This window comes from Cupriavidus sp. 01T418 (assembly GCF_056398885.1).
Map to the genome: position 1 here is coordinate 54592 of NZ_JBFTQG010000009.1, position 57671 is coordinate 112262.

The 57671-nt window shown below is 66.5% G+C and carries 48 protein-coding genes and 2 pseudogenes (2 of these 50 only partly in view); 26 read left to right on the forward strand and 24 right to left on the reverse strand.

The window, feature by feature from the left end; all coding sequences use genetic code 11:
• From AC1DQ3_RS12600 to AC1DQ3_RS12610, 3 genes are all read left to right on the forward strand, one after another.
• Positions 1–547: the 3' portion of a 4-hydroxyphenylpyruvate dioxygenase family protein gene (locus AC1DQ3_RS12600; protein ID WP_477120526.1), read on the forward strand. 608 nt of this gene lie to the left of the window's left edge; 547 of the gene's 1155 nt are visible here — the last part of the coding sequence; its start codon lies beyond the left edge, outside the window; the stop codon is at positions 545–547.
• Between the two features lie 128 nt (positions 548–675).
• Entirely contained in the window at positions 676–1641 is a 966-nt protein-coding gene (locus tag AC1DQ3_RS12605) for a hypothetical protein (protein ID WP_477120527.1), read from the forward strand.
• Between the two features lie 187 nt (positions 1642–1828).
• Complete coding sequence (locus AC1DQ3_RS12610) at positions 1829–2599, forward strand: class I SAM-dependent methyltransferase (protein WP_477120528.1); 771 nt, start codon at positions 1829–1831, stop codon at positions 2597–2599.
• Between the two features lie 21 nt (positions 2600–2620).
• Here AC1DQ3_RS12610 and AC1DQ3_RS12615 read toward each other — a convergent pair whose 3' ends face one another.
• From AC1DQ3_RS12615 to AC1DQ3_RS12625, 3 genes are read right to left on the reverse strand one after another with little or no spacing between them, the layout of a single operon-like run.
• The gene (locus tag AC1DQ3_RS12615; RefSeq protein WP_477120529.1) at positions 2621–4129 is read right to left on the reverse strand and encodes an efflux transporter outer membrane subunit; all 1509 of its coding nucleotides are present in this window, start codon (positions 4127–4129) and stop codon (positions 2621–2623) included.
• A gap of 1 nt (position 4130) precedes the next feature.
• Positions 4131–7334: an efflux RND transporter permease subunit gene (locus tag AC1DQ3_RS12620; RefSeq protein WP_477120530.1), complete on the reverse strand. Its 3204-nt coding sequence runs from the start codon at positions 7332–7334 to the stop codon at positions 4131–4133.
• Positions 7335–7349: 15 nt separating this feature from the next.
• Positions 7350–8594, reverse strand: a complete 1245-nt coding sequence (locus tag AC1DQ3_RS12625; RefSeq protein ID WP_477120531.1) for an efflux RND transporter periplasmic adaptor subunit — start codon at positions 8592–8594, stop codon at positions 7350–7352.
• Between the two features lie 664 nt (positions 8595–9258).
• Here AC1DQ3_RS12625 and AC1DQ3_RS12630 point away from each other — a divergent pair.
• The 6 genes from AC1DQ3_RS12630 (at position 9259) to AC1DQ3_RS12655 (ending at position 13930) form a co-directional block, all read left to right on the forward strand.
• On the forward strand, positions 9259–9417 hold the full coding sequence (locus AC1DQ3_RS12630) for a hypothetical protein (protein WP_477120532.1): 159 nt from the start codon (positions 9259–9261) through the stop codon (positions 9415–9417).
• A gap of 46 nt (positions 9418–9463) precedes the next feature.
• A complete protein-coding gene (locus AC1DQ3_RS12635; RefSeq protein ID WP_477120610.1) occupies positions 9464–10003 on the forward strand; it encodes a sigma-70 family RNA polymerase sigma factor in 540 nt (179 codons plus the stop codon).
• Entirely contained in the window at positions 10000–10800 is an 801-nt protein-coding gene (locus tag AC1DQ3_RS12640) for an anti-sigma factor family protein (protein WP_477120533.1), read from the forward strand. The genes AC1DQ3_RS12635 and AC1DQ3_RS12640 overlap by 4 nt, the downstream gene beginning before the upstream one ends.
• A 213-nt stretch (positions 10801–11013) precedes the next feature.
• On the forward strand, positions 11014–11514 hold the full coding sequence (locus AC1DQ3_RS12645; RefSeq protein WP_477120534.1) for a hypothetical protein: 501 nt from the start codon (positions 11014–11016) through the stop codon (positions 11512–11514).
• Positions 11515–11695: 181 nt separating this feature from the next.
• Positions 11696–12424 (forward strand): IclR family transcriptional regulator, encoded by a 729-nt coding sequence (locus AC1DQ3_RS12650; RefSeq protein ID WP_477120535.1) that lies wholly within the window; start codon positions 11696–11698, stop codon positions 12422–12424.
• Positions 12425–12700: 276 nt separating this feature from the next.
• Entirely contained in the window at positions 12701–13930 is a 1230-nt protein-coding gene (locus tag AC1DQ3_RS12655) for a GGDEF domain-containing protein (protein ID WP_477120536.1), read from the forward strand.
• 7 nt (positions 13931–13937) lie between these two features.
• On the opposite strand, the gene AC1DQ3_RS12660 is transcribed toward AC1DQ3_RS12655, so the two are convergent.
• The 3 genes from AC1DQ3_RS12660 to AC1DQ3_RS12670 form a co-directional block, all read right to left on the reverse strand.
• Positions 13938–14789 carry a citryl-CoA lyase gene (locus AC1DQ3_RS12660; RefSeq protein ID WP_477120537.1) on the reverse strand — a complete coding sequence of 284 codons (852 nt, stop codon included), beginning with the start codon at positions 14787–14789 and terminating at the stop codon, positions 13938–13940.
• The gene (locus tag AC1DQ3_RS12665) at positions 14786–15985 is read right to left on the reverse strand and encodes a CaiB/BaiF CoA transferase family protein (protein ID WP_477120538.1); all 1200 of its coding nucleotides are present in this window, start codon (positions 15983–15985) and stop codon (positions 14786–14788) included. The genes AC1DQ3_RS12660 and AC1DQ3_RS12665 overlap by 4 nt, the downstream gene beginning before the upstream one ends.
• 95 nt (positions 15986–16080) lie before the next feature.
• Complete coding sequence (locus AC1DQ3_RS12670) at positions 16081–17067, reverse strand: Bug family tripartite tricarboxylate transporter substrate binding protein (protein WP_477120539.1); 987 nt, start codon at positions 17065–17067, stop codon at positions 16081–16083.
• 264 nt (positions 17068–17331) lie between these two features.
• On the opposite strand from AC1DQ3_RS12670, the pseudogene AC1DQ3_RS12675 reads away from it, so the two are divergent.
• Positions 17332–17475 (forward strand): annotated as a pseudogene (locus tag AC1DQ3_RS12675) (type II toxin-antitoxin system PemK/MazF family toxin); the annotation flags it as partial.
• A 136-nt stretch (positions 17476–17611) separates the two neighbouring features.
• On the opposite strand, the gene AC1DQ3_RS12680 reads toward AC1DQ3_RS12675, so the two are convergent.
• Positions 17612–18334: an MgtC/SapB family protein gene (locus tag AC1DQ3_RS12680; protein WP_477120540.1), complete on the reverse strand. Its 723-nt coding sequence runs from the start codon at positions 18332–18334 to the stop codon at positions 17612–17614.
• 338 nt (positions 18335–18672) lie between these two features.
• Here AC1DQ3_RS12680 and AC1DQ3_RS12685 point away from each other — a divergent pair, with 338 nt between their 5' ends.
• Positions 18673–20226, forward strand: a complete 1554-nt coding sequence (locus AC1DQ3_RS12685) for a methyl-accepting chemotaxis protein (RefSeq protein WP_477120541.1) — start codon at positions 18673–18675, stop codon at positions 20224–20226.
• Positions 20227–20255: 29 nt separating this feature from the next.
• Here AC1DQ3_RS12685 and AC1DQ3_RS12690 read toward each other — a convergent pair whose 3' ends face one another.
• Positions 20256–20720 carry a YjjA family protein gene (locus AC1DQ3_RS12690; protein WP_477120542.1) on the reverse strand — a complete coding sequence of 155 codons (465 nt, stop codon included), beginning with the start codon at positions 20718–20720 and terminating at the stop codon, positions 20256–20258.
• Between the two features lie 212 nt (positions 20721–20932).
• On the opposite strand from AC1DQ3_RS12690, the gene AC1DQ3_RS12695 reads away from it, so the two are divergent.
• The 4 genes from AC1DQ3_RS12695 (at position 20933) to AC1DQ3_RS12710 (ending at position 24974) form a co-directional block, all read left to right on the forward strand.
• Complete coding sequence (locus tag AC1DQ3_RS12695; protein ID WP_477120543.1) at positions 20933–21193, forward strand: hypothetical protein; 261 nt, start codon at positions 20933–20935, stop codon at positions 21191–21193.
• Between the two features lie 175 nt (positions 21194–21368).
• Positions 21369–22217 (forward strand): presqualene diphosphate synthase HpnD, encoded by an 849-nt coding sequence (gene hpnD / locus AC1DQ3_RS12700; protein ID WP_477120544.1) that lies wholly within the window; start codon positions 21369–21371, stop codon positions 22215–22217.
• Between the two features lie 55 nt (positions 22218–22272).
• Positions 22273–24288, forward strand: coding sequence for a squalene--hopene cyclase (gene shc, locus AC1DQ3_RS12705; RefSeq protein ID WP_477120545.1), 2016 nt, complete (start codon positions 22273–22275; stop codon positions 24286–24288).
• On the forward strand, positions 24285–24974 hold the full coding sequence (locus tag AC1DQ3_RS12710; protein WP_477120546.1) for a phosphorylase: 690 nt from the start codon (positions 24285–24287) through the stop codon (positions 24972–24974). The genes shc and AC1DQ3_RS12710 overlap by 4 nt, the downstream gene beginning before the upstream one ends.
• 141 nt (positions 24975–25115) lie before the next feature.
• Here AC1DQ3_RS12710 and AC1DQ3_RS12715 read toward each other — a convergent pair whose 3' ends face one another.
• Both AC1DQ3_RS12715 and hpnN read right to left on the reverse strand, forming a co-directional pair.
• A complete protein-coding gene (locus AC1DQ3_RS12715; RefSeq protein ID WP_477120547.1) occupies positions 25116–25964 on the reverse strand; it encodes an MlaA family lipoprotein in 849 nt (282 codons plus the stop codon).
• A 14-nt stretch (positions 25965–25978) separates the two neighbouring features.
• Positions 25979–28642, reverse strand: a complete 2664-nt coding sequence (hpnN, locus tag AC1DQ3_RS12720) for a hopanoid transporter HpnN (RefSeq protein WP_477120548.1) — start codon at positions 28640–28642, stop codon at positions 25979–25981.
• Between the two features lie 311 nt (positions 28643–28953).
• On the opposite strand from hpnN, the gene AC1DQ3_RS12725 reads away from it, so the two are divergent.
• Positions 28954–29592, forward strand: coding sequence for an MlaC/ttg2D family ABC transporter substrate-binding protein (locus AC1DQ3_RS12725; RefSeq protein WP_477120549.1), 639 nt, complete (start codon positions 28954–28956; stop codon positions 29590–29592).
• A 111-nt stretch (positions 29593–29703) separates the two neighbouring features.
• Here AC1DQ3_RS12725 and hpnH read toward each other — a convergent pair whose 3' ends face one another.
• Positions 29704–30873, reverse strand: coding sequence for an adenosyl-hopene transferase HpnH (hpnH, locus tag AC1DQ3_RS12730; RefSeq protein ID WP_477120550.1), 1170 nt, complete (start codon positions 30871–30873; stop codon positions 29704–29706).
• Positions 30874–30905: 32 nt separating this feature from the next.
• A complete protein-coding gene (ispH, locus tag AC1DQ3_RS12735) occupies positions 30906–31919 on the reverse strand; it encodes a 4-hydroxy-3-methylbut-2-enyl diphosphate reductase (protein ID WP_477120551.1) in 1014 nt (337 codons plus the stop codon).
• A 157-nt stretch (positions 31920–32076) separates the two neighbouring features.
• On the opposite strand from ispH, the gene hpnA reads away from it, so the two are divergent.
• Complete coding sequence (gene hpnA / locus AC1DQ3_RS12740) at positions 32077–33078, forward strand: hopanoid-associated sugar epimerase (protein WP_477120552.1); 1002 nt, start codon at positions 32077–32079, stop codon at positions 33076–33078.
• Positions 33079–33126: 48 nt separating this feature from the next.
• On the opposite strand, the gene AC1DQ3_RS12745 is transcribed toward hpnA, so the two are convergent.
• The gene (locus AC1DQ3_RS12745) at positions 33127–34266 is read right to left on the reverse strand and encodes a glycosyltransferase (RefSeq protein WP_477120553.1); all 1140 of its coding nucleotides are present in this window, start codon (positions 34264–34266) and stop codon (positions 33127–33129) included.
• A 61-nt stretch (positions 34267–34327) separates the two neighbouring features.
• Positions 34328–35296: a ferritin-like domain-containing protein gene (locus AC1DQ3_RS12750; RefSeq protein ID WP_477120554.1), complete on the reverse strand. Its 969-nt coding sequence runs from the start codon at positions 35294–35296 to the stop codon at positions 34328–34330.
• A 273-nt stretch (positions 35297–35569) separates the two neighbouring features.
• Between AC1DQ3_RS12750 and surE the strand changes: the two genes are divergently transcribed.
• Entirely contained in the window at positions 35570–36343 is a 774-nt protein-coding gene (gene surE, locus AC1DQ3_RS12755) for a 5'/3'-nucleotidase SurE (protein WP_477120555.1), read from the forward strand.
• A gap of 157 nt (positions 36344–36500) precedes the next feature.
• On the opposite strand, the gene AC1DQ3_RS12760 is transcribed toward surE, so the two are convergent.
• Both AC1DQ3_RS12760 and AC1DQ3_RS12765 read right to left on the reverse strand, forming a co-directional pair.
• Complete coding sequence (locus AC1DQ3_RS12760) at positions 36501–38042, reverse strand: tripartite tricarboxylate transporter permease (RefSeq protein WP_477120556.1); 1542 nt, start codon at positions 38040–38042, stop codon at positions 36501–36503.
• A gap of 5 nt (positions 38043–38047) precedes the next feature.
• On the reverse strand, positions 38048–38530 hold the full coding sequence (locus tag AC1DQ3_RS12765; protein WP_477120557.1) for a tripartite tricarboxylate transporter TctB family protein: 483 nt from the start codon (positions 38528–38530) through the stop codon (positions 38048–38050).
• A gap of 705 nt (positions 38531–39235) precedes the next feature.
• Between AC1DQ3_RS12765 and mdtD the strand changes: the two genes are divergently transcribed.
• On the forward strand, positions 39236–40669 hold the full coding sequence (mdtD, locus tag AC1DQ3_RS12770; protein WP_477120558.1) for a multidrug transporter subunit MdtD: 1434 nt from the start codon (positions 39236–39238) through the stop codon (positions 40667–40669).
• Positions 40670–40677: 8 nt separating this feature from the next.
• Here mdtD and AC1DQ3_RS12775 read toward each other — a convergent pair whose 3' ends face one another.
• Positions 40678–41628, reverse strand: a complete 951-nt coding sequence (locus AC1DQ3_RS12775; RefSeq protein ID WP_477120559.1) for a LysR substrate-binding domain-containing protein — start codon at positions 41626–41628, stop codon at positions 40678–40680.
• Positions 41629–41723: 95 nt separating this feature from the next.
• Here AC1DQ3_RS12775 and pcaH point away from each other — a divergent pair, with 95 nt between their 5' ends.
• The 4 genes from pcaH (at position 41724) to pcaDC (ending at position 45804) form a co-directional block, all read left to right on the forward strand.
• Complete coding sequence (gene pcaH / locus AC1DQ3_RS12780) at positions 41724–42449, forward strand: protocatechuate 3,4-dioxygenase subunit beta (protein WP_477120560.1); 726 nt, start codon at positions 41724–41726, stop codon at positions 42447–42449.
• Positions 42450–42452: 3 nt separating this feature from the next.
• A complete protein-coding gene (gene pcaG / locus AC1DQ3_RS12785) occupies positions 42453–43031 on the forward strand; it encodes a protocatechuate 3,4-dioxygenase subunit alpha (RefSeq protein WP_477120561.1) in 579 nt (192 codons plus the stop codon).
• A 105-nt stretch (positions 43032–43136) separates the two neighbouring features.
• The gene (locus AC1DQ3_RS12790; RefSeq protein WP_477120562.1) at positions 43137–44558 is read left to right on the forward strand and encodes a 3-carboxy-cis,cis-muconate cycloisomerase; all 1422 of its coding nucleotides are present in this window, start codon (positions 43137–43139) and stop codon (positions 44556–44558) included.
• Between the two features lie 34 nt (positions 44559–44592).
• Entirely contained in the window at positions 44593–45804 is a 1212-nt protein-coding gene (pcaDC, locus tag AC1DQ3_RS12795) for a bifunctional 3-oxoadipate enol-lactonase/4-carboxymuconolactone decarboxylase PcaDC (RefSeq protein ID WP_477120563.1), read from the forward strand.
• A gap of 47 nt (positions 45805–45851) precedes the next feature.
• Here the strand turns inward: pcaDC and AC1DQ3_RS12800 are convergent.
• A pseudogene (locus AC1DQ3_RS12800) lies at positions 45852–46109 on the reverse strand (IS701 family transposase); the annotation flags it as partial.
• Positions 46110–46328: 219 nt separating this feature from the next.
• On the opposite strand from AC1DQ3_RS12800, the gene AC1DQ3_RS12805 reads away from it, so the two are divergent.
• The 3 genes from AC1DQ3_RS12805 (at position 46329) to AC1DQ3_RS12815 (ending at position 48686) form a co-directional block, all read left to right on the forward strand.
• The gene (locus AC1DQ3_RS12805) at positions 46329–47132 is read left to right on the forward strand and encodes a DUF1120 domain-containing protein (protein ID WP_477120564.1); all 804 of its coding nucleotides are present in this window, start codon (positions 46329–46331) and stop codon (positions 47130–47132) included.
• A 432-nt stretch (positions 47133–47564) separates the two neighbouring features.
• Positions 47565–48275: a DUF1120 domain-containing protein gene (locus AC1DQ3_RS12810; RefSeq protein ID WP_477120565.1), complete on the forward strand. Its 711-nt coding sequence runs from the start codon at positions 47565–47567 to the stop codon at positions 48273–48275.
• Between the two features lie 156 nt (positions 48276–48431).
• Positions 48432–48686 (forward strand): hypothetical protein, encoded by a 255-nt coding sequence (locus AC1DQ3_RS12815; RefSeq protein WP_477120566.1) that lies wholly within the window; start codon positions 48432–48434, stop codon positions 48684–48686.
• Positions 48687–48727: 41 nt separating this feature from the next.
• On the opposite strand, the gene AC1DQ3_RS12820 is transcribed toward AC1DQ3_RS12815, so the two are convergent.
• The 6 genes from AC1DQ3_RS12820 to AC1DQ3_RS12845 form a co-directional block, all read right to left on the reverse strand.
• Entirely contained in the window at positions 48728–51532 is a 2805-nt protein-coding gene (locus tag AC1DQ3_RS12820; protein WP_477120567.1) for a molybdopterin-dependent oxidoreductase, read from the reverse strand.
• Between the two features lie 65 nt (positions 51533–51597).
• A complete protein-coding gene (locus AC1DQ3_RS12825) occupies positions 51598–52827 on the reverse strand; it encodes an NAD(P)/FAD-dependent oxidoreductase (RefSeq protein WP_477120568.1) in 1230 nt (409 codons plus the stop codon).
• A complete protein-coding gene (nirD, locus tag AC1DQ3_RS12830) occupies positions 52824–53174 on the reverse strand; it encodes a nitrite reductase small subunit NirD (RefSeq protein WP_477120569.1) in 351 nt (116 codons plus the stop codon). The genes AC1DQ3_RS12825 and nirD overlap by 4 nt, the downstream gene beginning before the upstream one ends.
• 52 nt (positions 53175–53226) lie before the next feature.
• Positions 53227–55776 carry a nitrite reductase large subunit NirB gene (gene nirB / locus AC1DQ3_RS12835; RefSeq protein WP_477120570.1) on the reverse strand — a complete coding sequence of 850 codons (2550 nt, stop codon included), beginning with the start codon at positions 55774–55776 and terminating at the stop codon, positions 53227–53229.
• Positions 55777–55842: 66 nt separating this feature from the next.
• On the reverse strand, positions 55843–57162 hold the full coding sequence (locus tag AC1DQ3_RS12840; RefSeq protein ID WP_477120611.1) for an MFS transporter: 1320 nt from the start codon (positions 57160–57162) through the stop codon (positions 55843–55845).
• Positions 57163–57655: 493 nt separating this feature from the next.
• Positions 57656–57671 carry the final stretch of a hypothetical protein gene (locus tag AC1DQ3_RS12845; protein ID WP_477120571.1) on the reverse strand. 377 nt of this gene lie beyond the right edge of the window, so only the last 16 of its 393 coding nucleotides appear in the window; its start codon lies beyond the right edge, outside the window; it ends in the stop codon at positions 57656–57658.

The following is a 57671-nucleotide window of genomic DNA, read 5'->3' on the forward strand; positions in this document are numbered from 1 at the left end:
CGAATGGCTCGATTTCTATCGCAATGTACTCGGGTTCAAGGAGATCCACGAAGTCAACGCGGGCTGGCAGGTCGCCAGCGATTCGCGCGTGCTGCTCTCGCCCTGTGGCCTGATCCGCATCCCGATCTACGAGAAAGGCACGCAGCGCCACGACCAGATGGAGCACTACCTGTCCGGCCAGCGCGGCGAAGGCATCCAGCATATTGCGCTGGCGACCGATGATCTGGTCGCCAGCGCGGCCGCGCTGGAACGCAACGGCGTGCGTTTCGTCGAACCGCCTCCGGCCTATTACGAGTCCATGGATGCGCGCGTGCCCGGCCACGGGCTGGATCTCGCCGCCTTGCGGCGCTACGGCATCCTGCTGGATGGCGCGCAGCGCGGCGACGGTACGCGTGAGCGCTTCCTGCAAGCCTTCGCCAGGCGCGAGGCCGGCGAATTCTTCTTCGAGATCGTCCAGCGCGATGGCTACCACGGTTTCGGCGAGGGCAACCTGCCCGCGCTCGAAGCGGCCATGGCTTCAGCCAGTGTGCCGAAGTCGCCGGCTTGACGGCACGGACCGGCTCGCGGATAGTGCGGTTCCCGGGATGCCGCGCGCGGCGCGGCGCCGATGATGTCCCGCGTCTTCCCCCACTCCTGTCTCGGGCCTTGTTCGCGGCCCAAGCGTTCGCCGTCACCATGAAACTTCGCTTTCTCGCTACCCGTCCGGCCCCCCGAACCCCTGCGCGGCCGATGCTGGCGCCGGCGCTGGCGCTTTGCCTCGGACTGGCCGCCTGCTCCCGGCATGAGGCGCCGCCCGCGCCGGCCTCCGTTGCCGTAGCGCAGGCCGACAGCCTCGCGCGCGAAGTCCTGATCCGCCTCGCCTTTCCCGCCTGGCACGACGACGACAAGGGCCGCGTGGTACGCGCCCGGTTGCCGGACCCGGAGTACAAGGGCAAGGGCCAGGCGCCGCTGGTGGAGGACACCATCGACGTCAAGCCGATCCAGGTGATCCGGCTGGACGACACCCACGCCGTGATGCTGACCGAGGGCGTGACCATGGATGAAGCCGGCACGCGCAACGACAGCCATGCCGCGGGCGCCTGGCTGGGGGCGTATTTCTTCACCCGCGATGGCGACGCCTGGCAACTGGGCCGGCGCATCGACGGCTATGACTACACTGGCGTGTCAGGCTCGCTGGGACAGTCGGCGGTGACGAAGATATCGGCCACGGATTTCGCGCTGACCCAGACCTGGGGCAGTTGCTGGCAGGGCTACTGTGGCAGTTGGGCATCCGTGTATCGCCTGGAGCCCGGGCAGATTTCGACGTTGCTGGGCAGCGTGGCGATCAGCGCGGAAAACAGCGGTGCGTTCGAACCTTGCGCCGACGCGCTCGCCGGCAAGCCGCTCGCGCTTGCCGCAAGCGGCGCGGATGGCCAGAGCGATAGCGAGCAGGTCTGCTACAACGTGGAGGGCAAGCCGGCCTTCGCGCTGGGCACGGATGCGCCGGGCGATCTCACGCTGACGTTCCGGGGCGAGGAAGTCCAGGTGCCGGGAGGCGCCGCCAAGCCCCGGCACCGCTCGCTGGACGCGATGGTGCGCTATCGCTTCCAGGACGGCAGGTACCTGGTGAGCCAGGGCAAAAACCCGGTACCCTCTTTCTGAGCCCCGGGGCGCTCCCTGATGCTTGCAGGCGGGACCCGGAAGGCGTAGCTTGCCGGGTTGTGCCGCCGCGACGGCAAGAATCCTCCGGTCCTGACCGCGCGGTGCCGCCACTTCCCTGGCCGCGCCTGTCCGTATCCCTTGCCGGCTCCGGAGCGTCCGTCCAATGCACTCAGAGAATCGCGCACCCATGACCGACATCCATCACGCCGCCGCCCAGGGCTTTTCCAGCCAGGCCGATACCTACGCGCGCGGGCGCCCCGACTATCCGAGCGCGCTTTGCGCCTGGCTGGACACGGAGCTTGGCCTGCGGGCCGGCAAGACCGTGCTGGACCTGGGCGCCGGCACCGGCAAGTTCAGCCGCCTGCTGCTGGCCACCGGCGCCACCGTGATCGCGGTCGAGCCGGTGGCGGCAATGCGTGCCCAGCTCAGTGCCGCGTTGCCCGTGGTGCGGGCGGTGGAGGGCACCGCCGAGGCCATCCCGCTGCCCGACGCCAGCGTCGACGCGGTGGTCTGCGCGCAAGCCTTCCACTGGTTCGCCAACGTCGCCGCCATGGCCGAGATCGGCCGTGTGCTGGTCCCGGGCGGCAAGCTCGGGCTGGTCTGGAACGTGCGCGACGAGTCGGTCGACTGGGTGGCGCGGCTCACCGCCATCATGACGCCGTTCGAGGGCGATGCCCCGCGCTTTTACAAAGGCGACTGGAAGGCCGTGTTCCCGGCTGCCGGCTTTGGCGAGCTGGCCCTGTCCAGCTTCCCCTACGAGCACGTCGGCCCCGCGCAGCGGGTCATCGTCGACCGCGTGATGTCGGTGAGCTTCATTGCGTCGCTGGCGGCGGCGCAGCAGGATGCGGTGCGCGCCCGGCTGCAAGCCGTGATCGACGGCAGCCCGGCGCTGGCCGGCAAGCCGAGCGTGGCGTTTCCCTACCGGACCGAGGCCTATAGCTGCCAGCGGCTGGGGTAGCCGGCGCGGGCCCCGGGGCGGCTACGGGACGGCGGCACCTGCCGCAGTGGCCGGCACAGGCACGCTGTAGTCGACCGGCGCATCGGCGGGCCGCGGCGTGTCTCCCGCCCGTTCGATCCAGCCGCCACCCAGGAACTGATAAAGATCGACCAGGTTCGTCAACCGCTGCAGCCGCGCATTGATCAGCAGCAACTGCGCGCTGTAGAGATCGTTTTGCGCGGTCAGCACGCTCAGGTAGCTGTCCACCCCGTTGCGATAGCGCAGGTCCGACAGTGCCAGCCGCCGCTCTTGCGAGCCGGTGAAGCGTTCCAGTGACTGGATCTGCTTGTCGAAGGTACCGCGCGCGGCCAGCCCGTCCGACACTTCGCGAAAGGCGTTCTGGATGGCCCGCTCGTAGAGGGCGATCTCGATGCGTTTCTGCACCTTTGCCAGGTCCAGGGCAGCCACGTTCTGGCCGCCCTGGAAGATCGGCAGGGTAATCTGCGGGGCGAACGACCACGCCCCGGAACCCGGCTTGAACAAGCCGCCAAGCGTGGGCGAGAGCGTGCCCGCGCTGCCCGTGAGCGTCACGCGCGGGAAAAACGCCGCACGCGCTGCGCCGATGTTCGCGTTTGCCGCCAGCAGCGATTGCTCCGCGGCGGCGATGTCGGGGCGCCGCGTCAGCAGGTCCGAGGGCAGACCCGCCGGGATATCGGTGAGCAGGGACTGGCTGTTGAGCGGCATGCCTGGCGGCAGGTCGTCCGGCAGCGGCTCTCCCACCAGCAGCACCAGCGCATTTTCCGCTTGCGCGCGCAGCCGGCTTTCCGTTTCCAGGTTGGCGCGCGCCTGCTCGACGACGCCTTCGGATTGACGCAGGTCAAGCTCCGAGCCCGTGCCGACTTCAAACTTCAGGCTGGTGATGCGCAACGACTCCTCGGCCGTCACCAGCGTGGCGCGCGTGACCGCGAGCGCATCGTCGAAGGCGAGCATCGCGAGATACTGGTCCGCCACCGACGACAGCAGCGCAAGCTCCGCCGCCTTGCGGGTTTCCGCCAGCGACAGGTACTGCGCCAGCGCCTGGTCCGACAGGCTGCGGATGCGGCCAAAGAAGTCGACTTCCCACGACGCATTGACGCCGACCGAATACTGGCCCGAAACGGTCCTGCCGAAGGACGTCAGGTTCGCCGGCGTGCGCGCCCGGTTTTCCGAGGCCACCGCGTTGACCGAGGGGAACAGCGCCGAGCGCGTGATCTGGTACTGCGCACGCGCCGCTTCCATGTTCAGTACCGACACGCGCAGGTTGCGGTTGTTCTTGAGCGCCAGTTCGAGCAGGCGCTGAAGGCGCGGATCGGCAAAGAAATCGCGCCAGCCGATGTCGGTCGCCGGCGCGCTCGCCGGCGTGCCGCTCGCGGTGACGGGCTGCTGGTCGTAGACGCCGCCTGCGGGGAAGGCCGGGGCCACGGGGGCAGCCGGGCGCTCGTAGCGCGGCTGGAGCGTGCAGCCGGCGGCGAGGATGGTTGCGGCGGCCGTGATCGATGCGAGTCTGTGCATCTCAATGTCCTTCCCTGTGCATGCCGGCGTCGCCGTTGCTGTCCGGTTGCTGCGGCTGGTCCGGCTGGCCGGAAGACGGCGGGGGAGGCGTCCCCGGCGTTGTCTTCGTCTTGCCGAACTTGGCGATCACGACGAAGAACATCGGGATCATGAAGATGGCCAGGAAGGTTGCCGTCAGCATCCCGCCGATCACGCCGGTGCCGATCGCATGCTGGCTGCCCGAGCCCGCGCCGTTGCTGAGCGCCAGCGGCATGACGCCGAGGATGAACGCAAGCGATGTCATCAGTATGGGGCGCAAGCGCAGGCGGGATGCCTCCACCGCGGCATCGACGGTGCTCATGCCCTGGGTGCGCAGCTCGCGGGCGAACTCCACGATCAGGATGGCGTTCTTGGCCGACAGGCCCACCGTGGTCAGCAGGCCGACCTGGAAGAACACGTCGTTCTCCAGCCCCCGCAGCGTGGCGGCCAGCAACGCGCCCAGGATGCCCAGCGGCACCACCATGATCACCGAGAACGGGATCGACCAGCTTTCATACAATGCGGCCAGGCAGAGGAACACGAACAGGATCGAGATGCCATAGAGGATCGGCGCCTGCGCGCCGGACTGGCGCTCCTGGTACGACAGGCCTGTCCATTCGTAGCCGACGCCCGTCGGCATCTTCGCCGCGATGGCCTCCATGGCATTCATCGCCTGGCCGGTCGATCTGCCGGAAGCGGCCGCGCCCTGGATCTCCACCGCCGGAATGCCGTTGAAGCGTTCGAGCTTCGGCGACCCATAGATCCAGGCCCCCGAACCGAAGGCGCCGAAGGGCACCATGCCGCCCGACCCATTGCGCACGTACCAGGCGCCGAGGTCCTCGGGGTTCATGCGGAACCTCGGTTCGCCCTGCACATAGACCTTCTTGATCCGGTTGTCGGTATCGAGGAAGTTGTTGATGTACAGCGATGCCCACGCGGCCGAGAAAGTCTGGTCGATGTCCGCCGCGCTGACGCCGAGCGCATTGGCCTTCTCGCGGTCGATATTGACCTTGAACTGCGGCGTGTCGTTCAGGCCGTTCGGGCGGACCTGTGCGAGCATCGGGTCCTTTGCCGCCAGGCCAAGCAGCGCGCCGCGCGCCTCCATCAGCTTCGCATGGCCCAGGCCGGCGCGGTCCTGCAACTCGAAGTCGAAGCCCGCGGCCGTGCCGAGTTCCGGGATCGAGGGCGGATTCAATGGGAACACGTTGGCGTCCTTATACCCCGCGAAATGTCCGAAGATCCGCTTGACCAGGGCGGGGGCTTTCAGGTTCGCGGACTCGCGCTCGGCGAAGCCCTTCAGCCGTATGAACACCAGGCCCGAGTTCTGCCCCCGGCCGGCGAAGCTGAAGCCGTTCACCGTCAGCACTGCCTCGACCGCGTCCTTCTCGCTGTTCAGCAGATAGTTCTGCACATCCAGCAGCACCTTGGCGGTGCGCTCTTGCGTGGAGCCCACGGGCGCCTGCACCAGCACGAACATCGTGCCCTGGTCCTCTTCCGGCAGGAAGGCCTTCGGCAGCCGCACGAACAGCAAGCCCACGACCAGGATCACCATCAGGTAGATGATCAGCCAGCGGCGGGAGCGCCGGATCACGTGCACCACGCCGCTATGGTATTTCTGCTGGCTCCTGGCGAAGGTGCGGTTGAACCAGCCGAAGAAACCGGTCTTTTCGTCGTGATGGCCCTTCGGGATCGGCTTGAGCATGGTCGCGCACAGCGCCGGCGTCAGGATCAGCGCGACCAGGACGGACAGCACCATGGCGGCGACGATGGTCAGCGAGAACTGCCGGTAGATCGCGCCCACGGACCCGCCGGAGAAGGCCACCGGCACGAACACCGCCGATAGCACCAGTGCCACGCCCACCAGTGCGCCGGTGATCTGCTCCATGGCCTTGCGCGTTGCGTCGCGCGGCGACAAGCCTTCCTCGGCCATGACCCGCTCGACGTTTTCCACCACCACGATCGCGTCGTCCACGAGCAGGCCGATGGCCAGCACCATGCCGAACATGGACAGCGTGTTGATCGAGAAGCCGACCACCGACATCACCGCGAACGTGCCCAGCAGCACCACCGGCACCGCGATCGTCGGGATCAGCGTGGCGCGCAGGTTCTGCAGGAACAGGTACATGACCAGGAACACCAGCACGATGCCCTCGATCAGGGTCTTGATCACCTCCTCGATCGACAGCGTGATGAACGGCGTGATGTCGTACGGATACTCCACCACCACGCCTTGCGGCGCATACCGCAGCAGTTCGGCCATCTTCGCGCGCACGGCGTTGGCCGTGTTGATCGCGTTCGCGCCGGTGGCGAGCTGGATGCCGAAGGCCGCCGTCGGCTGGCCGTTGTACTTGGTGTCGAAGTTGTAGTTCTCGCCGCCAAGGTCAACGCGTGCCACATCCTTCAGGCGCACCTGCGAGCCGTCGGTATTCACCTTCAGCAGGATATTGCCGAACTGCTCGGAAGTTTGCAGCAGGGTGGCTTCCGTGATGGTCGCCTGCAGCATCTGGCCCGGCACCGACGGCGTGCCGCCCAGGCTGCCGCCGGCCACCTGCACGTTCTGCGCGGCGACCGCATTCCTGACGTCGATCGGCGTCAGGCTGTAGTTGTTCAGCTTGGTCGCGTCGAGCCAGATCCGCATGGCGTACTGCGTGCCGAACAGCGTCACCGTGCCGACGCCGTCGATCCGGCTGACCGGGTCCAGCACTTTCGATGCCACGTAGTTGGCGAGGTCGTACCGGCCCATGCTGCCGTCCTTGGAGACAAAGGCGAGGATCAGCAGGAAGCTGCTGCTCGATTTGGTCACCTTGGTGCCCAGTTGCTGCACGACCTGCGGCAACAGCGGCGTCGCCAGTTGCAGCTTGTTCTGTACCTGGACCTGCGCAATGTCCGGATTGGTGCCGGCGGCGAAGGTGAGCGTGATGGTGGCGGTGCCGGAGTCGTCGCTGGTGGACGACAGGTAGAGCAGGTGATCGAGGCCACTCATCTGCTGCTCGATGACCTGGGTAACGGTATCTTCGACGGTCTTCGCGGAAGCGCCGGGATAGGTCGCGCTGATCTGGACCGCCGGCGGGGCAATCGTCGGGTATTGGGCAATCGGCAGCGTGGCGGTGGAGGCCAGGCCGGCCAGCATCAGGATGATGGCGATCACCCACGCAAAAATCGGCCGGTCGATAAAGAACTTTGCCATGAAGGTGGCTCCCTTTTATCGCGCGGCCGGCGCGGAAGACGGGGACGGAGCGGACGCGGACGCAGCAGGCGCGCCCGGTGCGCTCGCCGCTGCGACGGGCTGCGCGCCGGAGGCCGGCTGCGCCGGCACCTGGGCCTCGACCGGCTTGACCGTACTGCCGGGTTTTGCCTTTTCCACACCGTTCACGATCACGCGATCGCCGGGCTGCAGGCCGCTGTCCACCACCCAGCCATTGCCGAAGGTGCCGGAGGTGGCGATCTGGCGTTGCGTCACCTTGTTGTCCTGGCCGACGACGAGGACCATCGGCTGTCCCTTCTGGTCATGCGTGACGCCGATCTGGGGCACGACGATGGCCTTGTCGTTCACGCCCTCGTCGATGCGCGCGCGCACGAACATGCCCGGTAGCAGCACGCGATCCTTGTTGGGAAAGATCGCCCGCACCGTGACGGAGCCCGTGCTCTGGTCGACGCTCACGTCGGTGAACTGGATCTGGCCGGTCTGCGGGTAGGTCCGGCCATCTTCGAGCAGCAGCGTGACCTTGGCGGCATTGGCGCCGGTGGTCTGCAGCCGGCCCTCCTGGATCTCGCGGCGCAGCCGCAGGCCGTCCACGCTGGATTGCGTCAGGTTGACGTAGATCGGGTCCAGTTGCTGCACGGTGGTCAGCAGCGTGGCCTGGCTGGCCTGCACGTAAGCGCCCGGCGTGACCTGCGACACGCCGCTGCGCCCGGTGACCGGCGAGGTGACATCGGTGTAGCCCAGGTTGATCTGCGCCGTTTCCACGCTGGCCTTGCCCGCTGCCACGTCGGCTATCGCCTGGCCCAGCGCGGCAACGGCGTTGTCGTAGTCCTGCTTGCTCACGGCATTGCCTGCGACCAGTATCTTGTAGCGCTGGACCAGCGCGTTCTGCGTGCCCACGTTGGCCTGCGCCTTCGCCAACGCTGCCTTGGCATTGTTGAGCGCGGCAATGTAGGGCAACGGGTCGATCTTGTAGAGACGCTCCCCGGCCTTGACGTCAGAGCCCTCGGTGTAATCCCGGCGCTGCACGATGCCATCGACCCGCGCGCGCACCTGCGCCACCAGGTACGCGCTGGTGCGGCCGGGCAATTCGGTGACGACGGGCACGGTGGCCGGCTTGACGGTAACGATGCCGACTTCGAGCGGCGGCGGCGGCGGCGCGGCTGGTTTCTGTCCGCACGCAGCAAGCATGACGGCAGCCGTCGCGGCACTGATATGGCGAAATGGAACCCGCTCGATGCGCATGAAGGGACCTCGGAATCGATAATAGTGGACTGAAAACACGTAAACACGCACGCGCCGGCCGGCGCTCTGGCAGCAAGGCAACAGCCGATCCGGCCCGGCGCGCCGCAAGGCCATGGTGGAAAGTTCGGCTATCGATCGAGGCCGCGGTCAGGACGCCGGCGATGGCCGGAAGCCTCGCACGGCGCGCGGGAGAGGCCGTGAGAGCTTGGATGCCTGACCTCGCCATTGGGAATGGCAGGGCGAACGAGGTAGAGGAAGGAGTTTTCCGCAAACTGAATGCGAGCCCGTGTCAATGCACTCATTCCAACCGTTGACGAATCGCTTCATCGTGACGGCGCCGTCGTGCCTTTAAGCGCTATGACTATTCCTGCACCCTCACGGCAGGGTGAAATGGGTGGCATGGCACATCACATCACTTTAGGTCACTTGCATGACAATGCAAGGAAGGCTCGACGCATTGTGTGCCGCACAAGCAACGCCGTGATGTCGGCAATGCGCCACGATTGCAGCGGCGGATATCGATGCGGCGCCCTCGTTGGGAATAAAACCGGGGCGCCAGCCGTTTACCCGTTGGGCAGGACCGGCAGCGGCATGCAGGCAGACCGATGTGGTGCATGCGGCATCGACGGATGCCGCCGCGTGGCCTGCCGCCAAGGAGACCGACATGAAAGCGCGCCGACTGGTCTTTGCACTGCTGCTGGCGTTGATGGCGGTGGCGGCCTGCTCTTCGGATGGCGGCGGCGGGTCCGGCCAGTCGTCGGCTTCGCGTGATGGCAGCCGCAGCACGAGTGGCACCGGCGCCATGGGCGGCGGCGGATATTGATATCCGCGCGGATGCATCGGGAGGCGTGCACCATGTCTTGTCAGCAGTGAGCTTTGGCGACGACATCACTGTCTGGCTTCCGCAGCTGCGGCGCTTTGCGCGCGCCCTCACCGGCGACGCGGCGTGGGCCGATGACCTGGTTCAGGACACCGCCGAGCGTGCGATCGCCCAGGGCAGCCGCTTGCGCGCCGGCAGCAATGTGCTGGCCTGGATGCTTACCGTGCTGCGCCATCTCTACATCGATCAATTGCGCCGGCGCCGCGAAGTGGCGGTGGACCAGGCCGACCCCCTGTGGCAGCGGCAGGAAGCCCCGGCCGGCGAGATCGACGGATTATTGCTGCGCGACGTGCAGCGCGCGCTCTACCGGCTCCCGGTGGAGCAGCGCGAAGTGCTGTTGCTGATCGTACTGGAAGGCCTGAGCTACCAGGAGGCCGCGGCGGTATTGCACGTGCCGCCTGGCACGGTGATGTCGCGCCTGTCGCGGGCACGGGAGCATATGCGTGTCTGGCTTGCCGGCGGCACCGGCGGCGCGGGTGGAGATAGCGAGCGGCACGTGCCGCTCAGGGTGGTGAGAAACAAGTCATGAGCGACGATCGAGGCCCTGGCTCCCCAAGCTCCCCTGGCTTTAGCGAAGCCGCACCGGATACCGAGGCGATAGAGCGCTTGTGCGCGCTGGTCGACGGTGAACTGCCCGAGCCCGAAGCGTCGGCCGCCCGCGCGGCGTTCGCGCACGACGAACAGGCGGCAAAGCTGGCCGAACACTATCGCCAGCAGAACGCCGCGCTCAAGGCCTTGTTCCCCTTGCCCGCCAACCTGCGCTATGTGCTGGTCAGGTCGCGGCCGCCCTGGCGACGCCGTGCACTGGCCGCCACGGGCTGGGCGCTGGCCGGGCTGGCGCTGGCCCTTGGCGTGGCCTGGCTCCCCGGAGCGGGCGCCGATCCTCGCGCGTTCGCTCGCCACGCCGACGCCGCCTATGCGGTGTTCGCGCCCGAACAGCGCCATCCGGTCGAGGTGGCGGCTGCCGACCAGGCGCACTTGCAGACCTGGCTGTCGCGCCGGCTCGCGCGCACGCTGACCATCCCGTCGCTGGACGAATACGGATTCGCGCTGCTGGGCGGCCGCCTGCTCGTGGGCGACGCCGGCCCGGCCGCGCAGCTGATGTACCAGAACCCGGCCGGCGAGCGGCTCACGCTTTACATTACGCCGGCCGCGCCCGCTTCGGCCACCCTCGGCCTGCTGCGGCAGGCGGACCGCCGCACGTTTTACTGGGTCAGCGGCGGGGCGGGCTACGCGCTCTCAGGCCAACTTGGCGAAGCGCGCCTGCGCACCATCGCCAGCGATGTCTGCGCCAGCCTCGGCGGGCATCCGGAGGCGTGGCGATAGCGATACGCGGTCGCCCGAGCCGGTCTCAAAGCCGGGGAGCGTGGAATGAAAATGGAATAAGCGCGGGTGCCAATGCGTTTACCCGATGTGGGAACGCGTGCTGCATGCGAAGCGCGCCAGTGGGTCCCGCAGGCAAACCGATGTGCCATGGGATGTGCTCTGGCGTTGGCCGGGCACATCGCAACGTCGGGCGTTCGATCCCGGGATGACATCATGGGAAAGGCTCTGGGTGCCGTGGCGGCCTTGCTTGCCGGCCTCGGTTTGAGCGTACCGGCGGCAGCGCAGATGGCCACTGACGCAGGGAACGTTTATTCGTCGCCTTGCCAGCAGATGACGGGGCAGGTGGAGGTCGATGGCTACGTGCAGCAGGTGGTCGGGCTGGCCTGCCTGCAACCCGACGGCTCCTGGCAGATGGTGGAAGACACTGGTGGCACGGCCATCTATCCGCAGCCGGCTTATTACATCGATCCGTGGTACTGGGCGCCGGTCGGTGTCGGCTTTGGTGGAAGTTTTATCTTCGTCGACCGCTTTCATCACTTCCACCATATGCACCACATGTCCTTTGCCCACGCAGGGGGCGGCTTCCATGGCGGCATGCGCGGTGGCTTCCATGGCGGTTTCAATGGCCATGGTGGCTTCCATGGCGGCGGTGGTGATGGATTCCATGGCGGCGGCGGTGGATTCCATGGCGGCGGTGGTGGTCACCATCACTAAGGAGGGAGGGAGGCGCCGAACGTGAATGCGCATCAGGACTTCAAGGGGCGCGCCATGCTGGGTCCCTGGGGCGATTGACAACGCTGGTACCGTTCTATACCGTGGAACACTGTGCGGGCATGCCATCCCTTTGCCGGCCTTCTCCAGCTTCCTCTTTCAACCCTCCCAGCCCTGTTCCCACATGCCACGTAAAGCCGCCCAGCTCTCCGAAGCCGACAAGCATGCCGCGCAAGGCGGCGCCGTAGCCGTGGACCGTGCCTTGTTCGTGCTCTGCGCTTTTCGCCTGGGCGACACCACGCTGAGCCTGGTCGAACTGGCTCAGCGCACGGGCCTCTACAAAAGCACGCTGCTGCGCCTGCTCGCATCGCTCGAGCATGCCCGCCTGATCCTGCGACATACCGACGGCCGCTATGGACTGGGGCCCGAAGTGGCGCGCCTGCACTCGGTCTATTCCGCCTCCTTCTCGCTGGAGATGGTGGTGATGCCCGTGCTGCGCCAACTGGTGCAGGCCACGCGCGAGAGCGCAGCCTTCCACGTCGAGCAAGGCGAGCATCGCCTGTGCCTGTACCGCGTCGATTCACCGCAGCCGGTGCGCGACCATGCCAAGGCGGGCGAGCTGCTGCCGCGCAACCGCGGCGCCGGTGGCCGCGTGCTGCGCGCGTTCAGCGGCGCGCGCGGGGAGATCTACCAGAAAATCCGGGAGGAGGGCGTTGCCGCGCTGGTCGGCGACCGTATCCCGGACATTGCCGGCGTGTCTTCGCCGGTGTTCGGTCCGGATGGCGAACTCAAGGGGGCGCTGACGCTGACCTGTCCCACACCACGTTTCGACGAGGGGTTCCGCTCGCATGTGCTGCTTGCTGCGCGTGATCTGACACTGGCACTGGGCGGCGCCTTTCCGTTCCCGGCCTGATCGCCGGATGATCCTGGCCTCGCTGGCGAGACACGCTCGCCAGTCGGACGGCCTTTGCCGGCACGGCGGCATGCCTCCCGCCATCCGAATCTGATGCAAAACCGACACGAATCCGACGCCGTTAGTCAGGGACAACCCATGCCCAGCTTGTCGGGGGTGCCCGGCAGGGCTCCGTGACGCTATCATGCGCCTTTGCGAAATCGCCCCAACATCTGGCCGCCCCCCCAACTCTTTCCGTCAACGTCACCGGCAACACGGTATCTTCAAAGGAATCCCGTGCAGTTAGACCAGCAAACGATCGTCGTCGTCATGGTGGTTGTGTACGCCAGCGCGCTGGCCATTTCGGCGGGCCTGCTGGCAGCCTTGCGCCCCAGCCAGGCTGGCCGCCTGTGGGCCTGGGGGCACCTGCTGGTGTCGGCGGCCGGACTGGCGCTGGCAGCCAATGCGTCGGCGCGGCTGGTCTATGTCAGCGCCGCGGGCGCGGCAACGTTCATTGCCGGCAGGCTGCTGATCTACCGCGGCGTGCGGGTCTACGCCGGCCTGGCCTCCCGGGACCGCACGCTGGCGGTGGGCGTCACCGTGGCCGGGCTGGCGCTGCTCGGGGCCGCCGGCATGGCCCACAACGAAGCGCGGATGCACGTGATCGGCTATGGCAGCCTGTCCCTGGTGGCCGCGCTGACAGCCGTCACCCTGCTGCGCACGCATGGTGGCCAGCGCAGCATCGGCACGCCGCTGGTGATCGTCGCCAGCCTGATGCACCTCACCACGCAACTGGCCGGGTTTGCCGCCGGCTTGAGCGGCGCGGTGGCTTCGGGGCCGTTCTACGCCAGCAGCGCGAACGGATTCCTGCTGCTGACGCCGCTTGTGGCTACCTTGCTGGGATTGTTCGGCTTCACAATCATGGCGATGGAGCAGGTGATCGCCGTCAACGAGGACGGCGCCCGGATTGACGCGCTGACGCGCCTGCTCAACCGGGGGGCACTCGACAAGGCGGCGACCAGCCTGGTGGCCGCATGGGAGCGCCACGGACAGCCCTTGTCATGCCTGGTGATCGACGTCGATCATTTCAAGCAGGTCAACGACCGTAGCGGCCACCATGCCGGCGATACCGTGCTCAAGCTGATTGCGCAAGCCATCGACAACTCGCGGCGCGCCTCCGATGTGGCCGGCCGCTATGGCGGCGAGGAATTCTGCATCCTCTGCCCGCACACCGATGAAGGCCAGGCCACGGCGCTGGCCAACCGGATCCTGAAGAAAGTCCGTTCCATCCCGCTGCCCGGCCAGGGCGCGGCAACCGCCAGCGTCAGCATCGGGGTGGCCGAACTGCGCGGCGGGGCGGCAGGGGTAGAGGGGCTGTGGCGCGCGCTGTTCGCTGCGGCCGACCGTGCCCTCTATGCGGCCAAGGAGTGTGGCCGGGACCGTTTTGCGCTGGCGTCCTGGATGGCGCCGGCCACGCGGCCGGTCCCCGGCGACGTGGGCGACTCCGCCCACGTGCCGAGCCGGTAGGTTTCGCTCAGTCCTGCGCCGGGGGCACGTCCCGCGGCGGATGGCCGTCATAGGTCCAGATGTACTGGCGCGGGATCGGGCCCTTGTTGCGGCCGCCTTGCCCGGTCTGCTCCCATGCGTGCGCCAGGATGCCGACGGAGCGCGACAGGCAGAACAGCCCGCGCGCCAGCGGCGCCGGGAAACCCAGCTCCGCATAGATCACGGCCGTGGCGCCGTCGATATTCATGGGAATGGGTTTGCTGCGACCCGCGCCCAGTTCGGCCTCCACCGCGCGTGCGATGCCGGCAAAGCGTCCCGTGACCACGCCTTCGCTGGCGGCCTTGTCCACCAGCGCCAGCAGGCGCGGGGCGCGCGGGTCCAGCGGATGGAAGCGGTGGCCGAAGCCGGACACGAACTTGCCGTGGTGGTCGCGATAATTTGCCAGGGCAGCCTTGACCGCCTCTTCCTGCGCCTGGCCGCCGTCGATGCGCCGCGCCACGTCCTGGTACAACTCCACCGCCTGCTCGCCGGCGCCGCCGTGCACGTCGCCCAGCACGTTGACGGCCGAAGCCATGGCGTTGTTCAGGCCCACGCCGCAGGTGGCCGCCATGCGGGCGATGGCGATGCTGGGCGCTTGCGGGCCATGGTCCACCGCCGACATCAGCGCGGCGTCCAGCAGTTCACCCTGTCCACGGCCCGGCAGATCGCCGCGCAGCATCAGCCAGATCATCTGCGCGAACGACACCTGCCCGATCAACTGCTCGATGGGGTAGCCCCGGTAGCGAATCTCGCCGGGCTGCATATCGATGATCTCGGTGCGCCACCAGTCCTGGGATAAACGCTGGCCTTCGTTGATGGGTTCGCTCATGGGTTCGCTCATACCGCACGCTCCTGTTGCAGGGTTTCGATGTCCGCCTCGCCATAGCCGAGCTGGGCGAGGATCTCGCGGGTGTGCTGGCCGAGTTCCGGTGGTGGCGTATCGACGCGCGGGGCTTCCCCATTGAGCTTGAAGCCCGTGCGCACCAGCCGGATGTCGCGGCCCACGCCGGGCACGTCGGCAAAGTCGCCGATCATGCCGCGCCCGCTGACCTGCGGGTGGTCCAGCGTTTGCGGCACGCTGTAGACCGGGCCGGCCGGCACGCCGGCCTCGTTGAACAGTTTCCACCAGTCGTCGGCGGATTGCCTCGCCAGTTCGGCTTCCAGCTCGCGCGTCAGTGCCGCGCGGTTGGCCAGCCGTGCCTGGCGTTCGGCAAAGCGCGCGTCGGTGGCGAGTTCCGGGCGGCCCACCACGCGGCAGACCGCTTCGAACTGTTCCTGCTTGTTGGCGGCAATATTGATCAGGCCTTCGCCGGTATGGAAGGCGCCCGACGGGCTGGCCGTCATGTTCTCGTTGCCCATCGCCGCCGGGGTCTTGCCGGCGATCAGGTAGTTGGAGACCACCCAGCCCATGGTGGCCAGGGTGGCTTCGAGCATGGAAACATCGATGAAATAGCCGTCGGTGCGCTGGTGGTCCGCCAACGCGGCAGCCACGGCGAAGGCCGCGGTAATGCCGCCGATGGTGTCGGAAACCGGGTAGCCCACGCGGTAAGGCGCGGTCTGCGGGTCGCCGGTGATGCTCATCACGCCGGACATGCCCTGGATGATCTGGTCGTAAGCCGGCAGGTCCGAGAGCGGCCCGTCCTGGCCGAAGCCGGAAATGGCGCAGTAGATCAGCTTGGGATTGACCAGCTTGAGCGCCTCGAAGCCCAGCCCCAGGCGGTCCATCACGCTGGGGCGGAAGTTCTCCACCAGCACGTCGGCGCTTTCCACCAGCTTGCGCAACACTTCCTTGCCGCGCGCGTGCTTGAGGTTGACGGTAATGGAGCGCTTGCCGGGGTTCTGCGCCAGGAAGGACACCCCCATCAGGCGGCTGTTGAGGTCGGCGTCGGCGCCGAGCTGGCGGGCGAGGTCGCCGGTGCCTGGCGTTTCCACCTTGATGACTTCGGCGCCCATATGGGCGAGTTGGTGGCAGCAGAAAGGCCCGGCCAGCACATTGGTGAGGTCGAGCACGCGGATATGGCGTAACGGTTTTTGCATGAGGCGGATTCCAGATGTCAGTGCCGGGGCTGGCCTCGTGGCAGCGAAGCCGGCCCCGGATGCGGAGCGTTCAGGGCGGTGAAGGCCGAATGCCCTTACTCCACCTTGGCGCCGGACTGGCGCACGATGGTGCCCCAACGGGTGTTTTCGGCCTTCATGAACGCGGCCAGCTCAGCGGGGCTGCCGCCGCGCGGCTCGCTGCCTTCCTCGCGCATCCTGGCGATGGTGTCAGGCTGGATGATGGCCTTGTTGATTTCCTCGTTGACCCGCTTGACCACATCCGCCGGCGTGCCGGCCGGAGCCACCAGGGCCTTCCAGTCTTCAGCCTGGAAGCCGGCGTAACCGCCTTCGATCACGGTAGGCACGTCGGCCAGCAGCGGCAGGCGCTTGGCCGATGTCACCGCCAGCGCGCGCAGCTTGCCGGCCTTGATCATGGGCAGCGCAATGGGCGGCGTGGCGAAGTAGAAATCGGTCTGGCCGCCCAGCAGGTCGGTCAGCGCCGGGGAGGCGCCCTTGTATGGCACGTGCAACATCTTGATGCCGGCACGGCGGGCAAACAGCTCACCGGTAAGGTGGCCCACGGTGCCGGTGCCGGCCGAGGCCATCGAGAGTTGCTTGCCCTTGCCGGCGGCAACGAGGTCGGCCAGATTCTTGTACTGCGCATCCTTGCGCACGATCAGCACCAGCGGTTGGGCGGAAACCAGTGCGACCGGCGTGAAATCCTTGATCGCGTCGTAAGGCATCCTGGGATACAGCGTGGGGTTGATCGCCAGGTTTGCGGTCTGGCCCATGCCCAGGGTGTAGCCGTCCGGGCGGGCCTTGGCGACCGCGTCCATGCCGATGTTACCGCCCGCGCCGGCGCGGTTTTCCACTACCACGTTCCAGTGGGTGGTCATGCCGACCTTGTTGAACACCAGCCGCGCCATGACGTCGGTGCCGCCAGCGGGGGGGAAGGGGACTACCAGGCGGACCGGCTGGCTCGGGTAGCCGTCCGCGGCAGCGGGTGTCGCGCCGGCGGCGAGCATGGCCGGGACCGCGAGGAGCAGGAGGGCGCGGAGGATGCGGGAGGGGATGCGGTTCATTCTGTCTCCGGATTTGGATGGTGTACGTGCTGCCGCGTGGCTTTTGTGTTCTGTAGAATAGAACAATGATCTTACTTAAAGAATTTCATCGAGAGAATAGGAGGGGTGGGGAGGGTTGTCAAGATCCCGCTGTTTATGGATCGGCGTTGGTTTTGGACCCAACACGCATCGCTCCGTATCTGGCAGTGTCCAGGCAAGAGCGGCGGGAGGCGATCACGCGCTGGTGACGGGCGAATTCTCCAACGCGGGTGATGCGGAGCTCGTGTGGTAGCGCGCGGTGAAATATGGCCGGTCGCGTTGGCCCCGACCTTGGGTAGCGAGATTCAGAAAGCGCGCCCCTGCGTGGTCGTGTCACCGGCGGAGTTGCACGACCCTCTGCGCACGGTCATCGTTGCGCCGATGACGACCACGAAGCCCATCCATATGAATTCTTTGCCGCGCAAAGAAAAATGACCGGCAGCCCCCGCAGGGGGGGATGTCGTATGTTTTGGGTCCAAATACCAACACCGATCCATAAACAGCGAGAGCCCCCGGTAAGCCCCGCTTAGTCCGTAGTACTCGGACTCCAAAACGCCTGACGAATAAACGCCGATTCCGCCAGCTGCGCCATCAGCCGATCCAGTACTTCCCCATCCACCGAAGTCGAAGTCAGCACCGCCTCAATTTCCACATCGCTATCCCCAAACGCACGCACCTCGAGATCCCGCGTCGGAAAGTCCCCGGACTCCAGCGTTTGCTCCAGCAATCGCAAGGCCTGTTTCTGCGACTCACGCGGTGCGATCACATAGACCGTGTTGGTGACTTCCACGGTGGTCGTGTCCATCGGTTGCTGGTTGATGCGGTTGACCACCGGCCTGAGCAGCGTATTCGCGGCCAGCACGAACACACAGCCCAGCGCTGCCTCGAAGATCAGGTCGGCGCCCGCACAGGCGCCGATCGCCGCCGAGCCCCAGAGCGTGGCCGCGGTATTCAACCCGCGCACATTGCCTTCCTCGCGCATGATCACGCCGGCGCCGAGAAAGCCGATCCCCGACACCACATAGGCCACGACTCTCACCGCACCGTCATGGCCGGCCATGCGGTTGGCCATGTCGACGAAGATGGCGGCGCCTACCGCCACCAGGACATTGGTGCGCAGTCCGGCGGTGCGCTGGCGGATCTGCCGCTCGTAGCCGATCACCGCGCCCAGCACAAAGGCGGTGCTCAGGCTGACGGTAGTGTCGAGCAGCGAGTCCAGGTTAATGTTCTGAAAGGCTTGGAGGGACATAACGGTTTTCCCCGGTCTTGAAGTTATCGTTCTTGATACCCGTGCTTCCTGCGTGTTTCCTTTTACGCCGGCCAGGTTTCATCCCGATGTCACCGAGTGCGCCACCGCGCACAGACGAGGCCGTATCGCGAAGGCGTTCGCCATCGGCGTGCCGCAAAGCGCGGCCACGATGGGATCTTTCGTCATCATGATCCTTTTTGCGGCATATACGTCTCTTCTTTGCTATTTTTTGCGGCTTTCAAGGATTGACGCTAAAGAAGCTGACGGCGCATTCCGATATCGGGGGACGCCGCGTGCCTCCTGCATCGCTGGTACTTGTCTCGAGAAAACGACCCCCCATGAATCACCTGACCTTGCGAAAAAAGCTGTGGATTCCCCTGGTGCTGGCCTGGCTCGGCCTGCTCCTGCTGACCGTATTGCACGCCTTCCAGACCCGCCAGCTGGAGATGGCGGACCGCCGCGGCGAGCTTGCCAACGTGGTCGATATGTCGCTCTCCCTGGTGCGCGACTATGCCGAGCAGGCACGCCAGGGCAAGATGTCCGAGGAGGAGGCCAAGGCCCAGGCTACCGCCCGCATTGCCGCGCAGCGCTACGGCAAGGACGGCTATATCACCATCGTCGGCGCGGATTCCACGCTGCTGATGCATCCCATCAACGCCAAGCTCAATGGCAAGAACATGCGCGATTTCAAGGACGCCAAGGGCAACGCCTTGTACGCCGAGATCGCGGCGCGCGGCGCTTCGCCGGAAGGTACGGGACATCTGGACTACTGGTGGCCCAAGCCGGGCAGTGACCAGCCGAGCCCGAAGATCGGCTACGTGGCACGCTACCAGCCCTGGGGCTGGGACCTGGTCGCGGGCACCTATATGGACGACGTGGAGGCGCAATTCCGCAGCTCGCTGTACCAATCGTTCGGGCTACTGGTCTTGCTCGGGATCGTGATCTCCGCGGTGGCGACGCTGCTGATCCGCAGCATCCAGCGCTCGGTGGGCGGCGAGCCCGCCACCGCCGCGGCGCTTGCCTTGCGCATGGCCGGCGGCGACCTTACCACGCAGGTCACGCTCGACCCCGACGACCGCTCCAGCCTGATGTATGCCATCGGGCATATGCGCGACCAGCTCACGCGCACGGTGTCGGGGATCCAGCAGTCAGCCGAAGCCATCACCTCGGCCGCGCAGGAAATTGCTTCGGGCAATACCGACCTGTCGAGCCGTACCGAGCAGCAGGCTGCCTCGCTGCAGCAGACCGCGGCCAGCATGGAGCAGATCACGGCAACCGTGCGCCAGAATGCCGACAACGCCACCGAGGCCAGCCAGTACGTGGCCGATGCCTCGCAGATCGCGCAGCAGGGCGGCAGCGTGGTGAGCCAGGTGGTGGACAAGATGCGCGGCATCACCGCCAGTTCGCGCAAGATCAACGACATCATCGGCGTGATCGACGGCATCGCCTTCCAGACCAATATCCTGGCGCTGAACGCCGCGGTGGAAGCCGCTCGCGCCGGCGAGCAAGGGCGTGGCTTCGCCGTGGTGGCGGGCGAAGTGCGCACCCTTGCGCAACGCAGCGCGGGTGCGGCCAAGGAGATCAAGACGCTGATCGTCGAGTCGGTGGGCCAGGTCGACAGCGGTTCGGCCCTGGTGGAGCAGGCCGGCCAGACCATGGCCGAGATCGTCAACGCGGTCAGCCGCGTGACGTCCATCATGGATGGCATCGCATCGGCCACCGCCGAGCAGCGCACCGGCATCGAAGAGGTCAATCGCGCGGTCGCGCAGATGGACCAGATGACGCAGCAGAACGCGGCGCTGGTGGAGCAGGCGAGTGCTGCCGCCGCATCGCTGGAAGACCAGGCCGACGCCCTGCAGCACGCGGTGTCGGCCTTCCGCCTGGCTGCCTGACTACCAGCCCCCGGCCAGGGCAGCGCTGCCTACAGTAACGATTTGCCCTGGGCGAGGATCTTGTCGCAGACCTGCTTGGTGACCTGCTCCTTGAGGCCGCCACCGCTCAGGTCGACCTGCTTGCCGTCGCTGCTGTTCAGGATGCCCTTGGCGCCGTCGGCATAGCCGGTATCGGAAGTGGGCGAGCTGCCACCGACCTTGCCCAGCAGTTTGTCCTTGAGCGAAGCGGCGCCGCTGGCGCCGCTCAGATAGTTGTTCTTGACGCAGAACTCCAGCACGCCGGCGACATTGCCGGTGCTGCCGGACGTCAGGGATTGCAGCGAAGGCATGCTGCTCATGCCGCTGCCAAGGCCGCCGAGCCCGCCGGACGAGCCTCCGCTGCCTTGCGTCGCGCCTTTGAGCATGTCCCCGAGTTGCGCGTGCGCGGCCACCACCGGTAGCAGCGTGGCGATCAGGATCTTCACGGCGGTGTTGCGATAGGTGCAGGCGTTCATGCGGCGTTCCTCTCGGCTTGGTGGAAGACAGCTTTCACTATAGTGCGTGGCAGGTTTGCCATTGCTCGCAATCCTGCCCCATTTCGCCAGCGTCCACTCCGATGCCGTGGTGCGCCGCAAACCGCGAAAACCGCTCCGGTGCGTGTCCCAGGGCACATCAAGGGGGCAGGAGGCTGGCCTACACTGGCGCCATCCATCCGAGGAAGGCCGTCATGAACAAGCTAAGGTCCAGCCGTCTGCTCGACCGCATCTCGCCGCTTGTACTGGCCGAGCTGCGCCGCATGCATGCCGCCGCCGAAGCGCAGCGGGGCCCAACGACGCAGTCGCAAGCCGCGCCGCTGGCCGCGGGGGAAGCGGACAAATTCGACGAAAATCAAAAAAGTGTTGCCAATTGGACGGAAATTGCTCGTTACGACCCGGAGCAGGGCATTTTTGTGATGACGCTTCGGATCGCCGGCCAGCGTATCCGATAAGCGCGCCGCCCCGGACGGAGCCCCTCATTGGGCTGCGGGCCGCGCCCGTGGCGGGACTTGGTATAATCGCCCCCTATCCCAAACATGCCGCCTTGTGCTGCGTGCCTGGCCGAGGCGACAAGCCAGGGCGAGGCAGCACAGCAGCACGGCGGTCCAACGCGTGACGAGGAGTTACGTGGCCGGAACAGAAATCTCAGTGCAAACCGTCCCGCTAGCCGGCAATGCCGTATCGTCCGGCAGCTCATTCCATACCGCCCTCAAGATCCTGCCCGCCGCGCAACGCGAGGCGATGTTCGAGATCTATGGCTTTTGCCGCGCGGTGGACGATATTGCCGATGGCGACGGCCCGCGCGCCGGGCGGTTGGCCGGGCTGGATGCCTGGCGCGCCGATCTTGCCGCGTGCTATGCCGGCGCGCCGCCGGCCGCATTGCGTGGCCTGGCCGCCCAGATCCAGCGCTTCGGGCTGCTGCAGGAGGATTTCCTCGCCGTCGTCGATGGCATGGCAATGGATGTCCTTGCCGATATCCGCGCGCCGGACAACGCCACCCTTGACCTGTACTGCGACCGCGTGGCCAGCGCGGTAGGGCGGCTGGCCGTGCGCGTGTTCGGCATGGAGCGCGACACCGGCGTGGCACTCGCGCACCACCTCGGCCGCGCGCTGCAGCTCACCAATATCCTGCGCGATATCGACGAAGACGCAGGGCTTGGCCGCGTCTATCTGCCGGCCGAGGCGCTGGCCGCTGCCGGTGTGCCGATCGGCGCGCCGCAGGCCATCGCCGGCCATCCCGCCATTGGCCGTGCCTGCGTTGAAGTGGCGCAGCAGGCTCAGGCGCACTATGTGCAGGCTTTCGCTATCATGGCGGGTTGTCCGCGCCGGACCGTGCGCTCGCCACGCATCATGGGCGAGGTCTACCACGTGATCCTGCAGCGTTTGCTGGCCCGCGGATGGGCCAGCCCGCGCGAGCGCGTCCGGGTACCGCGGCCGCGGCTGTTCTGGATCCTGCTCCGGCATGGCCTCATCTGAGGCGATCCCGCGAGGTATTGCTGATTGCGTTGTTGAAAAGAGGGCATCGAGACCGATGAGCCAAGTAGCACTAACCCCTAAGCCGGCTACGGCCGTGCAGGGTGCGCCGGAGCATAGCGAGTTGCAAGGCACGCTCGACCGCGCGCTTGACGCCTTGCTGGCGACCCAGCGGCCGGACGGCCACTGGGTATTCGAGCTGGAGGCCGACGCCACCATCCCGTCGGAATATGTACTGCTGGTGCACTACCTGGGCGAGACCCCGGATACCGTGCTGGAAGCGCGTATCGCGCGCTACCTGCGTCGCATCCAGAATGCCGACGGCGGCTGGCCGCTGTTCCATCAGGGGCGCTCGGACATCAGCGCCAGCGTCAAGGCGTATTTCGCCCTCAAGATGATTGGCGACGATACCGAGGCCGAGCACATGCGCCGCGCCCGCGCGTCCATCCATGCCCAGGGCGGTGCCGAGGCCAGTAATGTCTTCACCCGCACGCTGCTGGCGCTGTACGGCGTGATGCCGTGGCAAGCGGTGCCGATGATGCCGGTCGAGATCATGCTGCTGCCGCTCTGGTTCCCGTTTCATTTGTCCAAGGTGGCGTACTGGGCCCGTACGGTGATCGTGCCGCTGCTGGTGCTCAACAGCTTGCGTCCCCAGGCGAAGAACCCGCGCGGCGTGGGCATCGACGAATTGTATGTCCGTCCGCGCCAGGCGGCCCGCCCGGCCCCGAGAGCGCCGCATCAGAAGCGGGTTTGGTTCAGTGTCTTCAGCGCGCTCGACGCCTGCCTGCGCGTGGCCGAGCCGTTGTTCCCGCGCAGCCTGCGCAAGCGCGCCATCGTGCGTGCCGAGAAGTTCGTGCGCGAACGCCTGAACGGCGAGGATGGCCTGGGCGCCATCTTCCCGGCCATGGCCAACGCGGTGATGATGTTCGACGTGCTGGGCGTGCCGCGTACCGATCCCGATGTGGCGGTGGCACGCGCTTCCATCGAAAAGCTGCTGGTCGTGCATGGCGACGAAGCCTATTGCCAGCCGTGCCTGTCGCCGGTGTGGGATACCTCGCTGGCCAGCCACGCCTTGCTGGAAGTCGGCGGCCCGCGCGCCGAGGCGGCAGCGGAGCGCGGCCTGCAATGGCTGCGCCCCCTGCAGGTGCTGGACGTGCGCGGCGACTGGATCGTGCGGCGCCCCGACGTGCGCCCGGGCGGCTGGGCCTTCCAGTACGCCAATCCGCACTATCCGGACGTGGACGATACCGCCGTGGTCGCCATGGCCATGGACCGCGCGGCACGCTCCGGCGCAGCGGCGCCTGCCGTCGCCCCGGCGAGCCATCGTGCTCGCTACGAAGAGGCGGTCAGCCGCGCGCGCGAATGGGTGGCCGGCATGCAGAGCGCCAACGGCGGCTGGGGCGCTTTCGAGCCCGAGAACACGCATGAATTCCTGAACAATATTCCGTTCGCCGACCACGGCGCCTTGCTCGATCCGCCTACCGCCGACGTCTCGGCGCGCTGCCTGTCGATGCTCGCGCAACTTGGTGAAACCGCGGCCAGCAGCACCGCGTTCCGGGATGCGTTGCGCTACCTGCTCGACGAGCAGATGGCCGACGGCAGCTGGTACGGCCGCTGGGGCATGAACTATATCTATGGCACCTGGAGCGCGCTGTGCGCGCTGAACGCCGCCGGCCTGCCGCCCGAGGCGCCGGAGATGCGCCGCGCCGCCGCCTGGCTGGTCTCGATCCAGAACGCCGATGGCGGCTGGGGTGAGGATGGCAGCAGCTACCGGCTCGACTACCGGGGCTATGAGTCCGCGCCGAGCGTGCCATCGCAAACCGCATGGGCCGTGCTGGCCCTGATGGCGGCAGGCGAGGTCGATCATCCCGCCGTGGCGCGGGGCATCGCCTGCCTGGTGCGCACGCAGCAGGCCGACGGCCTGTGGAACGAGGCGCGCTTCACCGCGGTGGGTTTCCCGCGCGTGTTCTACCTGCGCTACCACGGCTATGCCCGCTTCTTCCCGCTCTGGGCGGTGGCGCGCTACCGCAACCTGCGCCGCGACGGTACGCGGGCCGTGGCGTGGGGGATGTGACCGCGCCAGGTCTGGCAGCTTCGCATGCCGATCCCACGCTCGTGGTGACCGGCATGCGCTTCGAAGCCCGCATTGCCGCGGGTCCCGGCATCGAAACCCTCCATGGCTTACGCGCGCAAGCGTTGGCGCAAGGTTTGCGGCAACGCCTGGCGCATCCCTGCGCGGGCGTGATCAGCTTTGGCGTGGCCGGCGGGCTCGATCCCGCGCTTGTGCCGGGCAGGGTGATCGTCGCCACCGCGATCCATGATGGCGAGAGGTCGCGGCCAGTCGATGCCGGCTGGTCGCGCGTACTTTCCCTCGCCTTGCCGGATGCCGTCTCCGGCTCACTGGCGGGCGCGGACCAGGCGGTGACCTCGGTGGCGGCCAAGACGGCGCTGCACGCGGCTACCGGTGCGCTGGCCGTGGACATGGAGTCTCACATCGCGGCGCGGGTTGCCCAGGAGTTCGGGGTGCCGTTTGCCGCCTGCCGGGTGGTGATCGATCCCGCGCTGCGGGAAGTGCCGCCCGCCGCGGTGGCCGGGATGGGGGCCGATGGCGGTACCGATATCTGGGCCTTGCTCAAGGCGCTGCTGGCGGGGCCGGGACAGGTGCCGGATTTGATTCGGCTGGGCAGGGATGCCAGGGTCGCCAGGCTGGGATTGCAGGCGGTTCGGGGCAGGGTGGGAATGGGGTTTGGCTTGGGGTGAGGCCGGGCGGTGTTTTTCCTCCACCGGGGTGTTCCCCTCTACCGCCTGCGGAAGAGCGGAGAGCGGAGAGGGAGCAAACGCCGCCGTCATTTCAAACGGCCTTGGCGCTTCCTGTCAGCCGTTCAGCGCAAGTTACGCGCCTCAAGGCTTCTTTTCTTCCGCTTCCGGCTTCTTCTCTTCCCCGCCGGCCGGCGCGGGAGCCGCCTTTTTGGCAGGCGCTGGCGCAGTCCCCATCGCGGGTACTGGCGCAGCCCCTTCCGCGGGCGCTTCCGTATCCTCGTAATCCGGCAATTTCCCGCCACCGCCCTCGATCAGATACTGCCGGCGCTGCCGGTACCCGTCCCGCACGAAGCTGTATTTATCCAGCGCCGCCAGCGACAGCAGATCGGTCGCGCCCAGCGCGTTGGTACGCGCGTCGAGGAAACCCACGCCCCACAGCGCCAGCTTCGCGTCTCTGTCGAGCCAGGTGGTAGGCGACAGCTGGAAATTCACGTACAGCCCCACCCCGTCGCGAATCGAACTGGGGCCGAACAGCGGCAGCACCAGGTAGGGACCGGCGGGCACGCCCCAAATGCCCATTGTCAGCCCGAAGTCCGTGGAATGCTTGCCCAGGCCGGCTGGCGTAGCGATATCGATCAGGCCGCCGATGCCGAGCACCGAGTTCATCGCGACCCGCATGAAGCTTTCCGCCGCGTTCACGCCATTGCCTTGCAGCAGGCTGTTGACCGTATTGCCGACGTCGGCCAGGTTCGAATAGAAATTGGTGATGGCGGTGCGCACCGGCTGCGGCGTGATGGCGCGGTAGCCCTTGGCCAGCGGGGTCGCTACGTACTCGTCGGCCTTGTCGTTGACTTTGAAGACAACGCGGTTGAGCGGCTCCAGCGGGTCGTCCGGACTGGCTTGCGGGCCGGTCGCGCAAGCCGTGGCCAGCAGCGACAGGGACAGCGCCGGCAGGAGGCGCGAGATGCAGGGGACGGTGCGATTTATCATGATGGGGTGACGTGTCAATGGGCTGGTCCGGTGGCGGGCACGGACCGCTCGCGCGGCCGTCCCATCAGGATAGGCTGAAAAAATACGGCGCCGACCAGCGTGCATGCCAGCGCCAGTGCCAGCAGCTTGCCCATGCTGGCCGTGCCAGGATGCTGGGACAGCCACAGGCTGCCGAAGGCGGTGGCAGTGGTGGCGGCGCTGAAGAGTACGGCGTGGGTGAGCGGGGACTGCAGCAATTGGGTCTTGCCTTCGCGCCAGGCAAGCACGTAGTAGATCTTGAAGGCCACGCCGATGCCGAACAGCAAGGGCAGGGCGATCACGTTGGCGAAATTGAGCGGGATGCCAAACACCACGCACAACTCCAGTGTCACCAGTGCGGACACCAGCAGCGGCACCAGCGTGCGCAGCACGTCGCCCACGCGGCGCAGCGTGATCCACAGCAGCAGCGTGATCGACAGCACGGCCCAGATGCCCGCCTGGGCAAAGGCCGTCATGATGGTGTCGGCGGAGCCCCGGATCGAGATCGGGCCGCCCACCGCGTTGGGCTCGACGTGCTGCACGGCGGCGATAAAGCGCGTCAGCGCGTCGTCGCGCGCATCGCTGCTGCTGGAGGCATCTCCCGGTTTGGCCGCAGCGGGGAGCTTCGGGCTCACGCTGACCAGTGCCTGTCCATCAGGGGCGATCCAGTCGCGTACCAGGGCAGGCGGCAGGGTCTCCCGGCTGATCGGCTGCGGCGACAGCGTCCGCTGCAGGCGCGCGAGCGCAAGTCGCAGCGGCAGGGCGATGGCCTGTTCCGCGCGCGCGCGGGTGGCGGCATCCGCGGCGGCCAGCTTGCCTAGCGCCGTGGCCAGATGGGCGGCTTGCGCGGCGCCCGGGCCAGGATGATCTTCCGCCGCGAGGGCGAGCTGGCGCGCCGTGTTCTTGAGCGAACTGACGAGGCGCGCGTCGTCGGCGGGCGTGGCCAGGTTCTGCGTCAGCACCGGCATCAGGCTCGCCGATGTATTGGCGATCAAGTCCAGCCGCGCCGGCTGGTCGTCCGGGATGAAGGTCTGCAGCGTGACGGCGCGCTCCACCTCGGGCAAGGCCGCCAGCCGGTCGGCCGTGGCGACGGCGGCAGCCAGCGAGGGCGCCAGCACGTTGACGTTGTCGGTTCCGGCCTGGGGCGCATCCTTGAGCGAGAGCAGGGTTGCCATCGACTCCGAGCCGGGATCCTTGAGGTGCAGCGGATCGAAGTCGAAGCGCAGGTGCGCCAGCAAGGGCGAGCCGGCCAGGATCAGGGCGCAGGTGCCCAGCAGCACTTGCTTGCGATAGCGCTCGAAGAAATCGTCGGCAGGCGCCAGCCACTTGAAGCCCGGCACTTCGGTCCGTCCCGCTTCATCCTTCGGACGGAACACCGTGATCAGCGCGGGCAGCAGCGTGATGGTGGTGGTGAATGCGATCAACATGCCCACGCCGGCAATCTGGCCCAGCTCGGCCACGCCGCGATAGTCGGTCGGCAGGAAGCAGAAGAAGGCAGCCGCGGTGGCGGCGGCGGCCAGCGCCAGCGGTACGCCGACCGCCCTGGCGGCGCTTGCCAGGGCAACGGGGATGTCCGGGTGCACATGGCGCTCGGCGCGGTAGCGCACGCCGAACTGGATGCCGAAGTCCACGCCAAGCCCGACAAACAGCACGGCGAAGGCCACGGAGATCATATTGAGCGCGCCGACCATGGCCAGCCCAAGCGCGGCGGTGATGACCAGGCCCACCAGCATGCTGGCCAGTACCGCCAGGATCAGCCGCTTGGAGCGCAATGCCAGCCACAGGATCAGGATGACGACCACCAAGGTCAGCACGCCATTGAAGGCGGCCCCTTCCTGGACCGAGGCAAATTCGTCATCCGCCAGTGCTTGCGAGCCGGTCAGGTGCACGCTGGCGCCGTACCGTTTGGCCAGGCCGAGCTTGTCCGCCATGGCGCGAATGGCCTGAGCGCCATCCGCGCCGGCCTGCAGGCCGGCATAGTCGAGCACGGGGCTGAGCGCGACGAACGCCGTGGCGTCGCCGCCAGCCGCCGGTTGCCGGCTGCTGTCGACCAACCCGGTCCAGGACAGCGCGGCGGCCTTGCCGGCCAGTACCTGGTCCACGGTGCGCGCGCTGTCGTCGAGCAGCCTGGCCATATCGCCCAGCTTGACCTGGCCGAGCTGCAGCGGCAACGACAGCGTGGTCGATAGCGTATCCGACAGGCCGCGCAGGGTCGGGTCGTGCGCCAGGGCATTGAGCAGGGGACGTGCCTGGGTCAGTTGCGAGGTGACATCGCGCAGCTTGTCCGTTTCGGCGAAGAGCAAGCCATTGCGCTCGAAGAATTCGCCGCCGCCGGGCTGGCTGACGGCGCGAAAGCGCTCGCGCTGCTGGCTTAGCCCCCTGGCCAGCTCATCGGCGGCAGCGTCCGCCAGTTCCGGGGCCGGCGCCCGCACCACGGCCAGGATCATCTGGTCGCGCTGGGGAAAGGCGGCGCTCACGGCGGCATCGCGTTTCGCCCAGGGCTGGTCCGGCTGGAGCAGGCGGCTGATATCGGTGTTGATGGCGAAATGGACGGCCACATAGACGCCGCTGGCGGCGGTCAGCAGCAGCGCCAGCGCAATGACATGCCAGGCGCGGCGGGTAGAAAACTGGACGATGCGGATGACCAACGACGTCAGCATGGGCGATTAAGGGGCAGTAACGTTGTGACGCGCAACGACGCGCGGAAAAAAAGCGCGGTGCAGCGCGCAAAGCGGCAGCCGCGAGTATAACGGGAGGACGCGGGGTGGCGCTGCGGCTTTGGCCGCGCCGCCACATGATCCATGGGGTCTGCCGGTACGGCGAGCGCCGGCGCCGGTACGCTATACTGCCCCGTCACATGCGCGCAAGCCGGGCTGCAGTTTCGCTGCCTGCGGCGCGGCGTGCTTCCCTTGGCAAGTATGCCGGGCATTTCCGGCGGCGAACCTACTGGCATTTTCAGGTCCCAATTCGCATGAAGAGATACGGTATTGCTTTGCAGGTTCTGGTCCCGCTCGCCGCGGTGGCAACGGTTTCCGCCGCCCAGGCCCAGGCGGTCGACAGGTCTTCGCCGGACCRCATGGTGCGGGCCGCCGTCGAGGGCGTGATCGGCACCATCCAGTCCAACCCCGACACGCGCAGCGGCGATCTGGCCAAGATTACCGCGGTGGTGGAACGCCAGTTCCTGCCCTACGCCGATTTCGAGCGCACCACCCGGCTCGCGGTGGGCAGCGCCTGGCGCAATGCCTCGCCTGAACAGCAAAAACAGCTCTACGAACAATTCCAGACCCTGCTGGTGCGCAGCTACGCGGTCTCGCTGTCGCAACTGCGCGAGCAGAACGTCAAGTTCCGATACAAGCCCGTGCTGGCCGCGAGCGGCGCCACGGACGTCGTGGTCGAGACGCGCGTGCTCAACAATGGCGACGAGATGCAGATCGACTACCGACTGCAGCGTATCGGCAATGGCTGGAAGATCTACGACATCAACATGATGGGCGCCTGGCTGATCGAGGTCTACCGCCGCCAGTTCGCCGATATCGTCGCGCGTAACGGCATCGACGGCCTGCTCAAATACCTGGTCAACCACAACGCGCGCCGGACCGCCGACGCCTGAACCCCGGGCGTTCAAGCCGGCACGAGGCCGGCATGAGCGACAAAAGGCTCGCCCCCGGAGACACGCGGTGCCCCGGGGGCGAGCCTTTATCCATTCCGGCTTGCCTGCGCTTTAGTGCGCGGCGGCCTTGCGCGCCGCGGCGGCGTCGTTGGCTGCCTTGGACGGCTTGGACCGGCCGATCTCTTCGAGCTTGATCTCGACGTGCTTCGAGAACACGTACTCGGCAGGGCGCTGCCTGGTCAGGTCGATATCCGGTGCCATCGGGCCCGTGGTGCGCACGCCGCGCAGGGTCACGCCCAGCGCCTTGAGCGGGTGGGCGATGGTATCGGCCACCGCGGTGGCTTCAAAGCCGCTGTGGACCATGCAGTCGGCGCACTTCTCGTAGTTGCCGACGCCGTAGGCGTCCCAGTCGGTGCCTTCCATCAGTTCCTTGAAGGTCTTGACGTAGCCTTCCCCAACCAGGTAGCACGGACGCTGCCAGCCGAACACGGTACGCGCCGGGTTGCCCCAGGGCGTGCATTTGTAGGTCTGGTTGCCGGCCAGGAAGTCCAGGAACAGCGTGGACTGGCTGAACGCCCAGTTCTTGCCTGCACGGCCGCGCGACAGGATGTCGCGGAACAGCTGGCGGGTCTTGCCGCGGTTCAGGAAGTGCTGCTGGTCCGGCGCGCGCTCGTAGGCGTAGCCCGGCGAAACGGTGATGCCGTCCACGCCGAGTGCCTTCACGGAGTCGAAGAAGCGGGCCACGCGCTCTGGCTCGGCATCGTTGAACAGCGTGCAGTTGATATTGACGCGGAAGCCGCGCTTCTTGGCTGCGGCGATCGCTTCGACGCAACGGTCGTACACGCCTTCCTGGCTCACCGAGCGGTCATGCATCTCGCGATCGCCGTCCAGGTGCACCGACCAGACGAAGTAAGGGCTGGGCTCATACTGGTCCAGCTTCTTTTCCATCAGCAGCGCGTTGGTGCACAGGTAGACGAACTTGCGCCGCGCAATGATGCCCTTGACGATGGTGGGCATGTCCTTGTGCAGCAGCGGTTCGCCGCCGGCGATGGACACCACCGGCGCGCCGCATTCGTCGACCGCGCCCAGGCATTCCTCGATGGACAGGCGCTGGTTCAGGATGGGGTCCGGATAGTCGATCTTGCCGCAGCCGTTACAGGCCAGGTTGCAGCGGAACAGCGGCTCGAGCATCAGCGCCAGCGGGTAGCGCTTGTTGCCGGAGAGGTGCTGCTTGACGACATAGGCGCCCACGCGGGCAACCTGCAGAAAGGGTATGGCCAAAATGTACTTCCTTGTTATGGGGCGGCCGGGGGTCAGCCAGCGGCGGTTTGCGGGTGCGGCCGCGGCACGGCCTCGGTCTCGGTGTCGACCTCGGCCATGCCGGCTGCCTGCCTGCGCGGCGACGGATCGGCCAGCTCGGCGGGCAGGCGGAATTCGGCGTGCTCCTCGCGGCCATCCATGGTGGACACGTCCACCGGTCCGAGCCTGCGCAGCGCGGCGATCACGTCCTTGACCATTTCCTCGGGAGCGGACGCACCTGCCGTAATGCCCACGACTTCGACACCGCGCACCCATTCGGGGTTCAGCTCGCTGCCGTCGGCGATCAGATAGCTCGGCACGCCGCTCTCCGTGCCGATTTCACGCAGGCGGTTGGAGTTGGAGCTATTGGTGGCGCCAATCACGAGGATCACCTCGACCTGCTTGGACAGCTCGCGCACCGCGCTTTGCCGGTTTTGCGTGGCATAGCAGATATCGCGCGTGTCCGGCCCCACCAGGTTGGCAAAGCGCCGGCCCAGGGCGGCAATTATATTACGGGTATCGTCCACGCTCAGCGTGGTCTGCGTGACGTAGGCGACCGGCGTATCCGCGGGCAGGTCGAGTTGGGCGACCTCAGCCTCGCTTTGCACCAGGATGACCTTGCCCGGGATCTGTCCCATGGTGCCTTCGACCTCCGGATGGCCGGCATGGCCGATCAGGATCACCACGCGGCCGCTGGCGGCATATTGCCGGCCTTGCGTATGCACCTTGATCACCAGCGGGCAGGTCGCGTCGATCGAGTGCAGCTGACGGGTACGGGCATCGCCCTCGACTCCCTTGGAGACGCCATGCGCGCTGAAAATCGTGACGGCACCAGTCGGCACTTCGTCAAGTTCTTCCACGAAGCGTGCACCCTTCTGCCTTAGTCCTTCCACGACATGCTTGTTGTGCACGATTTCGTGTCGCACGAACACCGGGGCTCCATGCTTGAGTAGGGCTCGATCTACAATCTCGATCGCGCGCACCACGCCGGCACAAAAACCGCGGGGTTGAGCAAGAATCACCTGCATAAAATAGGCCCCCAGACCCAGTCAACGGGTTCAGCATAAGTTGATATTCCGGAATCACTTTCCCGTCATACGGTGGTTACTATATACCTGTGCCGCAACCTTTGTCTGGCACCTGGCTAACGCCTGCAACACTTTGAGGGTTATTCCTGTGGGGAACATGACGTCAGGGGACTATGTCCTGGTAACGGGCGCATCCGGTTTTCTCGGTTCTGCGGTGGCGCGGCAGGCGCTGGCACGCGGATTCCGAGTGCGCGCGATGGTACGCGCGGGCAGTCCGCGCCGCAACCTGGAGGACCTGCCGGTCGAGATCGCCGAAGGCGACATGCGCGACGCGGGCGCCATGCAAAGTGCGCTCCAAGGCGTGCGCTATCTTTTTCACGTGGCGGCGGATTACCGGCTGTGGGCCCCCGATCCCGAGGAAATCGTACGCACCAATGTGGCCGGGACCGAGACCGTGATGGGTGCGGCGCTCGCCTGCGGGGTCGAACGCGTCGTGTATACGAGCAGCGTGGCGACCTTGCGGGTGGCGGGCGCCACCGCGCCGGTGGCCGAAGACGCCGCCATGGGCGACCACGAGGCGATCGGCGCCTACAAGCGCAGCAAAGTGCTGGCCGAGCGCGTGGTCGAGCGCATGGTGGCCCGCGACGGCCTCGCGGCCGTGATTGTCAATCCCTCCACGCCGATCGGCCCGCGCGACGTGCGGCCCACGCCCACCGGCCGCATCATCGTCGAGGCCGCCAGCGGCAAGATTCCCGCCTTCGTCGATACTGGCCTCAACCTGGTGCATGTGGATGACGTGGCGGCGGGGCACATGCTCGCGCTGGAGCGCGGCGTGACCGGCGAGCGTTACATCCTTGGCGGGCAGGACGTCTCCCTGCAGCAGATGCTGGCCGACATTGCCGCCATGACGGGGCGGCGCGCACCTACCATCAGCTTGCCGCGCTGGCCGCTTTATCCGCTCGCGTTCGCGGCGGAGGCGGTGGCGCGCATGACCGGCAAGGAGCCCTTCCTGACGGCAGACGGCCTGTCGATGTCGAAGTACCGGATGTTCTTCAGTTCGGAAAAAGCCCGGCGCGAGCTTGGCTACCAGGCCAGGCCTTACCAGCAAGGCCTGGGCGAGGCGCTCGACTGGTTCCGTACCGCCGGTTACCTGCGCTGACCCTGGCTGGCGGCGCATCGCGCGCGGCCGGCCATCGGCCTGGCGTGTTCAGCCGCGCTGCGGCGCCTGCGCGCGGCCCTTCCATTGTCCGCCTTTGCGCAGCCAGTAGCGGCGCGCGGAATCGACCGTGGCGCCGAGGTAGAACAGGGCCGTCAACGGCAGCAGCGGCGCCAGCCACAGAGGCTGGCGGTATTCGCGCAGCATCGGCATGTAGGCCAGGGACATGGCCAGCCATGCCGCCCATGCCGGCCATAGCCGCAGGCCGCCGCCGAGCGCCAGCAGGGGCGGCGCCAGGTAGGTCAGTACCATGCCGGCCACCGCGCCGGCCAGCAGCAGCGGCGAATAGCGCAACTGCGTATAGGCGCTGCGCGCGATCATGTCCCACAGGCTGCGCCAGTCATCGTAGGGGCGCAGGGAGATGCTGTCGTCGGCGAGATCGAGGCGGATCGACCCGCCTTGCTTGATACAGGCCGCCAGGCTGCAATCGTCGATCAGTTCGCCGCGGATCGCGGCAAAGCCACCGATGCGGGCCAGCGCGGTACGCCGCGCCAGCATGCAGCCGCCGGCCGCCGCGGCCACGCCGCTGCGCGGATTATTGACGCGTGCGAACGGGTAGAGTTTGGCGAAAAAGAACACAAAAGCCGGCACGATCATGCGTTCCCACCACGAGGCGCAGCGCAGCCGCACCATCAGCGAAACCAGGTCCCGCTGCTCGTATTCCGCGCGCGCCACCTGCTGCGCCAGCACGCCATTGCCGTGATGGATGTCGGCATCCGTCAGCCATACCCACGTGGCCGCGGCTGCCTGCTGATCGGCAGCCGCCAGGCCCTCCGACTGCGCCCAGACCTTGCCGCTCCAGCCGGCCGGCAGATCGCGCGCGGTAATCACCGTGAGCGACTCCGCCTTGCCCAGCGCCGCCGCGGCGCTGCGCGCGATATCGGCGGTACCGTCGGTGCTATGGTCGTCCACCACCACCAGGCGCAGGGATGCGGGATAGGCCTGCCCCAGCACGCTGGTCACCGCGCCGCCGATCACGTCCGCCTCGTCGCGGGCCGGGATGATGGCGACCACCCCCGGCCATTGCGCCGGGGCGGGCGCGGGACCAGGCTTGCGCACCCGCCAGAAGCCGGCGCGGCCAGCCAGCAGCACGCACCAGATGGCGAGCGGAATCAGGGACAACAGGAACATCTCGAAAAGCTCCGGGGCAGGTTAAGGAGGTTAAGGAGGTTAAACCGGGCCAGGGGCGCGGTCAGCGCAGGAAGCACCGGGCGCGCCGGGCCAGCCAGGGCACGATTTCCGGGCGCAGCAGGCGGGCATCGTAACCCGCCATGCGGCGTTCGTTCTCGGCCAGGCAGAGATCGATCATCTCGCGCGCCGACAGGGTCTCGGCCAACGCCGCCGAACCATTCATGGCGAAATTGGCGTCGTGGGCCACGCCATCGGCATCGATGCCGCGCGCAATGCCAATGCGCTCCCAGAGCAGGAAGGCCCACACCCGCATTACCTTGAGCGCAAACAGCGGGCGCCGCCACCAGGGCAGGTTGCGGTGATACCAGGCGGTCCAGTTGACGAAAAACAGGATGTGCCGGCCTTCTTCCTGGATGACCGGTTCGAAGGTCTCCACCAGTTCGGCAGGGAAGAAGCCCGAGCGCTTGGCCGCGGCAAACAGCCCGAAAGCGGCAAAGCTGTCGATGCACTCGCTATAGCCGGTCACCAGCCAGCCCCATTCGACGTCGGCGGGGGGCAGGTATTCGGGTTGAGGCGCCAGCGCGATGCCATAGGCCTCGACCAGCTTCGACAGCACCACCTTGTGCCGCGCCTCCTCGGCGCCGTCCATCTCAAGCGCGCAGCGCAGCAGCGGCTCCGCCACGGTATTGGCGAAGGAATGCACACGGACGGACGCACGTCCTTCGGTCTGCACCGCGATATCCCAGATCGGCAGCGAGGTCACCCGCCGCAAGGCATCTGGCTCGAGCCTGGGCCAGTCGATGACGGCCGGCTTGTAGGGGTTGTGGGTTTGCAGCAGCATGTTGCAGAACAGGCGCAAGTGCTGCGGGGAGCCGATGCGGACCGGCCCGGGCTCGGGATCGGTCCAGTTGCGCATGGCGTGGTCGGACTGGTCGAGCGCTGCTTTCGCGATGACCGGGGCGACGGCGATTGCGCGCGCTTCGGCACTTGGCTCTTCGGTTTTGCTGGGCGCTGCAAGTGCGTTTGACATCCTGCCCCCCTGGCGGTTGTTGGTTTGGGGGTTATTCTAGCTTGGCCTTGGCAGACGCGCCTGCGCGTGCAGGACTGCGCGCCAAGCCGGCTATAAAGCACAGCGCCATTGTCTGGTTTGCAAGACTGACAATGGCAAGAAGGCAAGCAGTCACGGCTTCGGTTTATAGTTGGCGTTCGCCCCGGCCGGCCACGTCAGGGACGTCGCCATGTCTCGCGCTGGATCCTGCGCGAGACAGCCCAGGATTCGTCAACCCATAGCATCCCTTTCCCCATGTCCGAACCCTTGTTGGAACGCGTACTCCTTACGAACGATGACGGCATCGACGCGCCGGGACTGGCCGTGCTCGAGGCCGTGGCCGCAACGCTGGCGCGCGAGGTCTGGGTGGTCGCGCCCGAACACGACCAGAGCGGAACCTCGCATTCGCTCAGCCTGCACGCGCCCCTGCGCATCAGCCAGCAAGGCGAACGCCGCTTTGGCGTCAGCGGCACGCCGGGCGACTGCGTTGTCATGGCCGCGCGGCACCTGATGGCCGATGCGCCGCCCAGCCTGGTCCTGTCGGGCATCAATCGCGGCGCCAATCTCGGGCTCGAAACCGTGTTCTCCGGGACCGTCGGTGCCGCCATGACCGGCGTCTTGCTGGGTATCCCGGCGATCGCGCTGAGCCAGGCCTTTACCGATCGCCACGCGGTGCGCTGGGATACGGCGGGCGAACTGGCCCCTGGCGTGATCCGGCGCCTGCTCGCGGCCGGCTGGAACCAGCAGGCCTGCCTGAACGTCAATTTCCCCGATGTGGCGCCCGAGTCGGCCGGCGCGCTGACGGTGACGCGCCAGGGCGTCGGCCTGGTCAAGGATTTCGCCGTCAGGGCCCATGTCGATCCGCGCGGGATTCCATATCACTGGCTGCAGTTCTCCCGTGGACCGCGCCCGGACACCGACGACAGCGAGGCCGTCGTGGTGGGCCGGGGTGGCATCTCGGTCACGCCACTGCGCTTCGAGCGCACGGACGAGGAGGCGGCGGCGGAACTGGCGGGGCGTCTTGCGTGACTGCACGCGCAGGAGCGAGGGCGCCTTGGGCAGGAGTGCTTGCCGCCGGAACCGGTCGCGGCGGCGCTACGTGAGACTGGCACGGTAGCGCACCGCGTTGAGGTGGCGGCCGACGTGAGCGCCGGCCGCCTGGTGCTGCTCAGGACTTCCGCTACGGCTACTCGCTGACGGCCAGGTCGCCGCCGGGCAGCGCCACTGGCTTGTTGTCGCCGCGACGGCCACGCCATGCGGAATAGGTGACGCCGACCAGCAGCAGCGCGGACAGGACGACGAAGACGCAGCTGATGGGCCGATGCACAAAGACCGTCAAGTCGCCGCGCGACAGCAGCAGGGAGCGGCGGAAGTTCTCTTCCACCATCGGCCCGAGCACGAAGCCAAGGAGAATGGGAGCCACCGAGAACTCAAGCCACATGAGCAGGGCACCGATCACCCCGAAGGCCAGCACTTCCCAGATCTCGAACAGGCTGTTCTGCGTGCTGAACACGCCCACCACGATAAAGAACATGGCCGAGGGGAAGAGGTAGCGATAAGGTACCTGCAGCAGCTTGACCCACACGCCGATCAGCGGCACGTTCAGCACGATCAGCAGCACGTTGCCGATCCAGAAGCTGGCGATCAGGCCCCAGAAAATATCCGGGTGCTCGCTGATCAGCTGCGGGCCCGGGGCGATCCCCTGGATCATCAGCGCGCCAAGGATCAGCGCCATCACGGCGTCGCCGGGAATGCCCAGGCTCATGGTGGGGATGAAGTCCACCTGCGTCTTGGAGTGCGCGGAGGCTTCCGGACCTGCGACACCCGCGATCATGCCCGTACCGAATTTCTCCGGGGTCTTGGAGATCTTGCGCTCCAGCGCGTAGGCGACGAAGGTGGTGATGGTGGGGCCGGTGCCGGGCATCGCGCCGAACAGCGTGCCGATGCCGGTGCCCCGGACCATCGGCCAGAATGCGGTCTTGAGTTCAGCCAGGCTGGGCCGCATGTCGCGGATACGCAGTTTGGTCTTGGTCGTGATGACATTCATCCGGTTGACGTTGAGCAGGAAGTCCGCCACGCCGAACAGGCCCATGGCAATGGCAACCAGTTCCAGCCCGTCGCTCAGCTCGGGGATATTCATCGCCAGGCGGAAGGCGCCGCTGTTCACGTCGGTGCCTACCACGCCGCAGATCAGGCCGAACAGCGTCATCGCCACGCCTTTCAACGGGGATCCGCGCGACATGGTGGAACCGGCCAGAAGGCCCAGCAGCATGATGGAGAAGATCTCCGTGGGACCGAACTTGAACGAGATCTCCGTGAGCAGCGGCGAGGCGAAGATCATCACGATGATGCCCACCGACGCAGCGAAGAACGAGCAGATCATGGTGATGCCCAGCGCCGTGCCACCCTTGCCGGCACGCGTCAGCGGATAGCCGTCAAGGCAGGTGACCGCATGCGGCGGATGCGAGGGCAGGTTCAGCAGGATCGCGCCGATGGCGCCGCCATATTGCGAGCCATAGAAGATGCCGGCCAGCATCAGGATGGCAGGCACCGGGTGCATCGCGTAGGTCAACGGCAGCAGGATGGAAATCGCCGATAGCGCGCCCATGCCGGGCAATACGCCGATCAGGTTGCCCATCAGCACGCCGAAGAAGGACCACATCAGGTTGGAGCCCTGGAAGGCAACGCCGAAGCCGAACCAGAGATCGTGCAGAGCATTCGTAGTCATGATTCTCAGGCCCCCCAGGCAAACAGCGGCAACTGCAACTGCAGTGCCCACCAGAACACGACCGCCGCCACGACGCACATTGCCAGCGCCAGCAGCGCGGCCTGCTTCACTGTGTTGCTCCGGTCGCCAAGCGCCGAGATGAACACGATGGAGAAGGTCGCGGGGATCAGTCCGCCGTATTTGCCCAGCAGCAGGAAGGAGAGCACGCCCAGGATGATGCAGGCGCAGCCACGAAAGTCAGGCAGTCCGCCACCGTGTCCGTGCCCCGATGGCTTGGCGTCCGCCGGCGCGTCGTTGCGCGCCGAGATGGCGATCATCACGCCGACGAGCGCAAGCAGCGCACCTACCGCTACCGGGAAGAAGCCCGGCCCCATCTTGCTCAGGGTGCCGGTGTGGTACTGCAGGCCGGCAGCCACTGTGGCAAGACCGATCAGCGTCATCAGCCCGCCGCCGTAGTAGTCCTTCTTGAAACGCGAGGGGGTGCTCATGCCTGACCCTCCCGCTTGCCCGGCCAGCGAGGCCGCTGTGCAGTCCGGCTACCCGGGAGGTAGCGCGCGTCGTTATATTGATTCATGAGGTGGTCCCTCCGTCTCCTGTTTTTACGCTTTTGCCTTGTCGCGACTTCATCGCGGGCTCAAGCGAGTTTCGAGACTCTATAAACGGCTTCTTGCAATCGGCTTTCCGAAGCCTTCCAATCGGCTTTCGAAAATGCAATGTCGCAAAAATAGCTGTGAGATACGTGTAAGTCCTTAGTCAGGGAACGCATGCGGAGAGGGAACTCTGACAGAGAAACGCGATACACGCTGCCGCCAGGTAGCGCACTATCCACGCGCTCGCGGCGAAGACTATTTGCATCACATCGTGATATATCCAGTCGGGTGCCTGTCCGGGATCAGCTGCATCTTTCTCGTTCTTGAATGACATTAATCAAATACATCATGTCATGGCTTTCGGACTGAAGACAGTGCGCCGGGCAGTGGCGGCTTGGCGCGCCGGCCTGTCATTCGATGACTTCGCCCGCCCGGCCGCGGTCGAATCCAGCAAGCGGGTGGCGGCCTGACGGGACCTTGGCTGTCCCCGTGCAATCCCGGAATCCGCGCGCGCCGCGATGCGGCTCCGCTACACTGCTACGGTACGCGACTCAGCGGACCTTCGCGGCGCCTCGCGCCTGCGCTACGGGCACAGCCATCCCGATGCAAGACACCCTTCTACCTGCCGACGAACGCACCCGCCAGATCATGCTCTGGGTGGTCGCGGTCGGTTTCTTCATGCAGACGCTGGACTCCACCATCGTCAACACCGCATTACCTTCGATGGCCCAAAGCCTGGGCGAGAGCCCGCTGCGCATGCAGTCGGTCATCATCGCCTACTCGCTGACCATGGCGGTAATCATCCCGGCCTCGGGCTGGCTGGCGGATCGCTTCGGTACCCGCACCATCTTCCAGACCGCCATCCTGCTGTTCGTCGCCGGCTCGGTGGCCTGCGCTTATTCCAGCAGCCTGACCTTGCTGGTGGTCTCGCGGGTCGTGCAGGGCGTGGGCGGCGCCATGCTGTTGCCGGTGGGGCGGCTGGCGGTGTTGCGCACCTTCCCGCGCGACCAGTACCTGCAGGCGCTCAGCTTCGTGGCGATTCCCGGCATGGTAGGCCCGCTGATCGGGCCGACGCTGGGCGGCTGGCTGACCCAGACGTTTTCCTGGCACTGGATCTTCCTGATCAATGTGCCGGTGGGCCTGCTGGGCGGGCTGGCCACCATGCGCTATATGCCCAACAGCCGGCTGCACGGCGTGGCGCGGTTCGATGCCAGCGGCTACCTGCTGCTGGCCATCGCCATGCTGACCTTGTCCTTCTCGCTGGACGGCCTGGCGGAACTGGGCTTCGAGCATGCCACCGTGCTGATGCTGCTGATCGCCAGCATGGCTTCGTTGACGGCCTACGTACTGCACGCCACGCGGCTGCGCCGGCCGTTGTTCGCGCTGCGGCTGTTCCGCATCCATACCTTCAGCGTGGGCCTGCTGGGCAACCTGTTCGCGCGCATCGGCAATGGCGCCATGCCGTTCCTGATCCCGCTGACGCTGCAGGTCAGCCTGGGCTATTCGCCGTTCCAGGCGGGCATGATGATGTTGCCGATCACGGCGGCGGGCATGGCCTCCAAGCGCCTCGCCACCGGATTGATCCAGCGCCACGGGTATCGCAAGGTGCTGGTCACCAATACCTTCGTGGTGGGACTGGCGATGGCTTCGTTCGCGCTGATCTCGGCCACCCAGCCGCTTGCGCTGGTGCTGGTGCAACTGGCCATCTTCGGTGCGGTCAATTCGATCCAGTTCACCGCCATGAACACCGTCACCCTGAAGGATCTCGGCACGGCGGGGGCCAGCGGTGGCAACAGCCTGCTGTCGATGGTGCAGATGCTGTCGATGAGCCTGGCGGTGACGTCGGCCGGCGCGCTGCTGGCGACCTTCCAGGGGACTTTCAGCCGGCACGGTGCCACCACTGCGTTGCCGGCCTTCCATGCCACCTTTATCTGCGTGGGTCTGATTACCTCGGCCTCGGCATGGATTTTCCTGCAGCTATCCCCCGACGTTGCCCGCCCGGTAGGCAAGCGCGTCGAAGATGCGACCGAGATGTAAGAAGCGGGCTATCCCTTCGCCTTGGGCACCGCCACTCGCGAGCGCGCCGCGGCGCGTTCCCGCAGATCCTGCACAAAGGCTTCGGCCGCCTCGTCGAGGTCGCGGCCGCCCTGGCGCAGCAGCCCGACCGGTTCTTCGCTGCCCTGGCCCGAGATGGGCAGCAGCACCAGCTCGCCGTCCTCCAGCGCCTGGCGCATGGCGCAGCGCGGCGCCAGCCAGACGGCGTCGGACCTCAGCGCGATGAGCTGGCCGAGGTAAGCATCGGAAGTCTCCAGCACGCCGGCCGGCAGCACGAAGCCGTGGCGCGCCAGCAGGCTTTCCGCGCTGTGGCGCGGCACCGAGCCCTGCGCCGGCACCACCAGCGGGAAGGCCATGACGTCCGCCAGGGATGGTGGCGCGATAGTGAGGGCATGGCCCCTACGCACCGCCAGCAGCAGCGGCTCGGCGCTCAGCATCTCAAACCAGAGCCCCTCCATGACCGCCGGATTGTCCATGCGGCCAATCACGATATCGAGCAGATCGGCCTTCAGCCAGTCGATCAGCGTGCGATTCATGCCCGTCTGCACCGCCAGGCCGACTTCGGGATAGGCGGCGCGGAACGCCAGCACCGCTTCCTGCAGCAGGTCCGGCACCACGCTGGGCAAGGCGCCCAGCCGGATATGCCGGCGCCCGGCAGCGCCCGGGCCACCGACACTGTCGGCGGCTTCGTCCAGGTCCTCCAGTACGCGCAAGGCGTGGCGCAGGAAGCGCTGGCCGAGTTCGGTCAGGTCGGTGCCCGAGCGCTTGCGCTCCAGCAGACGTGCGCCAAGCAACGCTTCCAGCTCCGTCAGGGTCTTGGAGACGGCGGGTTGGCTCAGGCCGAGTTGCTCCCCGGCTTGGCCCAGGTGCTGGGTTTGCGCCACGGCGACGAAGCAATGCAGGTGGCGCAGGCGAACCCGGCTGCGGAAGGTGCTCTGCATATCAAAAAGTTATGCAAATAGTCGAAAAACTCAATTTACAGCAGTAATCGCCGCAAATAAAGTAATGAAAATTCCCCACCAAGGAGACGCACACCATGGCCGACTCGCCCATCAAGCTGCCGCCCGAGCTGGCGCAATATCGCCGCCCCTACTGGAATACCCAGCCGGAATACCGTTTCGACCCCTACGCCTCCACGCAATTGCGCTCGCCCAACCAGCCGCTGGTGGCGCTGGGCCAGACGCTGTCCGAAGTGACCGGCCCGCTGTTCGGCGCCGAGTTCGTGCGCAACGGCGATAGCGACCTCACCGCCGGCCACGCCGGCGAACCCATCGGCGAACGCATCCTGGTGAGCGGTCGCGTGCTCGATGAGAACGGCCGTCCCGTGCCGAACGCGCTGATCGAAGTCTGGCAGGCCAATGCCGCCGGCCGCTACGTGCACAAGCGCGACCAGCACGACGCGCCGCTCGATCCCAATTTCACCGGCGAAGGCCGCGCGGTGACCGATGCACAGGGCCGCTACCAGTTCAAGACCGTCAAGCCCGGCGCTTATCCCTGGCGCAACCACCACAACGCCTGGCGGCCGCAGCATATCCATTTCTCCCTGTTCGGCAACGCTTATGCCACGCGGCTGGTGACGCAGATGTACTTCCCGGGCGACCCGCTGCTCGCATTCGATCCCATCTTCAATTGCGTGCCCGACGCCAAGGCGCGCGATCGCCTGGTGGCCGCCTTCGACTGGGAGACCACTGTGCCCGAGTACGCGCTCGGCTACCGTTTCGATATCGTGCTGCGTGGCCGCGATGCCACGCCGATGGAGTAAGCCATGTTGTACGCCACCGCATCCCAGACCGTTGGACCCTACCTGCATATCGGCCTGTCCGGCCTTGACCGCGCCGACTTGACCGCCGAGGTCCCCGAAGTGACGGGCCAGCGCGTCGTGATCGAAGGCCGCGTGATCGACGGCAAGGGCGATCCCGTGCCCGACGGCATGGTGGAGATCTGGCAGGCCAACCCCGCCGGCCGCTATCGCCACCCCGATGACGCGCGCGATGGCGCCCAGACGGCACTGGTGCCGGGCTTCACCGGCTTTGGCCGGCTGCCGACCGGCCCCGACGGCAGCTTCCGCTTCGTCACCGTCAAGCCGGGCCCCGTGCCCGGCCCCGACGGCCAGCCGCAGGCGCCGCATATCGTCGTCTCGCTGTTCATGCGCGGCCTGCTCAAGCATCTGTCCACGCGCCTATACTTCCCGGACGAAACGCAGGCCAACGCGCGCGACTGGGCCTTGTCGCAGGTGCCCGCCGAGCGCCGCCGCACGCTGGTGGCGCAGCCGGCGGGCGCAGGCAAGCTGCAATGGCAGGTGGTGCTGCAAGGCCAGGACGAGACGGTCTTCTTCGACATCTGATCCACGCGCGAGCCGCGCTATGTGCTTGCGCCAGACCGAGCCCCGGCGCCGGACCCAGCATGGTCCGGTGCTGGGGTTTTTCCATGCCGATGCGAAGCTGAATCGATGCCCACCTCATCCCGACTGACCGACCCGATGTTCGGCAGCGCCGCCACGCTGGCCGCATTCTCCGATAGCGGCACGGTGCAGCGCATGCTTGACTTCGAAGCCGGGCTTGCGCGTGCGCAAGCCCGCTGCGGCGTCATTCCCGCGGTGGCTGCCGAGGCCATCGCCGCCACTTGCCGCGTCGAGGAGATCGACCTCGATGTCTTGGCCGCTGCCGCCGTGGCCGCCGGCAACCTCGCCATTCCCCTGGTCAGGCAACTCACCGCCCGGGTGGCCGCGCGCGACGAGCAGGCCGCGCGCTACGTGCACTGGGGCGCCACCAGCCAGGACGCGATCGACACCGGCATGGTGCTGCAACTGCGCGAATCGCTGCTGGCGATCGATGCCGATCTCAAGGCGCTCGGCCACGCCTGCGCAGCACTCGCCGCGCAACATCGCGACACGCCGATGGTGGCGCGCACCTGGCTGCAGCACGCGCTGCCCACCACCTTCGGCCTCAAGGCCGCCGGCTGGCTCGATGCATTGCGCCGCGACCTGCGCCGCCTCGGCGCCACGCGCGCGCAGGCCGCCGCGCTGCAATTCGGCGGCGCCGCCGGCACCCTTGCCAGCCTTGGCGCCGCAGCACCGGCGGTGGCCACCGAGCTTGGCCGCGAACTTTCACTGGAAGTGCCTGCCACGCCCTGGCACGCCTGTCGCGACCGCATGGCCGAGGTGGCCACCACGCTCGGCATGCTGACCGGCACGCTCGGCAAGATCGCGCGCGACGTCTCGCTGCTGATGCAGACCGAAGTCGCGGAAGTGGCGGAGCCCACCGGCCCGGGGCGCGGTGGCTCCAGCACCATGCCGCACAAGCGCAATCCGGTTGGCTGCGCCGCGGTGCTCACCGCCGCCGTGCGCGTGCCGCCGCTGGTGGCGACCATGCTGGCCGGCATGGTGCAGGAGCACGAGCGCGCGCTGGGCGGCTGGCAGGCGGAATGGGATACCTTGCCGCAGATCGTCACGCTGGCAGCCGGGGCACTGCGGCAGCTGCTGGAAGTGGTGGGAGGATTGCAGGTGGATGCCGCGCGCATGCGCGCCAACCTGGGCTTGACGCACGGGCTGATCCTGGCGGAAGCCGCCATGCTGGAACTCGGCGGCAAGATTGGCCGGCTGCCCGCGCATCATCTGGTGGAAGGCGCCTGCCGCCGGGCTGTGGCCGCAGGCACGACATTGCGCGAAGCGCTGGGCGCGACCCTGGCCGAGGATCCCGCGCATGCCGGGCTGATGGATGCGGTGGCGCTGGACCGGGTTTGCGATCCGGCCAACTATGCCGGGCAGGCGGGGGGATTCGTCGATGCGGTCCTGGCGGCCTGGCGGCAGGAGACCGGAGCGCACCGAGAGCCCGCGCAAGCCGGCGCGCAGGCGCTGAAAGACGACACGTAGCCGAACATCGAACCTAATTTCTCTGGAGACCACTTTGCCTTTCATCACCCACGCCGGCAATCGCCTCTTCTACACGCTGGAAGGCGCGCAGTCCGCGCCCGTCCTCATCTTCTCCAACTCCCTCGGCACCGACCACACCATGTGGTCTCCCCAGGCCGAAGCGCTGGGCAAGCATTTCCGCATCCTGCGCTACGATACCCGTGGCCATGGCCAGTCCGCATTGCCGCCGGGATCGGGCAGCGTGGCGGAACTGGGCAGCGACGTTCTGGCCTTGATGGACGCCTTGAACATCCAGAAGGCAGCGTTCTGCGGTCTGTCGATGGGCGGCCTGACCGGCATGTGGTTGGGCGTCAACGCGCCGCAGCGCTTCACCCGCATTGTGCTGGCCAACACCGCGCCCAGGATCGGCACCCCCGAGGCGTGGAACACGCGCATTGAAGGCGTGCTGCGCGATGGCATGGCGCCGCTGGTGGAGGGTTCGCTGCAACGCTGGTTTACGCCGGCTTTCGTCAGGGCCGCCGGCAACCAGCTGGATGACCTGCGCCAGGTGCTGACGGGCCTGGATGCCCGAGGCTATGCCGCCAACTGCGCGGCGGTGCGTGACGCCGACCTGCGCGAGGCGGTCAAGACCATTCCGGTGCCGGTGCTGGTGATTGCCGGCAGCGCCGATCCGTCCACCACGGCGGCGGAAGGGCGCGCACTGGCCGATGCCATTCCGGGCGCGCGCTACCTGGAACTGGAAGCGGCCCACTTGTCCAACCTCGAACAGCCTGCCCGTTTCACCGAGGCGCTGCTGGGCTTCCTGGGTAGCGATGCGCAGCAGCCCGCCAACCGTCCAGCCAACGATGCCGAACGCTACCAGGCAGGCCTGGCCGTGCGCCGCGCGGTGCTGGGCAGCGCCCACGTGGATCGCTCGCTGGCCAGGCTCAACCCGCTCAACGACGAGTTCCAGAACCTGATCACGCGCTATGCATGGGGCGAGATCTGGACCCGCGAAGGCTTGCCGCGCCATTCGCGCAGCTTGATCACCATCGCCATGATGGTGGCGCTCAACCGCTCCGACGAGCTCAAGCTGCACCTGCGCGCCGCCGCCAACAATGGCGTGAGCCGCGACGAAGTCAAGGAAGTGCTGCTGCAAACCGCGATCTATTGCGGGGTGCCGGCGGCCAACTCGGCGTTCCATCTGGCGGAGGAAGTCTTTGCAGCGGTGGATGCGGAGCAGACGGGCAACGCGGCCAAGGACTGATATTGTTGCCACGCGCCGCTTTGCCGGCAAAACCAGCGCAGCGGCGCGTGCCCGGAAACGCGCCAGCCTCGGCCTTCGGAATGACCAGGGCGGGTTCCTGTTGCAAGTCCTGGTAGTCGCGTTCAATACGTCAACGCATTTTGGTCACCAAGACCGGTTGCTCAACCAGTGCGTTGGCCGGCGCCGTGGACATGAAGCGTTTGGTCGGCTCTACCTCGCCTTCCGGCCACTCAACGAGCAGCCACTCCTCAGCACGCAAAGTGCGGCGCCCAATTGTCCCGATGAGCCGGGCGAACACGCACTGCTCCCCGACTGTGGGTTCTCAGAATTTCCCTGTTTATTTAAATTTAATTCTATATTCAGGCCAGTCCTCCTTCACTAAGATACGTTCCTGCATTGGCGCAGGTCGTGCCGGTGGCGCCGAGGCGAGACCCAGGAAGGCGCAACGCTCCGTAGGTCTGTACTCCTTTAGCGGAATACTGCTGGGGTGACCTGTTTTCGAACGATTGAGTCCGTGAAATCCTATGGCTTTAGAGCGCATTACTGCAGGCAGAAGCGCAGTGCAGCATATTGCTTCAAACGCGCCAATTTTTGCCTATTCCGGGATTATCTGGAACGAATTCTTTATTAATTTATCCCGGAAATTGTTCTTCATGATCAAAAAAATACTTTTCGCTGCAATGTTTTCCGGGGCAGCATTCTCTGCGCAGGCTCAGTCCGCCGGCTTCTCCATGACCGCGACCATTGCGCCGTCCCCATGCACCATGTCATTGGGAGGTGGTGGGGTGACTGACTTTGGAAGTCTTTCCAGAGGGTCCTTCGCTTTTACTACAGACATCGCCTATATTTTCGCCGAGCAACGCGTTATGACAATGGCAGTGATTTGCTCGGCGCCTACCAAATTTGCATTGGCTCTCACCGACAACCGGGATGGCACTGCATTGGATGGCACTCCTCAAGTACCTAGTGATTATAATTTTGGCTTGGGAACGTATAACGGCCGGAACATTGGCAACGCGCGGTTCAATGTGGGGAATCTTCAGATCAGAACAACTGCAGGGGGGGCGCTTCGGTATCCGGGCGCTTGGTTGATGACGACCGGCATTGCAGGATCAAACAGTTCCTGGGCGAACACTTGGACCCCCTTCTTTTCGAACAACAAGTCCATCGTATTCGCCGCAAGTGTCAATCCGACCGGCCCTGAAGCACTAATTGAAGTCTCTGGTGACGTGTACGTGGGTGTGAATATAAGCAAGTCCGTGCTGGATACCGCCACTTCTGACATCCAGTTGGACGGCTCGGGCACGGTGACGCTGGTTTTGTTGTAATTCCAGATAGCGCTGAAGAACCTGTACACCACGCTGCTGCTGTACACGCGCATCTGAGACGTGTCCGAGGACAAGGAACTGGTGGTGATCCCCCTGCCGCCGGTCACCCGCATGGAGCCCAAGTCGCTCCAATTCGGGGTTGCTGCAGGTTCCTGGAGATACGCTGAAGCACATGGTGGACCAGTCTGCCTGGACGAGGAATTTCTTCGCCAATGCGCCGATAGTCCCGGTGAGCCGGGCGAACACGCACTGCTCCCCCGACAATGGGTTCTCAGAATTTCCCTGTTTATTTAAATTTAATTCTATATTCAGGCCAGTCCTCGTTCGCTAGGATAGGTTTCCGCATGGGCGCAGGGCGCGCCTGTGGTGCCGAGGCAAGACCCAGGAAGGCGCAAGGCTCCGTAGGCCTGTACTCCTTTGGTGGAATACTTCTTGGTTGTCCAGAATGTCCAAAAAAAGCGTGCTTTCATGATCAAAAAAATACTCTTCACTGCCATGTTTGCCGGGGCAGCATGCGCCGCGCAGGCGCAGTCCACCGGCTTCTCCATCACTGGCACCATTGCGCCGTCCGCATGCACCATATCGCTGGGCGGCGGTGGGGTGACTGACTTTGGACGCATTGCCAGAGGGTCCCTGGTATTGTCCCATACACAGAATGCCTACAGGCCCCCGCAACAGCTGCGTATGTCAATGGCAGTAATCTGCCCGGCGCCTACCAGATTCGCATTGGCCTTTATCGACAATCAGGATGGCACTGCAGTCGTCACTGCTGGGGCGATGCCTGAAGACCGTCTTTTTGGGATAGGAACGTATAACGGCCGGAACATTGGCAACGCGTGGTTCCATGCGGGGGGGCTTAGGATCAAAAAAACGGTAGGGGGGGCGCTTGAGCCTCTGGGCACTATGTTGATGACGACCGGCGTTGCAGGATCGAACAGTTCCTGGGAGAGCACTACGTGGCACCACTTTCCGAAAGGCAAGTCCATCGTCTTCGCCAGTGGCATTGCGACCGCCGTTGACGCACTCACTGAAGTCTCTGGTTCCGTGTCCGTGGGTGTGAATCTGGACAAGTCCGTGGTGGATGCCGCCACCTCTGAGATCCCATTTGAAGGGCGCGGCACGGTGACGCTGGTTCTGTTGTAAGTCCAGATAGCGCTGGAGATCCTGGACCACGCCGCCGCCGCCACCGCCGCTGCTGCACACGTGCATCCAAGACCTGCCCGAGGACAGGGCACTGGTGGTCATCGCCGCCGGTCACCTGCATGGAGCCCAAGGGATACGAGCGCTGAGGAGACAGCCGTGAAGGCTCGATATCGCATCACATGTGTGTTGGGGGTCGCCGCGGTGCTGGCGCTAGGCTCCGCCGCCAGCCTGAACATGGCCTCGCCTCCCGCCAGCGAGGGCAGCGCGGGCGGGCCCGTAACGGAGGCCGCGACCGCCGCGACGGATATCCGGGCAGCGGTGGATGCCGCGCTGACCCATTGCGACGATGCCTGCCGGCAGAGCCGGGGCATGGCGGCCGTGAGGGCCATGGGGCATCGGCCTCCGCCATAGTGCCCACGGCACTCCAAAGGCCGCAAGCGCTGGCGGCTGTATCAAGCCACTTCCGCCACCCGTAACTCCGCCAGCAGCTTCTTCAGCTCCGGCACGCAAGACCCGCAGTTGCCGCCCGCTTTCACGCAGGCGGTGACTTCGGCGGGCGTCTTGAGGTCGTGCTTGCGCACGGCGTCGCAGATGGTGTTGCGTCCCACGCCAAAGCAGGAGCAAACCGTGGGGCCGGCGTCGGCTTCCTTTTCCATCGGCTGGCCCAGCAGCAGTCCGATGCGATCGGCATCTTCCAGGTGTTCCTTGACGAACAGGGTGGACAGCCACGCGCGCGAAGGCAGCTCGGGCCGCGTGCAGACGTAGATGCAGGCCTGGAGGTGGTCGTCGACCACATGGCCGGCATGGTAGATGCCTGCGGTGCGGTCTTCGTATTCGATCCAGTCCGCCTCGGGGTCGTCGATGCCCAGCAGCTGGCGGGCCCACGCGGCGCGGTCGGGGATGATCTCGCGGCCGGCGAATTCATAGCGCTGGAACTGGCGGCCCTGGATGCGCGTCCAGTAGGTCAGGTCGTCGGCCTGGAGGTCCCCGCGGCTCAGCACGAAGCCATGCCACGACACGCGGAACTCTTCCACGCGCACCGGCGTGTGCTTGAACTCGGGCTCGCCCGAGACCGGGTCGACCACCGGGTTGACCAGCGCGCCCACGCGCGCGTCGGAGCTGAACTGGCTGTTCCAGTGGATCGGCACGAAGACGCTGCCGCGCGGGATGCCGCCGCCATGCTGCACCCGCGCCACCATGGCGCCCCAGCGGGTGGTCACGCGGGCCAGCTTGCCCTCGCTCACGCCGCTTAGCAGGGCGTCCTGCGGGTGCATGTCGACAAAGGGCTCGGCAATGTGGTCGGCCAGCTTCGGCGATTTGCCGGTGCGGGTCATGGTGTGCCATTGGTCGCGTACGCGGCCGGTGTTGAGCACCAGCGGGAATTCGTCGTCGATGGCGTGGAACGGGGCGCGGGGCGACGTCGCGACAAAAAGGGCGCGGCCATCGGGATGGGCGAAGCGGCCGTCGGCGAACAGGCGGGCGGTGCCGCCGGACGCATTGGCGAGGCTCCCCGCGGGCCCGGCCAGCACCGGCCATTGCACTGGCGCGAGCGCGTCGAATTGCTTCCGGCTCATGCCAGTCAGCCCGGCCAGGCTGAACATGCGAGGCGCGTGGGCTTGATCGCTGCTGCCCGCGTTCCGGTACGCGCTCAGCCGCGCATGCTCGTCGAAGATTTCATGCGGCCCGGCAAAGTCGAAGCCGCTAAAGCCCATGCGCGTGGCGACGTCGCACAGGATCTTCCAGTCGGGACGGGCCTCGCCGGGCGCCGGCAGGAAAGCACGCTGGCGCGAAATGCGGCGCTCGGAACTGGTGACCGTGCCGTCCTTCTCGCCCCAGCCCAGCGCGGGCAGCAGGACGTGCGCGGCGTCGTTGGTGTCGGTGCGCAGCATGATGTCGGAGCTGACCACGAGCTGGCATTTGGCCAGCGCGCGGCGGGCCTGGTCGGCGTCGGGCAGGCTGACCACCGGATTGGTGGCGATCACCCACACGGCCTTGACGCGGCCTTGCTCGATGGCCTCGAATAGCTCCACCGCCTTCAGCCCCGGCTTGTCCGCGATGGCGGGCGAGGCCCAGAACGATTGCACGATCTCGCGGTGCAGCGGGTCGGCCAACTCCATATGGGCGGCCAGCATATTGGCCAGGCCCCCGACCTCGCGGCCGCCCATGGCGTTGGGCTGGCCGGTCAGCGAGAAGGGGCCCGTGCCGGGCCGCCCCACGCGCCCGGTGACCAGGTGGCAGTTGATGATGCTGTTGACCTTGTCGGTGCCCGCCGAAGACTGGTTCACGCCTTGCGAGAAGCCGGTCACCACCTTGGGCGTGGCGGCGAACAGTGCATAGAAGCCGCGCAGCGCGTCGGGATCGAGCTTGCAGGCCTTGGCAACCTTGGCGATATCGGCGCAGTCCGGGCCGGCTGCCGCCAGCGCGGCGTCCAGGCCGCTGGTATGGGCGCCGACGAATGCCTGGTCCACCGCGCCATGCTGCGCCAAGTAGTGCAACAGGCCGTTGAACAGCCACACATCGGTGCCCGGCTTGACGGGCAGGTGCAGGTCGGCCAGTTCGCAGGTGGCAGTGCGGCGCGGGTCGATCACCACCAGCTTCATCTCCGGCCGGGCCTCCTTCGCCTTCACCAGGCGCTGGAACAGGATCGGGTGGCACCAGGCGGCGTTGGAGCCGACCAGCACCACCAGGTCGGCCAGTTCCAGGTCTTCGTAGTTGCCCGGCACCAGGTCTTCGCCAAAGGCGCGCTTGTGCCCGGCCACCGCGGACGACATGCACAACCGCGAGTTGGTGTCGATGTTGGCGCTGCCGATAAAGCCCTTCATCAGCTTGTTGGCAACGTAGTAGTCCTCGGTCAGCAACTGGCCGGAGACGTAGAGTGCCACGGCATCGGGGCCGTGTTCCGCGATGATGTCCCCGAAGCCGCGGGCGACCGTGCCCAGTGCGTGATCCCACGATACCTGCTGCAAGGCGCCATCGGTACCGCGCACCTGCGGATGCAGCAGGCGGCCCTCCAATCCGACGGTTTCCGCCAGCGCCGAGCCCTTCACGCACAGCCGGCCCTGGTTGGAGCCGTGGCTGGCGTCGCCGGCCACTTCCAAGCTGCCGTCGGCATGGCGGGTGGCGTGCACGCCGCAGCCCACGCCGCAATAGGGGCAGGTGGTAGCGGTGACGGTGGATGACGAATTGGCGGACAACACGGCGGACAACGCGGCGGGCGAACCGGTGGAGAGGATGACGGGGATATCGGACAGGTTCACGTTAGCGCTCGTTGCTGGCGATCAATGGGGGACCGGTTCGTTCAAGCGGTCAGGCGGTCAGGCGGTCAGGCCGCCATGGCCTCGCACTGTGCCTTGCCAAACAGCAGCCGCCGGCGCATGGCCCCCACGGCGGCGCCGCTCTGGATCAGGTCGAAGTACCAGGGCCCGTCCTGCACGTCGCCGTACAGCACCGCCCCGACCAGCCGCCCGCCCTGCAGCACCAGCCGCTTGTACATGCCGCGGCGCGGATCGCTCATGACCAGGTCCTCACTGCCTTCGCCGCCGATGAAGTCGCCGGCGGAGTAAAGATCCACGCCAGTCACTTTGAGCTTCGTGGCGGTGGCCTGCTGCACATAGCGGCGATGCCCGGCGCCGGCCAGGTGCGCGGCGGCCACGCGCGCCTGTTCCCAGATCGGCGCGACCAGCCCGAAGGTGGCCTGCCGGTGCTGGACGCATTCGCCCACGGCGTACACGCGCGGATCGTAGGTCTGCAAGGTGTCGTCGACCACGATGGCGCGCTCGCAGCGCAGCCCGGCCTGCTGGGCCAGTTCGATATTGGGACGCACGCCGACGGTCATCACCACCAGGTCGGCTGGAATCCGGGTACCGTCCTTGAAGCATACGCCGGTGACGCGGTCTTTCCCAAGGATGCCGCTGGTATCGGCGTTGAGCAGGAAGCGCAGGCCCTTGCGCTCCAGCGCCTGCTTGAGCAGCGCGGCGGCCGGCTTGTCGAGCTGGCGCTCCATCAGGGTGTCGGCCACGTGCACTACGCTCACCTCCATGCCCTGGCGCATCAGGCCGTTCGCGGCTTCCAGGCCGAGCAGGCCGCCGCCGATCACTACCGCGTGGCGATGGTTGCGGGCTGCCGCCAGCATGGTTTCCACATCCTGGATGTCGCGAAAGGCGATCACGCCGTCGAGCTGGTGGCCCGGCACAGGGATGATGAAAGGCTTGGAACCGGTGGCCAGCAGCAGCCGGTCATAGCCCACTTCGCGCCCCGATTGCGAGCGCACCACGCGGCGCCGGCGGTCGATCGCCACCACCGGGTCGCCGGCCAGCAGTTCGATGCCGTTCTGCTCATACCACTCGCGGGTGTTGAGCATGATGTCCGCGACCGTCTTCTCGCCCGCCAGCACCGGCGAGAGCAGGATGCGGTTGTAGTTGCCGTGCGGCTCGGCGCCGAACACGGTGATGTCATGGAGGTCCGGCGCGAGCCTGAGCAGCTCCTCGACCGTGCGCATGCCGGCCATGCCGTTGCCGACCACGACCAGGCGGGGTTTGGCGGCGTGGGTCATGCAGCCACCCAGACCTTGCCGTCATGGACCCGGGCGGGGTACGCGGCGACAGAGTTTTCGGGGGCTTCCAGGCATTCGCCGGTCCGCAGGTCGAAATGGTGCTTGTAGATCGGCGACGCCACCACGATGCGCTCGCCCAGATTGCCCACCAGGCCGCGCGACAGCACGGCGGCGTTGGCATTGGGGTCGTAGTTGGCGATGGCGAATACCCGGTCGTCCTGGCCCGGGCCGACCCGGAACACCGCGATCTGTTCCTCTTCCACCAGTGCGCACACGCCGGCATTGGGCACGATGTCGCTCAAGGTGCAAACGGCGGTCCAGGTTGCGGAATGGTGGGCGTGGCTCATGACGTTTTCCTTGGCGATGGGGCGATGGGGCGGTGCGATGGTTGGCTGCGGTTCAGGCTGCCTTGACGATCACGGGGATCTGCTCAAGCCGTGAGCGACGCAAATTCCGTTCCTCCGGCGTGGCCGGGCGGACCTGGCCGCGCTCTTCCATGAAGACCAGGTTGTCGTCGCGCAGGTCGCTGTTGACGAAGTGGCGGAAGCGCTTGCGGGTTTCCGGGTTGGTCACGGCGGCCTTCCATTCGTCTTCGTAGGTGTCCACCACATGCTGCATCTGCGCTTCCAGTTCGGCACCGATGCCCAGGCTGTCTTCGAGGATGACCGCCTTGAGGTAGCCCAGCCCGCCCTCCATGTTGTCGCGCCAGACGCTGGTGCGTTGCAGGCGGTCCGCCGTGCGCACGTAGAACATCAGGAAGCGGTCCACGTAGCGCAGCAGCGTGGCGCGGTCCAGGTCGCTGGCCAGCAGTTCGGCGTGGCGGGGCTTCATGCCGCCATTGCCGCACACATACAGGTTCCAGCCGCGTTCGGTGGCGATGATGCCCACGTCCTTGCCTTGCGCCTCAGCGCACTCGCGGGTGCAGCCGGAGACGCCAAACTTGATCTTGTGCGGGGCGCGCAGGCCCTTGTAGCGGTTCTCGATCTCAATGGCCAGGCCGACCGAGTCATCCACGCCGTAACGGCACCAGGTGGAGCCCACGCAGGATTTCACGGTACGCAGCGACTTGCCGTAGGCATGGCCCGACTCGAAGCCGGCAGCGATCAGTTCTTCCCAGATCATCGGCAGCTCTTCCACGCGGGCGCCGAACATGTCGACCCGGGCGCCGCCGGTGATCTTGGTGTAGAGGCCGTACTTCTTGGCCACTTGGCCAACCGCGATCAGGCCGTCGGGCGTGACTTCGCCGCCCGGCATGCGGGGCACGACCGAGTAGGTGCCGTCCTTCTGGATATTGCCGAGGAAGTAATCGTTCGAGTCCTGCAGGCTGGCGTGCTCTTCCTTGAGCACGAACTCGTTCCAGCATGAGGCCAGGATGTTCGCCACGGTCGGCTTGCAGATGTCGCAGCCCAGGCCCTTGCCATGTGCCGCCAGCAGCTCGCCGAAGGTCTTGAAGCCGCCCACGCGCACCAGGTGGTAGAGCTCCTGGCGCGAGTAGGCGAAATGTTCGCACAGGTGGTTGTTGACCGCCAGGCCTTGTTTCTTCATCTCGGCCTTCATCACCTGCGTGACCAGCGGCACGCAGCCGCCGCAGGTGCTGCCGGCCTTGGTGCAGCTCTTCAGCGTGCCGATGGTGGTGGCGCCGTTGCCGACGGCGGCGCAGATGTCGCCCTTGGAGACGTTGTTGCACGAGCAGATCTGCGCGGTATCGGGCAGCGCATCGGCGCCCAGCCCCGGCTTGGCCTGGCCGTCGGAGGAGGGCAGGATCAGGAATTCCGGCGACGCGGGCAGCTCGATCTTGTTGAGCATCATCTGCAGCAGGGTGCCGTATTCCTCGGCATCGCCCACCAGCACGCCGCCCAGCAGGTACTTGCCGCAATCGGACACCACCAGCTTCTTGTAGACCTGCTTGCGCTCGTCGGTGAACTGGTACGAACGGCTGCCAGGCGCATTGCCATGCGGGTCGCCCAGGCTGGCCACGTCCACGCCCATCAGCTTGAGCTTGGTGCTCATGTCGGCGCCCGCAAACTCGGCCTGATGGCCGAGCAGGTGCTTGGCGGCCACGCGGGCCATTTCATAGCCGGGCGCGACCAGGCCGTAGATCTTGCCGTCCCACAGCGCGCATTCGCCGATGGCGTACACGTCAGGGTCGGAGGTCAGGCATTGGTTGTCCACCGATATGCCGCCGCGCTCGCCGATGGCCAGGCCGCTGGCGCGGGCCAGTTCGTCGCGCGGGCGGATGCCGGCGGAGAACACGATCATGTCGGTGTCGAGGTGGGTGCCATCGGCAAAGTTCATGCGATGGGTGCCGTCTTCGCCGTCCACGATCTCAATCGTGTTCTTGCGGGTATGCGCGGTCACGCCGAGATCTTCGATCTTCCGGCGCAGCATGGCGCCGCCGCCATCGTCCACCTGCACCGCCATCAGGCGCGGGGCGAACTCCACGACATGGGTCTGCAGGCCCATGTCGCGCAGGGCCTTGGCGCATTCCAGGCCCAGCAGGCCGCCGCCGATCACCACGCCGGTCCTGGAGCGCGCGCCGCACTCCTGCATGGCTTCCAGGTCTTCGATGGTGCGGTAGACGAAGCAATCCTTGCGGTCCTTGCCTGGCAGCGGCGGCACGAAGGGGTAGGAGCCCGTGGCCATGATCAGCTTGTCGTAGGGCAGCGTCTCGCCGGTGGAGACCGTCACCGTCCTGGCGGCGCGGTCAATGCTGGTGGCGCGGGCGTTCAGGCGCAGCAGCATATTGCTGCGCTCGAAGAAGCCGGCTTCCACCAGCGAGAGATCCTCGGCGGACTTGCCGGCGAAGAACTCGGAGAGATGCACGCGGTCGTAGGCCGGGCGCGCTTCTTCGCACAGCACGGTGACTTCGATATCTTGCGAGCCGGTCTCGGCCAGGCATTCCAGGAATTTGTGGCCGACCATGCCGTGGCCAATGATGATCAGTTTCATGATGATTTCCTTGTTCTGTGAGGCCGCCGTGCTTGTGCTTTTGAGGCTTCGTTGCGTCTTGGGGGCTCAGGAGCCGGTGCCGGCCAGCGCGTTGTCGAACAGGGCCTGCTCCTTCGCCTTGTGCTCGGCCGAGAAACGCACGGCAATGGCGCACAGCGCGGAGACGATGGCCACCGCGCCCAGCACGGTCAGCGTTTGCTGCAGGTTGCCCAGGCCCTTCATCAGGAAACCCGCGGCCACCGCGCCCACGTTGCCGCCGGCGCCGATGATCCCAGCCACGCCGCCGAGCGCCTTGCGGTCGATAAAAGGCACCAGCGCGTAAGTGGCGCCGCAAGCCATGTGGGTGAACAGGCCGAAGGACAGCATGGCGACAATGGCTGCCATCACGCTGTGCGCTTGAGCGAACCACAGCAGGCCCAAGCCTTCGCCGAGGATCAGCACGAACAGCAGGGTGGAGCGGGCGTCCAGGCCGCGGCGCAGTGCCGCCTTATCCGACAACCAGCCGCCCAGGGCACGGGCGAACAGGGCAAGCAGGCCGAAGCTCGCGGCGGCCATTCCGGCGCTGCCCAGCGACAGCCCGAAGTGGTCCACGTAATAGGTAGCAGCAACGTTGTGGATGAAGATCTCCACGCCGAAGCAGGCGCCGTAGGTGACAAACAGCATCCACACGCGATAGTTGGCGGCGGCAGAGACAAAGCTGGCCCAGCCGCCTTTCTTGCCGCTATCGATGGCAATGCCGCGTGCGCGCAGTTCCTTGAAGTCGCCTTGCGGGCAGTCTTGCGTAAAGCGCCAGTAAAGGACGGCCATGATCAGCATCAGCACGCCCGGCACCAGCAGCGCCAGGCGCCAGCCCATGGCATGGTTCACGCCCAGCATCAGGATCGCGCCCAGCAGCAGCGGCATCAGCGCCTGCGCCGCGCCGCCGCCGGCATTGCCCCAGCCAGCGGCTGCCGCGTTGGCGGTGCCCACCACGTTGGGCGCGAACATCACCGAGGTGTGGTACTGCGTGATGACGAAGCTGGCACCCACCGCGCCGATCAGCAGGCGGAAAAACAGGAAGGTTTCATAGCTCTGCGCCATCGCCACGCCCAGCACGGGAATCGCGCCCAGCGCGAGCAGGCCGGTATAGGCACGCCGGGGACCGAAGCGGTCGCACAGCGGGCCGATGGCCAGGCGTACGAGAATGGTCACGGCCACGGCGGCGATATTGATATTGGCAACCTGGTCGGCGGTGAGCCCGAACTCGCCCTTGAGCAACGGCATCAGCGGCGCGCAGGCGAACCACGCGAAGAAGCACACGAAGAAGGCCATCCACGTCAGGTGGAAGGCACGCATCTGCGGGGTGCGCAGGCTTAGCAGTTCGATGCGGGTGGCTTTGCCGGTCATCATGGCTCCATGAAAACAAATGGCGTCCCGCGAGCCGGTCATAAAGCCGGTTCAGGGGACGCCGTTGTCCTGGTGGCAGCGGTAGAGACCGCTAACACCCTGTGTGGGTTGAGCGGGCCGCCGTTGGTCCGCTCGGGTTTGAATACGCAAGCAGTGTGCCAGGGCGATTTGTGATGGATGGAGGGGGTTAAGGCGAGGCGGGGGCCTCAGGGGGGAGGTGGATGCGCCGTGGTGGGGCGGGGTGGCACGGTCATGGTGCAGTGCAATGGGCGGGGGCGGTGCGTGGGGAAAGCCGGCGCGAACCCATCCAGGCCCATCAACCGTAGCCGCTGAGGCGAGGTGCTACGGATCGTGCCAAAGGTGCCAAGTCCTGGCCACGCTATGCTTCCTGTGCCGTTGCAAACACAGCGAGCGGGTTTTGCCGCCCGAACACTGGCGGACGACCGCCAGTGGTGCTCTTTTTTTGAAACCGCTAACGAAGGGCGCATGGGCATCAGGGTCCGAAGCTC

Bases quoted from the DNA above. Each gene is read 5' to 3' on its own strand.
- AC1DQ3_RS12680 (WP_477120540.1), bottom strand. From the start codon at position 18,334: ATGTCCCTCCAAGCCTTTCAGAACATTAACCTGGACTCGCTGCTCGAC.
- AC1DQ3_RS12840 (WP_477120611.1), bottom strand. From the start codon at position 57,162: ATGACCGGCAAAGCCACCCGCATCGAACTGCTAAGCCTGCGCACCCCG.
- AC1DQ3_RS12665 (WP_477120538.1), bottom strand. From the start codon at position 15,985: ATGCAAAAACCGTTACGCCATATCCGCGTGCTCGACCTCACCAATGTG.
- AC1DQ3_RS12625 (WP_477120531.1), bottom strand. From the start codon at position 8,594: ATGCGCATCGAGCGGGTTCCATTTCGCCATATCAGTGCCGCGACGGCT.
- hpnA (WP_477120552.1), top strand. From the start codon at position 32,077: ATGACGTCAGGGGACTATGTCCTGGTAACGGGCGCATCCGGTTTTCTC.
- AC1DQ3_RS12775 (WP_477120559.1), bottom strand. From the start codon at position 41,628: ATGCAGAGCACCTTCCGCAGCCGGGTTCGCCTGCGCCACCTGCATTGC.
- mdtD (WP_477120558.1), top strand. From the start codon at position 39,236: ATGCAAGACACCCTTCTACCTGCCGACGAACGCACCCGCCAGATCATG.
- AC1DQ3_RS12685 (WP_477120541.1), top strand. From the start codon at position 18,673: ATGAATCACCTGACCTTGCGAAAAAAGCTGTGGATTCCCCTGGTGCTG.
- AC1DQ3_RS12605 (WP_477120527.1), top strand. From the start codon at position 676: ATGAAACTTCGCTTTCTCGCTACCCGTCCGGCCCCCCGAACCCCTGCG.
- surE (WP_477120555.1), top strand. From the start codon at position 35,570: ATGTCCGAACCCTTGTTGGAACGCGTACTCCTTACGAACGATGACGGC.
- shc (WP_477120545.1), top strand. From the start codon at position 22,273: ATGAGCCAAGTAGCACTAACCCCTAAGCCGGCTACGGCCGTGCAGGGT.
- AC1DQ3_RS12805 (WP_477120564.1), top strand. From the start codon at position 46,329: ATGGCTTTAGAGCGCATTACTGCAGGCAGAAGCGCAGTGCAGCATATT.
- AC1DQ3_RS12825 (WP_477120568.1), bottom strand. From the start codon at position 52,827: ATGACCCACGCCGCCAAACCCCGCCTGGTCGTGGTCGGCAACGGCATG.
- AC1DQ3_RS12650 (WP_477120535.1), top strand. From the start codon at position 11,696: ATGCCACGTAAAGCCGCCCAGCTCTCCGAAGCCGACAAGCATGCCGCG.
- AC1DQ3_RS12760 (WP_477120556.1), bottom strand. From the start codon at position 38,042: ATGACTACGAATGCTCTGCACGATCTCTGGTTCGGCTTCGGCGTTGCC.
- nirD (WP_477120569.1), bottom strand. From the start codon at position 53,174: ATGAGCCACGCCCACCATTCCGCAACCTGGACCGCCGTTTGCACCTTG.
- ispH (WP_477120551.1), bottom strand. From the start codon at position 31,919: ATGCAGGTGATTCTTGCTCAACCCCGCGGTTTTTGTGCCGGCGTGGTG.
- AC1DQ3_RS12790 (WP_477120562.1), top strand. From the start codon at position 43,137: ATGCCCACCTCATCCCGACTGACCGACCCGATGTTCGGCAGCGCCGCC.
- AC1DQ3_RS12615 (WP_477120529.1), bottom strand. From the start codon at position 4,129: ATGCACAGACTCGCATCGATCACGGCCGCCGCAACCATCCTCGCCGCC.
- AC1DQ3_RS12745 (WP_477120553.1), bottom strand. From the start codon at position 34,266: ATGTTCCTGTTGTCCCTGATTCCGCTCGCCATCTGGTGCGTGCTGCTG.
- AC1DQ3_RS12750 (WP_477120554.1), bottom strand. From the start codon at position 35,296: ATGTCAAACGCACTTGCAGCGCCCAGCAAAACCGAAGAGCCAAGTGCC.
- AC1DQ3_RS12670 (WP_477120539.1), bottom strand. From the start codon at position 17,067: ATGAACCGCATCCCCTCCCGCATCCTCCGCGCCCTCCTGCTCCTCGCG.
- nirB (WP_477120570.1), bottom strand. From the start codon at position 55,776: ATGAAACTGATCATCATTGGCCACGGCATGGTCGGCCACAAATTCCTG.
- AC1DQ3_RS12660 (WP_477120537.1), bottom strand. From the start codon at position 14,789: ATGAGCGAACCCATGAGCGAACCCATCAACGAAGGCCAGCGTTTATCC.
- hpnN (WP_477120548.1), bottom strand. From the start codon at position 28,642: ATGCTGACGTCGTTGGTCATCCGCATCGTCCAGTTTTCTACCCGCCGC.
- pcaG (WP_477120561.1), top strand. From the start codon at position 42,453: ATGTTGTACGCCACCGCATCCCAGACCGTTGGACCCTACCTGCATATC.
- pcaH (WP_477120560.1), top strand. From the start codon at position 41,724: ATGGCCGACTCGCCCATCAAGCTGCCGCCCGAGCTGGCGCAATATCGC.
- AC1DQ3_RS12640 (WP_477120533.1), top strand. From the start codon at position 10,000: ATGAGCGACGATCGAGGCCCTGGCTCCCCAAGCTCCCCTGGCTTTAGC.
- AC1DQ3_RS12695 (WP_477120543.1), top strand. From the start codon at position 20,933: ATGAACAAGCTAAGGTCCAGCCGTCTGCTCGACCGCATCTCGCCGCTT.
- AC1DQ3_RS12645 (WP_477120534.1), top strand. From the start codon at position 11,014: ATGGGAAAGGCTCTGGGTGCCGTGGCGGCCTTGCTTGCCGGCCTCGGT.
- AC1DQ3_RS12630 (WP_477120532.1), top strand. From the start codon at position 9,259: ATGAAAGCGCGCCGACTGGTCTTTGCACTGCTGCTGGCGTTGATGGCG.
- AC1DQ3_RS12610 (WP_477120528.1), top strand. From the start codon at position 1,829: ATGACCGACATCCATCACGCCGCCGCCCAGGGCTTTTCCAGCCAGGCC.
- AC1DQ3_RS12690 (WP_477120542.1), bottom strand. From the start codon at position 20,720: ATGAACGCCTGCACCTATCGCAACACCGCCGTGAAGATCCTGATCGCC.
- AC1DQ3_RS12765 (WP_477120557.1), bottom strand. From the start codon at position 38,530: ATGAGCACCCCCTCGCGTTTCAAGAAGGACTACTACGGCGGCGGGCTG.
- AC1DQ3_RS12620 (WP_477120530.1), bottom strand. From the start codon at position 7,334: ATGGCAAAGTTCTTTATCGACCGGCCGATTTTTGCGTGGGTGATCGCC.
- AC1DQ3_RS12715 (WP_477120547.1), bottom strand. From the start codon at position 25,964: ATGATAAATCGCACCGTCCCCTGCATCTCGCGCCTCCTGCCGGCGCTG.